The sequence below is a fragment of the Lysinibacillus sp. NPDC056220 genome, assembly GCF_049315265.1.
GTDB lineage: Bacteria > Bacillota > Bacilli > Bacillales_A > Planococcaceae > Lysinibacillus > Lysinibacillus pinottii.
On sequence record NZ_JBMOXD010000004.1, the window covers coordinates 57672 to 115342 of the forward strand.

54 protein-coding genes and 1 riboswitch (2 of these 55 cut by a window edge) are annotated in these 57671 nt (G+C 36.6%); of the genes, 9 read left to right on the top strand and 45 right to left on the bottom strand.

Annotated features, from left to right (window positions below; translation table 11 throughout):
- Together thrB and ACOZBY_RS14965 are read left to right on the top strand one after the other, a co-directional pair.
- Positions 1–520, top strand: the 3' portion of a protein-coding gene (gene thrB / locus ACOZBY_RS14960) for a homoserine kinase (protein ID WP_031416522.1). It extends 395 nt beyond the left edge of the window; the window shows 520 of its 915 coding nt (coding positions 396–915); its start codon lies off the left edge, out of view; its stop codon occupies positions 518–520.
- A 114-nt stretch (positions 521–634) separates the two neighbouring features.
- On the top strand, positions 635–1321 hold the full coding sequence (locus tag ACOZBY_RS14965) for an MtnX-like HAD-IB family phosphatase (RefSeq protein ID WP_031416525.1): 687 nt from the start codon (positions 635–637) through the stop codon (positions 1319–1321).
- A 54-nt stretch (positions 1322–1375) separates the two neighbouring features.
- Here the strand turns inward: ACOZBY_RS14965 and zupT are convergent, their stop codons facing one another.
- From zupT to ACOZBY_RS15005, 8 genes are all read right to left on the bottom strand, one after another.
- Positions 1376–2185, bottom strand: a complete 810-nt coding sequence (zupT, locus tag ACOZBY_RS14970; protein ID WP_031416526.1) for a zinc transporter ZupT — start codon at positions 2183–2185, stop codon at positions 1376–1378.
- A 166-nt stretch (positions 2186–2351) separates the two neighbouring features.
- On the bottom strand, positions 2352–2960 hold the full coding sequence (locus ACOZBY_RS14975) for a phosphatase PAP2 family protein (protein ID WP_012295832.1): 609 nt from the start codon (positions 2958–2960) through the stop codon (positions 2352–2354).
- 48 nt (positions 2961–3008) lie between these two features.
- Complete coding sequence (locus ACOZBY_RS14980) at positions 3009–3173, bottom strand: hypothetical protein (RefSeq protein ID WP_155726279.1); 165 nt, start codon at positions 3171–3173, stop codon at positions 3009–3011.
- 24 nt (positions 3174–3197) lie between these two features.
- On the bottom strand, positions 3198–4097 hold the full coding sequence (locus ACOZBY_RS14985) for a hypothetical protein (RefSeq protein WP_012295833.1): 900 nt from the start codon (positions 4095–4097) through the stop codon (positions 3198–3200).
- Between the two features lie 414 nt (positions 4098–4511).
- Positions 4512–5132, bottom strand: a complete 621-nt coding sequence (locus ACOZBY_RS14990) for a response regulator transcription factor (protein WP_031416532.1) — start codon at positions 5130–5132, stop codon at positions 4512–4514.
- Positions 5107–7395: a sensor histidine kinase gene (locus tag ACOZBY_RS14995; RefSeq protein ID WP_422762525.1), complete on the bottom strand. Its 2289-nt coding sequence runs from the start codon at positions 7393–7395 to the stop codon at positions 5107–5109. Before ACOZBY_RS14995 ends, ACOZBY_RS14990 begins: the two co-directional genes overlap by 26 nt.
- 5 nt (positions 7396–7400) lie before the next feature.
- Positions 7401–7565, bottom strand: a complete 165-nt coding sequence (gene comX, locus ACOZBY_RS15000) for a competence pheromone ComX (protein WP_012295836.1) — start codon at positions 7563–7565, stop codon at positions 7401–7403.
- 14 nt (positions 7566–7579) lie between these two features.
- Positions 7580–8482: a polyprenyl synthetase family protein gene (locus ACOZBY_RS15005; protein WP_422762526.1), complete on the bottom strand. Its 903-nt coding sequence runs from the start codon at positions 8480–8482 to the stop codon at positions 7580–7582.
- A gap of 339 nt (positions 8483–8821) precedes the next feature.
- Between ACOZBY_RS15005 and ACOZBY_RS15010 the strand changes: the two genes are divergently transcribed.
- On the top strand, positions 8822–9361 hold the full coding sequence (locus ACOZBY_RS15010) for a hypothetical protein (protein WP_012295838.1): 540 nt from the start codon (positions 8822–8824) through the stop codon (positions 9359–9361).
- Positions 9362–9465: 104 nt separating this feature from the next.
- Here the strand turns inward: ACOZBY_RS15010 and ACOZBY_RS15015 are convergent, their stop codons facing one another.
- The 12 genes from ACOZBY_RS15015 to putP all read right to left on the bottom strand — a co-directional run bounded on the left by ACOZBY_RS15015 (position 9466) and on the right by putP (position 22966).
- On the bottom strand, positions 9466–9780 hold the full coding sequence (locus ACOZBY_RS15015) for an antibiotic biosynthesis monooxygenase family protein (protein ID WP_012295839.1): 315 nt from the start codon (positions 9778–9780) through the stop codon (positions 9466–9468).
- A 1-nt stretch (position 9781) separates the two neighbouring features.
- Positions 9782–10801 (bottom strand): siderophore ABC transporter substrate-binding protein, encoded by a 1020-nt coding sequence (locus tag ACOZBY_RS15020; RefSeq protein WP_012295840.1) that lies wholly within the window; start codon positions 10799–10801, stop codon positions 9782–9784.
- Positions 10802–10865: 64 nt separating this feature from the next.
- Complete coding sequence (locus ACOZBY_RS15025; RefSeq protein ID WP_008175175.1) at positions 10866–11627, bottom strand: ABC transporter ATP-binding protein; 762 nt, start codon at positions 11625–11627, stop codon at positions 10866–10868.
- A complete protein-coding gene (locus tag ACOZBY_RS15030) occupies positions 11624–12577 on the bottom strand; it encodes an iron chelate uptake ABC transporter family permease subunit (RefSeq protein WP_422762527.1) in 954 nt (317 codons plus the stop codon). The genes ACOZBY_RS15025 and ACOZBY_RS15030 overlap by 4 nt, the downstream gene beginning before the upstream one ends.
- The gene (locus ACOZBY_RS15035) at positions 12570–13520 is read right to left on the bottom strand and encodes an ABC transporter permease (protein WP_031416542.1); all 951 of its coding nucleotides are present in this window, start codon (positions 13518–13520) and stop codon (positions 12570–12572) included. Before ACOZBY_RS15035 ends, ACOZBY_RS15030 begins: the two co-directional genes overlap by 8 nt.
- A 286-nt stretch (positions 13521–13806) precedes the next feature.
- Positions 13807–14859 (bottom strand): membrane protein, encoded by a 1053-nt coding sequence (locus ACOZBY_RS15040; RefSeq protein WP_031416543.1) that lies wholly within the window; start codon positions 14857–14859, stop codon positions 13807–13809.
- 51 nt (positions 14860–14910) lie between these two features.
- Positions 14911–16017 (bottom strand): o-succinylbenzoate synthase, encoded by a 1107-nt coding sequence (gene menC / locus ACOZBY_RS15045; protein WP_031416545.1) that lies wholly within the window; start codon positions 16015–16017, stop codon positions 14911–14913.
- 21 nt (positions 16018–16038) lie between these two features.
- Positions 16039–16863: a GNAT family N-acetyltransferase gene (locus ACOZBY_RS15050; protein ID WP_012295844.1), complete on the bottom strand. Its 825-nt coding sequence runs from the start codon at positions 16861–16863 to the stop codon at positions 16039–16041.
- Positions 16863–18008 (bottom strand): M20 peptidase aminoacylase family protein, encoded by a 1146-nt coding sequence (locus ACOZBY_RS15055; RefSeq protein ID WP_031416547.1) that lies wholly within the window; start codon positions 18006–18008, stop codon positions 16863–16865. Before ACOZBY_RS15055 ends, ACOZBY_RS15050 begins: the two co-directional genes overlap by 1 nt.
- A 194-nt stretch (positions 18009–18202) precedes the next feature.
- A complete protein-coding gene (locus tag ACOZBY_RS15060) occupies positions 18203–19690 on the bottom strand; it encodes a peptide MFS transporter (RefSeq protein WP_031416549.1) in 1488 nt (495 codons plus the stop codon).
- Positions 19691–20105: 415 nt separating this feature from the next.
- Positions 20106–21392, bottom strand: coding sequence for a GTPase HflX (gene hflX / locus ACOZBY_RS15065; RefSeq protein WP_031416550.1), 1287 nt, complete (start codon positions 21390–21392; stop codon positions 20106–20108).
- A 137-nt stretch (positions 21393–21529) separates the two neighbouring features.
- A complete protein-coding gene (gene putP / locus ACOZBY_RS15070) occupies positions 21530–22966 on the bottom strand; it encodes a sodium/proline symporter PutP (RefSeq protein WP_422762528.1) in 1437 nt (478 codons plus the stop codon).
- 230 nt (positions 22967–23196) lie between these two features.
- On the opposite strand from putP, the gene ACOZBY_RS15075 reads away from it, so the two are divergent.
- A complete protein-coding gene (locus tag ACOZBY_RS15075) occupies positions 23197–24357 on the top strand; it encodes a class I SAM-dependent methyltransferase (RefSeq protein WP_325882055.1) in 1161 nt (386 codons plus the stop codon).
- 119 nt (positions 24358–24476) lie between these two features.
- On the opposite strand, the gene ACOZBY_RS15080 is transcribed toward ACOZBY_RS15075, so the two are convergent.
- Both ACOZBY_RS15080 and ACOZBY_RS15085 read right to left on the bottom strand, forming a co-directional pair.
- A complete protein-coding gene (locus tag ACOZBY_RS15080; RefSeq protein WP_197150624.1) occupies positions 24477–25796 on the bottom strand; it encodes an ABC transporter permease in 1320 nt (439 codons plus the stop codon).
- A gap of 1 nt (position 25797) precedes the next feature.
- Complete coding sequence (locus tag ACOZBY_RS15085) at positions 25798–26484, bottom strand: ABC transporter ATP-binding protein (protein WP_012295851.1); 687 nt, start codon at positions 26482–26484, stop codon at positions 25798–25800.
- A gap of 423 nt (positions 26485–26907) precedes the next feature.
- Here ACOZBY_RS15085 and ACOZBY_RS15090 point away from each other — a divergent pair, with 423 nt between their 5' ends.
- From ACOZBY_RS15090 to ACOZBY_RS15100, 3 genes are all read left to right on the top strand, one after another.
- Positions 26908–27528 carry a DUF47 domain-containing protein gene (locus ACOZBY_RS15090; RefSeq protein WP_012295852.1) on the top strand — a complete coding sequence of 207 codons (621 nt, stop codon included), beginning with the start codon at positions 26908–26910 and terminating at the stop codon, positions 27526–27528.
- Between the two features lie 21 nt (positions 27529–27549).
- Positions 27550–28566, top strand: a complete 1017-nt coding sequence (locus ACOZBY_RS15095) for an inorganic phosphate transporter (RefSeq protein WP_012295853.1) — start codon at positions 27550–27552, stop codon at positions 28564–28566.
- Between the two features lie 107 nt (positions 28567–28673).
- Positions 28674–30785, top strand: coding sequence for an MMPL family transporter (locus ACOZBY_RS15100; protein WP_036164811.1), 2112 nt, complete (start codon positions 28674–28676; stop codon positions 30783–30785).
- A 47-nt stretch (positions 30786–30832) separates the two neighbouring features.
- On the opposite strand, the gene ACOZBY_RS15105 is transcribed toward ACOZBY_RS15100, so the two are convergent.
- From ACOZBY_RS15105 to ACOZBY_RS15200, 20 genes are all read right to left on the bottom strand, one after another.
- Complete coding sequence (locus ACOZBY_RS15105; protein ID WP_036217643.1) at positions 30833–31441, bottom strand: alpha/beta hydrolase; 609 nt, start codon at positions 31439–31441, stop codon at positions 30833–30835.
- A gap of 18 nt (positions 31442–31459) precedes the next feature.
- Positions 31460–31651 (bottom strand): hypothetical protein, encoded by a 192-nt coding sequence (locus ACOZBY_RS15110; protein ID WP_012295856.1) that lies wholly within the window; start codon positions 31649–31651, stop codon positions 31460–31462.
- A gap of 23 nt (positions 31652–31674) precedes the next feature.
- Positions 31675–32136 (bottom strand): hypothetical protein, encoded by a 462-nt coding sequence (locus ACOZBY_RS15115; RefSeq protein WP_012295857.1) that lies wholly within the window; start codon positions 32134–32136, stop codon positions 31675–31677.
- Between the two features lie 130 nt (positions 32137–32266).
- Positions 32267–32890: an NUDIX hydrolase gene (locus ACOZBY_RS15120; RefSeq protein ID WP_012295858.1), complete on the bottom strand. Its 624-nt coding sequence runs from the start codon at positions 32888–32890 to the stop codon at positions 32267–32269.
- A gap of 11 nt (positions 32891–32901) precedes the next feature.
- Positions 32902–33999 carry an AI-2E family transporter gene (locus ACOZBY_RS15125; RefSeq protein ID WP_012295859.1) on the bottom strand — a complete coding sequence of 366 codons (1098 nt, stop codon included), beginning with the start codon at positions 33997–33999 and terminating at the stop codon, positions 32902–32904.
- A 210-nt stretch (positions 34000–34209) separates the two neighbouring features.
- Positions 34210–35907, bottom strand: coding sequence for a M3 family oligoendopeptidase (locus ACOZBY_RS15130; RefSeq protein ID WP_036162372.1), 1698 nt, complete (start codon positions 35905–35907; stop codon positions 34210–34212).
- Between the two features lie 77 nt (positions 35908–35984).
- Positions 35985–36560, bottom strand: a complete 576-nt coding sequence (locus ACOZBY_RS15135) for a YdcF family protein (RefSeq protein WP_422762529.1) — start codon at positions 36558–36560, stop codon at positions 35985–35987.
- A gap of 77 nt (positions 36561–36637) precedes the next feature.
- Positions 36638–38380: a methyl-accepting chemotaxis protein gene (locus ACOZBY_RS15140; RefSeq protein ID WP_332291026.1), complete on the bottom strand. Its 1743-nt coding sequence runs from the start codon at positions 38378–38380 to the stop codon at positions 36638–36640.
- Between the two features lie 207 nt (positions 38381–38587).
- The gene (locus ACOZBY_RS15145; protein ID WP_099805363.1) at positions 38588–40336 is read right to left on the bottom strand and encodes a methyl-accepting chemotaxis protein; all 1749 of its coding nucleotides are present in this window, start codon (positions 40334–40336) and stop codon (positions 38588–38590) included.
- Between the two features lie 69 nt (positions 40337–40405).
- Positions 40406–41701: an arsenic transporter gene (locus ACOZBY_RS15150; RefSeq protein ID WP_036162377.1), complete on the bottom strand. Its 1296-nt coding sequence runs from the start codon at positions 41699–41701 to the stop codon at positions 40406–40408.
- A 71-nt stretch (positions 41702–41772) separates the two neighbouring features.
- On the bottom strand, positions 41773–42492 hold the full coding sequence (locus tag ACOZBY_RS15155) for a YebC/PmpR family DNA-binding transcriptional regulator (RefSeq protein ID WP_008175214.1): 720 nt from the start codon (positions 42490–42492) through the stop codon (positions 41773–41775).
- A gap of 201 nt (positions 42493–42693) precedes the next feature.
- Positions 42694–43155, bottom strand: a complete 462-nt coding sequence (locus ACOZBY_RS15160; protein ID WP_416277835.1) for a low molecular weight protein-tyrosine-phosphatase — start codon at positions 43153–43155, stop codon at positions 42694–42696.
- Between the two features lie 61 nt (positions 43156–43216).
- Positions 43217–43819 carry a lysophospholipid acyltransferase family protein gene (locus tag ACOZBY_RS15165; RefSeq protein WP_031416562.1) on the bottom strand — a complete coding sequence of 201 codons (603 nt, stop codon included), beginning with the start codon at positions 43817–43819 and terminating at the stop codon, positions 43217–43219.
- 79 nt (positions 43820–43898) lie between these two features.
- On the bottom strand, positions 43899–44732 hold the full coding sequence (locus ACOZBY_RS15170) for a putative RNA methyltransferase (RefSeq protein WP_422762530.1): 834 nt from the start codon (positions 44730–44732) through the stop codon (positions 43899–43901).
- A 2-nt stretch (positions 44733–44734) separates the two neighbouring features.
- Positions 44735–46090: an MATE family efflux transporter gene (locus ACOZBY_RS15175; protein ID WP_289450040.1), complete on the bottom strand. Its 1356-nt coding sequence runs from the start codon at positions 46088–46090 to the stop codon at positions 44735–44737.
- A 149-nt stretch (positions 46091–46239) separates the two neighbouring features.
- Complete coding sequence (locus tag ACOZBY_RS15180) at positions 46240–47004, bottom strand: tyrosine-protein phosphatase (RefSeq protein WP_325882050.1); 765 nt, start codon at positions 47002–47004, stop codon at positions 46240–46242.
- Positions 47005–47139: 135 nt separating this feature from the next.
- Positions 47140–48090 (bottom strand): ABC transporter substrate-binding protein, encoded by a 951-nt coding sequence (locus ACOZBY_RS15185; RefSeq protein ID WP_036217649.1) that lies wholly within the window; start codon positions 48088–48090, stop codon positions 47140–47142.
- On the bottom strand, positions 48074–48631 hold the full coding sequence (locus tag ACOZBY_RS15190) for a hypothetical protein (RefSeq protein WP_031416569.1): 558 nt from the start codon (positions 48629–48631) through the stop codon (positions 48074–48076). Before ACOZBY_RS15190 ends, ACOZBY_RS15185 begins: the two co-directional genes overlap by 17 nt.
- Before the next feature lie 164 nt (positions 48632–48795).
- Positions 48796–48995, bottom strand: a riboswitch (cobalamin riboswitch).
- Positions 48996–49097: 102 nt separating this feature from the next.
- Positions 49098–49643, bottom strand: coding sequence for a glutathione peroxidase (locus tag ACOZBY_RS15195; RefSeq protein ID WP_012295874.1), 546 nt, complete (start codon positions 49641–49643; stop codon positions 49098–49100).
- Positions 49644–49730: 87 nt separating this feature from the next.
- The gene (locus ACOZBY_RS15200) at positions 49731–50282 is read right to left on the bottom strand and encodes a hypothetical protein (protein ID WP_012295875.1); all 552 of its coding nucleotides are present in this window, start codon (positions 50280–50282) and stop codon (positions 49731–49733) included.
- A 90-nt stretch (positions 50283–50372) separates the two neighbouring features.
- Between ACOZBY_RS15200 and ytvI the strand changes: the two genes are divergently transcribed.
- Entirely contained in the window at positions 50373–51431 is a 1059-nt protein-coding gene (ytvI, locus tag ACOZBY_RS15205) for a sporulation integral membrane protein YtvI (RefSeq protein ID WP_325882049.1), read from the top strand.
- An 84-nt stretch (positions 51432–51515) separates the two neighbouring features.
- Here the strand turns inward: ytvI and ACOZBY_RS15210 are convergent, their stop codons facing one another.
- Entirely contained in the window at positions 51516–52652 is a 1137-nt protein-coding gene (locus tag ACOZBY_RS15210; protein WP_012295877.1) for a C40 family peptidase, read from the bottom strand.
- A 349-nt stretch (positions 52653–53001) separates the two neighbouring features.
- The gene (locus tag ACOZBY_RS15215; protein ID WP_031416574.1) at positions 53002–54990 is read right to left on the bottom strand and encodes an ABC1 kinase family protein; all 1989 of its coding nucleotides are present in this window, start codon (positions 54988–54990) and stop codon (positions 53002–53004) included.
- A gap of 249 nt (positions 54991–55239) precedes the next feature.
- Between ACOZBY_RS15215 and ACOZBY_RS15220 the strand changes: the two genes are divergently transcribed.
- The gene (locus ACOZBY_RS15220; RefSeq protein WP_325882048.1) at positions 55240–56934 is read left to right on the top strand and encodes an FAD-dependent oxidoreductase; all 1695 of its coding nucleotides are present in this window, start codon (positions 55240–55242) and stop codon (positions 56932–56934) included.
- Between the two features lie 38 nt (positions 56935–56972).
- Here ACOZBY_RS15220 and ACOZBY_RS15225 read toward each other — a convergent pair whose 3' ends face one another.
- Positions 56973–57671, bottom strand: partial view of a c-type cytochrome gene (locus tag ACOZBY_RS15225; RefSeq protein WP_325882047.1) — the 3' portion only. The gene runs 252 nt beyond the window's last position; 699 of the gene's 951 nt are visible here — the last part of the coding sequence; the start codon falls outside the window, past its right edge; the stop codon is at positions 56973–56975.

Genomic DNA, 57671 nt, shown 5'->3' on the forward strand with positions numbered 1-57671 from the left:
TAACGCAACCGCGTCAGTCTTAGGGGGGTTAACCATTTCATCTATGGATGAAAAAGGGAATGTTGATACTTTCCATATCAATAAAATTGATGCTTCCTTTGTGGTATATATACCGAATATTGAATTAAAAACGAGCGAATCTCGATCTGTATTACCAGAGCAATTTGACAGAGCTTATGCTGTTCATGCTTCAGCAAATGCTAATATGCTAGCTGCTTCACTAATGGCACGTGATTTCCAGCGTGCGGGTCGTTATATGGAAGAAGATTTATTTCATGAACCGTTTCGTGCAAAGTTAATTCCCGAGTATAGTGAAATTCGTACAGCCGCTAAGAGGAATGGTGCTTACGGGACTGCTTTAAGCGGGGCTGGTCCTACATTGATTTCTATTATTCCTTCTACTATTGCTGGTGATTTTGTTCAAACTATGAAAAAACAATTTCCTGAACATCAAGTGATTGTAACAAAAGCTGATGAGCAAGGTATACAAGTACGTGAATATATGAAACGTCTACTTTAATAGTAGGCGTTTTTTCTTGAAAGCAAGGGAGGATAAAACTAATATTATAGAAGTATAGGGTATGACCTGAAACACCTATTATTGAGATACGCGCTTTTCTAAGGAGGAACTATCTTGAAGCCAATTATATTCTGTGATTTCGATGGCACGATAACAGAAACTGATAATATTTTTTCCCTGATGACAGAATTTGTTCCGCAAGAATCTGAGAAGATTGCGAAAGCTATGATGGAGCAAACAATTTCATTTAAAGATGGACTCTCTGCTATGTTTCATTTACTTTCTACTGAACAAAAAGATGAAGTCATTCAATATCTTATGGATACAGCCGTCATACGTGAAGGATTCGAAGATTTTGTTCGATATGCCCAAAATCATGACATTCCGTTTTATATTGTAAGTGGAGGAGTCGATTTTTTTATTGAGCCTTTAGTAGAAAAATACGGCCCTTTCTCAGGTATCTACTGCAATAAAGCGGATTTTTCTGGTGAACAAATTAAACTAATTTATTCAAATAGCTGTGATGAGGAATGTGCAAAATATAGTACTCAAGGATGCGGCTGCTGTAAGCCTAGCGTTATGCGGAAAGTCGCAAAAGAAGAGCATTTTAAAATTGTTATCGGTGATTCTCTTTCAGATTTTGAAGCTGCTAAACAAGCTGATATTGTTCTGGCTAGAGACCATCTCATTCAGCGCTGTGAAGAGCTTCATGTTTCATATAAACCATTTATCACATTCCATGACTGTCTAAAAATTGTGCAAGAACTTATGGAAACCAACCATGCTGTACCAACAACTTAATGCATGCCTAAAAAAAGGGAACCATTTTATAAATGGCTCCCTTTTCATATTGACTTATACTAATAATACTAGGCTGATGGCCATAACAGCCATTCCCCCTACCAAGCCATACATTGATAAATGGGTTTCATCATACCTCTGCGCTGCCGGTAATAATTCGTCCAATGAAATAAAGACCATTATACCTGCAACTCCAGCAAAAATGATGCCAAACATAACGTCTGTTAAAAATGGCATAAGGAGCAAGAAGGCAACTAATGCACCAACTGGCTCTGCTAACCCTGATAAAAATGATAATTTAAAAGCCTTTCGACGGTTGCCCGTTGCAAAGAAAATTGGAACAGACACTGCTATCCCCTCAGGAATATTATGAATCGCTACTGCTATGGCAATGGCAATTCCTACATTGGGATCGTTAATAGCTGACATAAACGTAGCGATACCCTCAGGAAAGTTATGGATTCCAATAGCCATAGCTGTAAAAATACCCATCTTCATCAAATGATCTTCATTCACCTGTGGCTTTATTGCATTCACATCTTCTACTAGCTTTACTTCATGAGGATTTGTTGATTTTGGAATGAATTTATCGATTAAGGCAATGAATAACATACCACCGAAAAATCCGGCAATTGTCATCCAATAACCATTCGTATTACCTAATGCATTCGTTAAAGCATCTTTAGCCTTAACGAAAATCTCAACAAGTGAGACATAAATCATAACGCCTGCTGAAAAACCCAATGCTAGCGATAGAAATTTTGTATTTGTTCTTGATGTAAAAAAAGCTATTAAACTACCTACTCCAGTTGCAAGCCCTGCAAATAGAGTCAGTCCAAATGCTAGTAAAACGTTTCCGTCCATACCCTTCTTCCTTTTCCCTTTTTTTTATTGTACTCATCTTAACGCAGAAGTTTCCTAAGAGCAATTCTTTTTTACAAGGTAAATTTGGTCCATTGACCTTGCTTCATCCGTTTGCGCACAAAAAAGCAGTATCAATTCATATGAATTTTGATACTGCTCTCACTATCTATTTATGATCCGATTGGAATATTCTTTTACGACGTTCATACCAGATGACACAAATAATGAACCAAGTATATCCCATACTCCAGCCTGCGAGTACATCAGTAGCAAAATGTCTTGCGCCAGCTATACGGGATAATCCTATAAGCACCATCAGGATCGTAGCTCCAAGCCACAATAGGATTTTACGACCTTTACTATTATTTTCAGCTAATATATATGCGGTTGCAAATAAATACAGAATACCGGTCATCGCATGTCCAGATGGAAAGCTATAAGATGTTAATTGATCTTCAATTTCAGGTCGTGCTCGTTGAATCCATTTTTTTAATACTTGATTTAACACATTCCCTGCCGCAAATGTTAAAACAATAAATAGCATACCTCGATAATTTTTTGTCTTCCACGCTAAATACACAATCAAAATTACTGCTACAATAACAACAAATATAGGTTCTCCTATATAATGAAAGACTTCAAGAAATTGATTCCCAAAAAAGACATGTGCCATTTTTGTATCAAACTTATTCATCCAATCACTTTGAAAAGTTAAACTTAAAAAAATAAATATAATTAGTGTAATGATTGCCAAAGGATAGGCCCATTTTTTCATACTTTCACCTCAAAAACATATTGCTATGATCTTCACATCATAACATAATTATGTCCGAACTAGAGGGAGAGAAGCATTAATTTTATTAAATACATCGTTGCATTCTTGAGTGATCATCGTGGACTGTTCATTAGGTTTGTTAAAGTAATTAGAGACAACCAATGCAACAATGAATAAAATAGCCACGATAGGTAGTATTTTTCTAAATATCATCCACACACTCCTGTTCTACAGCTATTATTTGATGAGCACTGGATCAAATAGCCAATCCGTTGGACCAAAGTTTGGATCTTTTTCTCCTCTTACTTCACGGGAGATTCCATGTTTGATAATAACTTCTCTAAACCTTTTACTAAATAAGGTTTTTTTATAAAGATATCTTCCATCATGACTCCATTCAGCTGAGTAAAAGACGTCGCCTTTCAACGCTGCTAAATCTTCCTGATAATACATATCTGGCCCTTTGATAACTCCATTCAAACCACAGCTACATGGAGGTTGTTCAGTTGCAAAGTATAATTTTACTCTATCATGACTACATGCGGGTAGGATTTGTGTAGGAATAATTTGATAAGCTGGCTGTTTTCCTTGCTCAGGTCCCTGATGGATTACCTCTAAAAATTCAAACCCTTCTAGTTTTTCCCTTTTCAGTAGTGCTACCAGTTCCTCAGAAGCTACCCAATATCCACTTACATGCACTAAATGACGTCCATTCATGTGTGAAGTGTCAATAACTATAGGAGATAATTGCTCTTTATCCATAAGTCCGCAATTCTTACAATGAGTACTCAAAGTAAATAATGTCCCTTTATCCTCTAGAAACATTTCAGGTGAATTTCCTGTTGAATTTAAAGTAAACAACGGTGCTCGTTCATACTCCAAATCAGAAAATTCAAAGTAGAATCGTTCTCCAATTGAGACAATACCAAATTCACGTTCTAATGACTCATATAAAGCAGCTACTTTCTCGTATGTTACATCTTCGTTTAATGTAAAAATAGGATTAAATTTTGTTTTTAAATTTCTCTTTCTAATTTCAGGCGCACCAATAGCAATACCATGACGATTATAAACGTTAATCACTTGATCTTGACTAGATTCATCTATAGAAAACAAATTTTCGAGTTCTACTTTCACAATACACGCCTACCTTTATAAAGTTTTATGGTGAAGTATATTGACTGCTAGTTACCATTCTATAATCTACCGTTTACATACATAGTTAGGGTTACTTTTTGTTGAAGAAAATCATTTGTATTACTACTCACTATAGCAAATCTACTTAACCACGGTAATTTAAGCGTACCAGTACTTATACCGATATTTCAACTTCGGGTTTACGCCAATTTTTTGGCGTGATTCATGCAAAATTATGGCGTGATTTGGCGGTTCTCAAAAAACACCGCCATTTTTTTGGCGGTGTTTTAAAAAGATTATAGTAACTTCAGCATATAAATAAGGTATTTTTTTACACAGTATTATAAGAGAAGAATTTTTGTAAGAAAGTACCTTTTGTAGGAAAATACATCAAAAGTATAACATGGAAATTCCTTAGAGTAAATTCATTCTTTCAGCAAGATTGACAGCCTCTGTTCTTGAATCTACATTTAGCAAAGAAAACAGCTGTGTTAAATATCTCTCAGTAGTTCGCTGAGGAATATTGAGTTCAATCGCAATTGCTTTATTTGTATGACCTTCTGCAATAAGTCTTAAAATTTTCTTTTCTTTTTCATTTAAATGAATATCTTTAGCATTTTGAAGTTTAAATTTATCATCGAGAAAATCTAAGAAATTTTTCGGTAAAACAAATTCACCATTTGCAATCGCCCTAACTGTTCGTATGATCTGCTCCTTAGAGGCTGTTTTTGCTAAAATACCTTCTATTTTTCTCTCTAAAATTAGGGGATAATAATCTGTTATATCGTCTCCTGTATAAAGGATAACGGAAGCATCCGACTGAATGGCTTTAATATTACGGGCTAAATTAATGCCATTTTCCAACGGCATGTTAATATCAATCAAGTAAATAGCATATGGCTTATTTTTTATTCTTTGAATGACACAAGTGGCATCACTTTCCGTATCAATAATGATATCTTCATTTTCTTGAAATAAGTTTTTAGTTCCCTCTAAAACTATAGGGTGATCATCCACTATGAGCATGGTAATCATGTGTTTCACTCCCTTCTTTAACTGCTATTCTAATAGACATCCCTTGGTTTAGTTGTGAGTCAACATAAAAATAACCATTAAAGGCTTTTACTCGCTCCTGCATACCTCGGATACCCATTGACTCTGCTACGATAATATCCTCTACATTACACCCTACACCATCGTCATAATAAATAATTTCAAAACCATCATTCATTTCCTTTAGATGGATTTCAACAGCTGTTGCATAGGAATGTTTTAAGGCATTATTCAATAGCTCTTGGAATAATCGATAAATCATTAAATTCATACGCTCATCTTCTAAATATAAACGGTCTATTGAATAGATTAACACAAAGTTAGCTCTCTCTTGAACCTTCCTAATTAACTTTTCTAATGCCGCATTTAAACCTAATGTATCCAGTAATGGAGGCTTTAAATTCTCACAGTATGCTCGTAATTCATATAGAGAGTCAACCATTTGCTTATGAATTTGAGCAAGCTTCTCCTGCATGTCTGATGTATCCTTTGCGTTAACAAGGACATCTACCTCTCTGGCAATATGAAGTTGTTCCTGCAAATTAGTGTCGTGTAACTCTTGAGCTAACTGATATTTTTCTTCTTCAAATCTCAACCATAATAGCTTATTAAGCCACGGCAATTGACCATCGTCAGCTTGTTTCATATGCTTTAATTCATCTAATAGTTCTTCCACCATCTTTGTATTTTCAATAAAATTATTTACATACAATAGGAGCAATTCGAGCCATAGTAGCTCCTCGTCTTTTAAATGAATGGTATTGTTATGTCCCAGCACTAAAGCTCTTTTATAATGTGCATCCTGATGGAGAAATGCTAAATAAATTTTATCAATCTTACGTATTTCTCCTAATCTAATATCATCCATTGTGTCAGCTTGTAACAAAATTCTTTCCCCACTATTTGTAAGGAATTCATTCGTACCATAGCTATACGTTAAGACAAAAACATCCTCTAGCTCCAGATGAACAGAAACCTCATAAGCGAATTTCTCTAAAAGCTCATCAATTTTAACGGTTTTCCCAATTTTATCTACAGCCGTGTACAGCTGATGAATATAATCACCTTTTGTTGAAAATAGTATTTTCCGCTTACGATAATCAACTTTTTCTTTTACATAAAAGAGTATGACTAACGAAGAAAATGTAAAGAAGGACACACCTGACATAACACTGATTTTTAAATATTGACCCGCGATGAAGTACAATCCAACTGTGAACCATAGGGTAAATATTAAAGAAAAAATAATATAGTAGCGCAATCTAGTAATATGATACTCGATGTCAAATAGTCGTTCTGCTAATTGTGTAAAGATAAAGCTAAAAGGTATCAGTAATAAAAATAAGGAGCTAATCTCAGATGAAAGGATATACGTATGAAAAAGGATTTTTGGAAGTACATACAAAAATAGAAATGGTAAAAATGGAATCATTATACTACTCAATAAAATCTTCAACTGAGGTGAGTTATATTTGAAATAGCTTACTAATAAAATACCTAAGATAATTATAAGCAGAATAAGAAATAACAATAATACAACATTTGAAAGTCCATCATTTGAAGCAGGGAAAGCAGTTCCAATACAAGCCAATACAAAACCAATGAAAGGCATTAAATAAAAGAACCGGATATTATTCGTAAACATCCATGTTGTTTTCATAAATGAAAAATAATTTCTTAAAAAATGTAATAAAATCACTAAACATAATAACATAGTAGTACGATTTACAATAATTCCTATCCCATCCAGCCTACCGGAGACTCCACTACTTACATAAGCTAGCGAAACAGTTAATATAAAAAGAATTAGTAAATCTGTTAACCTAGTATTTCTTTGTTTGTAATATAAATAAAAAGCAACAAATAACGTTAATAAATAATAGCAAGCCGGAACAATTAATACATAAAAGAACTGCTGAGGAATATCTAAATGTTTAATATGTATATTTATTATTTTTCCATCTGGCTTCATAATTGTAAGATCATTGGCAGATAATATTTTTGATTTATATTTCAATTGATTTAGCTCGGCAATCGGGCCATTATCTACGTTTAAAACTGCATCACCAATGGTTATATTCTGCCCCTTAGCCCAATCTTTATAATATAGTTGAGATACTAGCCATTTACCATCTTTTTCTTCTACCCCAATTTGAATATATGGCGCGCTATAATTCACAAAATTTAAATATAAACCTAACGCTAAATAAAGGACTATAGCGGGCCAAAAAAAATTTGAACGCAACGTATTTAGTTCCAAATATCACTTTCTATAGGCATTTGCATTTCATCAATAAAAGCTTCTAAAATTGCTACTTGTTCTATAGATGAAATTCCAATTAATGAGGCTCTCTGTTCTTTTAATAATGCAACTAGGCTTGGGTTTTGTTCTAAGTACTGAATTACATTAATCATCCTATCGCTCCTCATCATTTTATTAATTTTTGTAGGTAGTCTTTAGCTAAATCATTTAATTCTACATTTTCAAGATAACTTATTGCCTTCAATTTATAGACATTTTTCACAGTAAGTGCATAGCGTATTGCCCCGCCATTTGTTAACTCATTTTCTGCTTCTTTATGATCCAAAATTGTAACTATATCATCATTATAATAGTCAGCTACAGATTTTGAAACATCATTTTTCTGGGATAAAAGATAAATAATCGGCAGGGAGAATCTTTTGTTTAGTAGGTCATTTTTCGGTCCCCATGCTTTCAAACTTTGGATATCGTTTTTAATTTGCTGAATAATGCCTATGTACTTTCCATAAGCCTCTACTTCTTGGGATACTTCCCCTTTGGAAAGAACCTCTCCAATTAAGCAACTCATCGCTGTTAAGGAACCTGATTTAAGCGTAATCATTTGTACATAAGAATCTTCATCGCGGCAATTATTTAATAAGTCTAATTGTTGACCACTTATACTTTTTAATGCGCATTCTTCAAGTATTTTTATAGCAGCTCTTTTATGCTCAAAAGACGTTTCATCAATTGTTTTTGAAGCCATAATCAGCATAGCTAGAGCAACATTTAAAGAAAGCTCTGGTGTCCTGCTCCAACTATTATCTGAATCCTTATCTTGAAGATCATCGATAATATCAAATGACAATATTAAGAGTTCAACTGCTGCAGCAATTTTGTATATGTCGTTATTTCTACTATTTGAAAACGCCTCAAAATGCAAACAGCATAATTTACCAAAAGAAAAACCTGCATCTATTTTTTCTTCTTTAAAGCTTTTAAACAAATGTTTTAGCTCATGACTAAGAAATGTTTCACTTTCAATGAGAATGTCCAATGATTTATTAATACACTCATCCAACCCGTTCAATAGTCCTCTCTCCTCTCCGATATATTAATAGATATTATATAGATTAGTGGGAATTAATACTAGCAGCACCAATAATATATACATATAATTCCATAAATCACTATATAAAGTTGAAGAGCGCCAAAAAGTGGCGTTAATTACTTAAACCACGCCATTTTTTACCTAATTGATAAGGATAAAATGGCGGTAGAGAACGATGTACCGCCATAAAATTGGCGTAAACTCACCATTGAAATGGCGTTATGACAGATGTTACGCTTATAGTAATAACATTTGATTTTCTCATTGTCCTGATAGATTGATGAACATGAATTTTTATGTACTGGGAGTGTTTTAAAAATGAAAAATGGATTTAACGAAACTGTTTTCATACTTACGGCTACTTTTTCATGTAATATCTCTGTCTCAGCTGAAGAGATTATAATTAAAAAGCCTACAGAGGAGCAACTACGAATTGAAAGGATTATTACTCAATCTGAATTAAAAGCTTATCAAGAAACTTTAACGGTCTATAAAAAGCTTTCAACCTTCTCAAACTTAATTAGTGATGTTCCTGGATTTGAAGATTCTTTTCAGCAAAAAAGAGATTACTATATTCAGCAATATGGCATTATAAAAGTACCGAATGACAATTTATTTAGTATGCCATCCGTCAATCCATTAACCTTTGGATTAAATATAGAATCACCTACCACTTACATGACAGCGAATTACACGATTATTAATGCTAGAGGGCTAGCAGCAGTGACAGACTCATCTATTACTCATAAATTAGATGAAAATATAAATATCTCGGGATTGTCCATTAATGAAAGCACTATTTCCTTTAATATGGATGCTACATTTTGTAGTTCCATAAAAACACCGATTACCCATTGATATAAATAAGCAGATAGCATTGGTGTCCCTTCTCTGATTCCATCGTTATCTGCTTTTATATACAACAAAAAGGTGCCTCAATCGCTTGAGACACCTCTAGGCTATTAACCTTTTACATAATAAACTTCTTGTCCGCTTTCAACGATATGCTCAGGCTTTGGCTTACCTGCACTTGCCTTATGACCGGCAATATGCTCAGGGCTCTTCTCCCAATTTTTCCATGCTTCTTCTGATTCCCAACGAACCATCACTAGCACTTCCTCATCACCACGGCGAACTTTCTTGACCAGCACCTGCTTATCAATGAAACCAGGTTGTTGTTCAAGTAATGATGGACTGTTTGGCTTTGCGCCAAAACGTTCCACCACTTTATCCGAATTCCCTTCCGTCACAACGATACGTTTAATTTGTACAAACATATTAGTTAAACGCCTTTAATACATCTTCAACTTTTAGTGTTTCAGATTGTAAACCGCCACCTGAAAGATACCAAACTTCTGGGTCTAAGTAGAACACTTTACCGTTCTTCACAGCATTCGTTGCACTTACGATTTCGTTTTCAATCGCGCCTTTAGTACCAGACTCGCCGTTTTCGTTTACAACTGCGTCACGGTCAACTACAAATAGAATATCAGGATTTGTATCACGTACATATTCAAAACTTACATTATCACCATGTGTTCCAACTTTAACATTCTCATCAGCAGCTTTCACACCAAATACATCGTGGATAACACCAAAACGTGAACCTGAACCATACGCTGATAATGCGCCTTCACTACCTAATACGATCAAAGCTTTCTCTTCTGATGCTGTTGCTTTGCCTTTTACTTCTTCAACTTTAGCTTCATATGCAGCGATTGCATCTGCCGCTTCTTTTTCTTTACCGAAAATTTTACCAGCTAATTCTGTATTAGCTTTGAATGACTCTAGGAAGTTTTTATTATCTACTCCAATGTAAACTGTTGGAGCAATTTTAGATAACTCAGCATAAGCTGCTGACGCACGACCAGAGATGAAAATAATATCTGGGTTGATTTCAGATAATTTTTCATAATCAGGCTCAAATAAAGTACCAGCATTTACATAAGTGCTATCTTTATATTTGCTTAAGTAAGATGGTAATGAATCTTGTACTACTGCAGTAGGATTAACCCCTAATGCATCTAAAGTATCTAGGAAACCATTATCAAAAACAACAACCTTTTCTGGGATCTTATCAAGCTTTACTTCTTCAAATGTAGTCTTACCATCGCGACCTTCAATTGTGCTACCTGGAATTGTTATTGGGTATGCTGCAGATGCCTCGTTTTTTTCTTCTGCTGGTTTGTCAGTTGACGTACCTTTATCTCCTTCTTTTGCTTCGTCTTTTGAACCGCAAGCAGCTAAAACTAATAGCATCATCGCCATTAATATTGTTAGTAATTTCCATTTTTTCATTTTGAAATTTCTCCTTTAAATTTATTTTATAGTTAATGGATGGTTAAACCATCTGCTACTATTTCTAAGAATTAAAATAAACACAAATTCTGCAGCCATCCTGCTCTTGAACAGGAATATCCATATCATAGATTTCCTTGAGTGCGTCTGAGTTAATGATATCGTTGGTAGAACCATTTTTCACAACACGACCATCTTTTAATGCAACAATATTATCTGAGTAAACGGAAGCAAAATTAATGTCATGTAGTACAATTACAACTGTTTTCCCTAACTCATCCACTAGCTTACGCAAAATCTTCATAATCTGAACAGAATGTTTCATATCTAGATTATTCAATGGCTCGTCCAATAGGATATATTCTGTATCCTGAGCAATAACCATTGCGATAAAAGCACGCTGACGTTGACCACCTGATAATTCATCTAAGTAATTATGTTGAATATCTTCTAAATTCATATATTGAATAGCTTCATCCACTTTTTCTTCATCTTCTGGTTTTAAATTTCCTTTTGAATAAGGGAAACGTCCAAAGGATACAAGCTCACGAATCGTTAAGCGGACATTCATAAAGTTAGACTGTTTTAATATGGATACTCGCTTGGCAAAATCATCCGATTTCCAGCGCCTTACATCTGCTTTATCGAGTAGAACTTCTCCAGTATCTGCATTCAGTAAACGGCTTACCATTGAAAGTAGCGTGGACTTCCCTGCACCATTTGGTCCAATAAAAGACGTAATTTTCCCTGAAACAATATCGACACTTACATCTTGAACGACAGGTTTTTTTCCGAAAAACTTCGTAATTTCTTTCACTTGTATCATCCTGCTGACCTACTTTCTCTTAATAATAAGTAGATGAAGTATACCCCACCCACAAAATTAATAATGACACTTAGTGTAGTACTGAAAGTGAATACTCGCTCAACCATCCACTGCCCACCGATTAAAGCAATAATACTCATTACACAAGAACCAGCAATTAAGATGGAATGCTTGTATGTTTTAAAATACTGATACGATAAATTCGCAACAATTAAACCAAAGAATGTAATAGGCCCAACTAATGCTGTTGAAATGGAAATCAAGATAGAAGCTAAAATTAACATACGTTGTACCAGCTTATCGTATGGTACACCTAAATTAATTGCTGTATCACGTCCTAACGACATGACGTCTAATTTATTCATATGACGCCAACCATACATAAATGTTATCAAAATGATTACACCAGCTAGCCAAACTAAATCTGAATTAACATTATTAAAACTTGCAAACATTTTACTTTGTAAACCTAAAAATTCATTAGGATCGATTAATACTTGGAAGAATGTTGTAATGCTCCCTAAAAACGTACCAACAATCATACCCACTAGTAGTAAAAAATAAATAGGTCGCTTTCCTTCTTTAAACAATACTCGATAAAAAACTAAAGCGAAAACAATCATTGATACGATAGCAAGAGTAAAATTATAGTAAATATTGATAACTAAAATAGATGTAGAGCCAAAGAAAAAGTAGATGAATGTTTGAATCAACATATACAAAGCATCTAACCCCATAACACTTGGCGTTAAAATCCGATTATGGGTAATGGTTTGGAAAACAACTGTTGAATAGGCAATAGCTATACCCGTTAATGCCATCGCTATAACTTTTATGACACGTCTCGGAAAAGCATAATGATAATTACCATTTAATCCCCAAAATAGATACAATAAGATAGCTAACACGGCAAGTCCTAGTAAAATGAACATTCTTGTACGATTACGCATATGCTCTCCCCCTAAACAACATAACTAGGAAGATAGCACTTCCAATTACACCAACAGTCATACTAATTGGTATCTCATAAGGGAATATCAGTACGCGTCCTAAAATATCGCAGAATAATAAGAAGGACATACCAAGTAATGCTGTATGTGGCAATGTTTTTGCCAAATTATCACCTTTAAACAGTGAAATAATATTCGGTATAATCAAACCAAGGAATGGAATGACACCTACTGTTAGCACCACTGTTGTGGAGATAAGAGCCACCAATACTAAGCCTAAATTCACCACAAACTTATAGGATAGGCCAAGATTTTTAGCAAAATCCTCACCCATACCGGCTACTGTAAAACGATTGGCATAAATATAAGCTAAGATAAGTACTGGTACACTTATGTATAACAGTTCATAACGGCCTTTCATGATTAACGAGAAATCTCCTTGTAACCATGCAGAAATGTTTTGGATAATATTTGCCTTATAGGCAAAGAACGTTGTCACGGAAGACAAGATATTACCATACATTAAGCCAATAAGCGGTATAAAAATCGCATCTTTAAACTTAATTCGATTTAATATTTGCATAAATAATAATGTGCCGGCTAGAGCAAATATGAAAGCGAAGGAAATTTTTTGGAAATACGTGACATTTGTGAAAAACATCATGGAAATCAATATACCCAGTCGAGTGGCATCTAAAGTACCTGCTGTCGTTGGTGATACGAACTTATTCCTACTTAAGCTTTGCATAATTAAACCAGCAATACTCATACCTGCGCCTGCTAGCAAAATGGCAACAAGTCTGGGTACACGACTAATTAAAAATAGTCTAGTTTCTTCTGATTGGAAGTCTAATAGATCACTTGGTTTAATATCTACTACTCCGATAAATAGCGATACTATAGACAACACAACAGTTGCTGTTAAAAGATATCTTATTTTCATAGTAATCCCCGGTAGATTTCAATTTTGTGTGTAATGTTACGTTTAGTGAAAATGATTATCATTACTCACGATTTCCATTATAGTCATGTTTTTATTCTCAGTCAACCTGTAAATGAGAATTATTCTCGTTTTATTTAAAAGGAACTAAAAAACGTGTCTAATTAACGAAATATTAGTATTTTCGCCAAACTTTCTACCTTACATAATTCACTATTTCTACAACTTTTTTATCCAAACAAAATGGTAATTGAGAACATCCCTTCGTCTCAATTACCATTCTTATTCATTATATTATTCGTCTTACTTTTCTTAACCATGCTGAAATAATAAATATGATTAAGACTAAACCTACATATCCCATTACTGCATAGAGCTTAGCTACAAGCGTCGTAAATCCAGCTAGACTGGCTAAAAAGCCTAAGCTTCCTATAAAAACAACCGCTACCTTAAAGCTAGGTCTATCAGGCTTAAAGAATCTTACCATAAAAGAATAAAGCATCCCTACTGCAGTATTATAAATCATCCCTAATAAAGAGAATGTCATTAATAGCCCGATCAATGGATGAATTTCATTTGCTAATGCTAGCATAGGAATATCTAGTCCTATTACAACGTTCATTTTTGCAAGAAGAGAAAAATTAATAAGCAAAATTAAAGCACCTAATAGAATTCCGCCAATAATGCCCCCCATTCCAGCTACTTTATCATTGCGCACCGAGCCGCACATCACCGTTAATAATGAGAAACTTACCCCAATATTGAATGACATATATAACAATGCAGTCAACCACCAGCTTTTTGAGCTTATTTGTGCCTGCTGCGCAATTACTGCTTGTTCAACAAAGGTAAGATCCATTGTTGCAATGGCATAGATAGCAATAATAGAAACAATTGCTAATAAGTAAGGAGTTGCTAATGCAATAATATTAATAATGCTTTTAACATCCATCATCACAGTGGCTATGGTTAGCAGAATCATACATATACTCCCTAGCCAAATAGGTAGCCCAAACATTTGCTGTAATGTTGCACCTGCACCCGCAAACATAATAACAGCCACGCCAAATAAAAACAGCGATAATAAATAATCCAATACAAGACCGACAGAATGACCAGAAATCTGATAAATCAAATCCTTGTGGGATGCAGTGCGTAATCTTGAGCTAACCTGGGCTACACACATACCAACAATAGAAAAACCAACCATAGCTAAGAGGGCACCATAAACCCCTTTAAAGCCATAGCTTGTAAAATAGAGGACAATTTCCTGTCCAGATGCAAATCCTGCACCAACGATAATTCCTACATAGGCACCGCCGATTTGCAAGCTCTTTTTCAATCAGTTCTCTCCTCGTTTTTTCCTTTAGAGCAAATGATTTTCATTCCATTTTTATTGATAGACCTCTTTGCTTATTGTCAGCTTATCGATAACTGCCATATTCGGTGTATAGCCAATACCGATTTCTTGTGGTACATCAATATATCCATCTTTGACGATGACTTCTGGATTAATAATATCCTCATACCAATAATGACTAGAGCCCGCGGTATCTCCAGGCAATACAAAATGACTAAGCGAGGTTAAGGCAATATTATGTGCTCGTCCGATTCCTGCCTCTAACATTCCTCCACACCAAACAGGAATTTGATTCTCCTTGCAGAGGTCATGAATTCGTTTAGCTTCGGTTAGACCGCCAACTCGTCCAATTTTAATATTGATTACACCACAGCTTCCTAGCTCAATTGCTTTTCGAGCATCTTCATACGATGTGATACTTTCATCTAAACATATTGGCGTTTTTATGTTTTTCTGCAAGGTTGCATGATCCACAATATCATCAGGAGCCAAAGGTTGTTCGATCATTAGTAAGTTGTAATCATCAAGCTGCTGTAATATGGCGATATCATTTAATGTATAAGCTGAGTTCGCATCGACCATTAAAGGTAAATTTGGTAGCTCTGCACGGATTGCACGTACCACTTCTACATCATAACCAGGCTTAATTTTCACTTTTACCCTTTTGTAACCCTTTTCCAAATGGCTTTTTATTACTTCTATTAATTGAGCTATTGTAGCTTGAATACCTACACTGACCCCAACTTCAATACGTGTTTTTTGCCCACCTAAAGCCCGTGCGAGAGATTGTTTTGTTTGTTGGGAATAAATATCCCATATAGCACCTTCTATCGAAGCTTTCGCCATGCAATTTCTGCGAATAGAAGCAAACAATGTAGTCACCTCATCAGGATGCCCGATCTCTTTATTTAGCAAGATGGGTATTAGAAAATCTTTCAGCATATGCCATGTCGTCTTTAAAGTTTCCTCTGTATACCAAGGCGCTACAAAAGCAACCGTCTCTCCCCATCCAGTAATCCCAGATTCATCTTTTGCTTCTATTAATAACAGTTCTTTTTCGTCGACTGTACCAAAGCTCGTTGAAAACGGTGCTTTCATCGGCATTTTAATATGTCTTAAAGTAATCTTTTCTACTTTCACAAACTTCACTCCCTCTAATTATTATAAGGCTAATAAGGAGCGTCTGACTAACAGATAGCTATGGACATATTCTGGGTGCTTCTTGACACGTACAATTGCATAGCCTTGATTGAATAATGCTGTTAAGATCTTTCTAATTTTATAGCGCCAGTCCTCTGCAAGTTTAGGACTTTCAACTTTCACTTTCTGCAAATATTGAGGAATCGGTAATAGATAGGCCTCCTGATGAAAGGAATGTTCCATTTGAAATGTATTATCTACGTCTAGGACAGGCAAGCCATCGACAGTTAATGTCCATGGTACGATTTCCTGTGCGATTTCTTCTAGTTCATCAATGCTATCAGCCATTTGTTCACGTTCTATCCACCACTCAACAATCAGCCTGTCTGAAGGTAATCCTTCATTAAAGTCATCTTCAAGAGCGCCGTAATAATCATTTTCGTATCGATAACTAATAGCATTTAGCTTTAAAAATGCCAAATTAGCTAAGCTCACCTCCAGAGGTTCAAATAACCAACGAACCAGTTGAAACCCATTTTCTTTCGCATATTCTTGCTGAGCGTGCTTTAATAACTCACCTACACCTTGTTCACGATATGCTTTCTTTACGCCAATCATGTGTGAATGTAAGTATATTTCTCTATCATGATAGCCCACAAAGCAATAGTTAAAGCCAATTAGCCTTTCTTCTAAATAAGCACCTAAAACTAATCCGCCATTTTGTACAACTGCTAGTAATTGGTGAGTGGGAATTGCTTGGCTTCCCCATATTTCAGCATTCAACTTTTGGACCTCTGCCAGTTCTATAGGTGTCATGACTTTGTGAATTTGCACTTGCTCTAACATTATGCTGACGCCTCCTTTGTATCTGTTGACTCCAATGCTAATAAGACTGCTCTCGTAAGAATCTCCACGCCAGTAACAAGTCGTGCTTGTTTAAACTTCATTTTCGGATGGTGTAATCCTGGTGTTAATCCACATCCTAAGCCCAACATGGTTGTTTTTAAGTGTGGCCTTTTTACCGCATAATGATGAAAATCCTCTCCACCAGGTGTGTGTACCGGCTTTCTTAAATTTGATAATCCGGCAGCCTGTATAATTGCTTGTTCCATAATATATTGTGCACTTGTATCAACTTCCGCAGCTACAATATTGGCAACAGTACGTAATTCAATCTGCACCTTATGCAATAGCTTAGTGGAATCAATAACACGTTTGACCCCTTGCGCTAAATCATCCATAACATTATTTTGCTGAGCACGAATGTCTATCGTAAATGAGGCATTACCAGGTATGATATTGCCTGATTCTCCCCCTGCATGGAACTTTGTCATCTTAACTGATACAGGTACCATTGGATCGGTATGAATGGTTCGTAAATCTTCAATGATGGTAGCCCCTACTTCGATTGCATTAACGCCCAGATGTGGCCTTGCAGCATGGGCATCCTCTCCAATAATCTCCCCTTCTAGTAAACGAGAGGCTCCGTGATACAAGGCTGCACAGTATGTACCATCCTCTAGCTCATGAACGGGTCTTACATGCACACCAAATAAATAGTCAAGCTCATCAATTACACCTTCTTCTAAGACTGCTAATGCTCCCGTCCCTTTTTCTTCAGCAGGCTGGAAAATGACACGGATTGTACCATTAAATGATGGCTGTTGTTCTTTTAATAGTAAGAGAGTACCAATAGCCATTGTCATATGTCCATCATGCCCACAGGAGTGGTTTGCACGGAAATGGCCATCAACCTCCTGCCATAATGCGTCTATATCTGTTCGTAAACCCACTTTAGGACTACCATGACCCACATCAACATAAAGACCTGTAGAATTTTTAAAGCGAATTGGCGAAAACCCTTCTTCCGTTAATAAATCTACTATATAATTAGTTGTTTCTATCTCATGCCAGCTAATTTCTGGATTGGCGTGTAAATACGTAAAAATCTCCATTAATCTTGACCTCAAACGGTCCAATTCTTCTTTCATACCATCCAACCCCTTAAAATTTTCTTATAATTATGATTATTATAGCGAAAATAATGATCTTCCACATAGAAACTTATAAAATTACTACTTAAGATAATATATTTCGCGCTAGACTTCATAAATAGACATTTATTTAGATAACAAAAAAAGATGTAAATACAGCCCATTAGCCGGACTGTACTTACATCTTCCAATTAGTTAATACCTTTCATTGCCTTTGAAATAATCGGCGATAAAATTAACAATAATATACCAATGACGATTGAAAGCGACCCCAAGAAGCCGAAGTATGTGAATTCGCTTACAACTTCATAAACCTTTACTAACTGTGCATTAATTGCTTGTGCTGCCGCACTTGTTAAAAACCATAAAGACATGGTTTGTGCCGCAAATGCTTGTGGTGCCAATTTCGTCGTAGCCGATAAACCAACAGGTGATAATAATAATTCACCTACAACTACTAAAAAGAATGACAGTACTAACCACCAAGGACTAACTAATGTTTCTCCGCCAGATAAGTGTGCTGGAATCATCATGACAAGGAATGATAAACCTGCAAAGAATAAGGCGTATGAAAATTTACGTGGTGTAGTAGGCTGCTTGTCTCCCCATTTAAGCCATAACATCGCAAATAATGGTGCCATTGTTATAACAAATAACGGGTTTAATGACTGGAACCAAGAAGATTGAAGCTGAATGCTACCAATACTTAATTGTGTACGCTCATCTGCATACGTAGCCAGAATTGTTGCCCCTTGTTCTTGAATTGCCCAGAACATAACGGCTGACAAAAATAATGGAATATATGCAAGAAGTCGAGATTTTTCATCTTTTGTTGTCTTTTTACTACGATACATATAAATAAAGAAGACTGTTGGAATTAATACACCAAGAGCTGTAATGATTAAACTGAATACATTCATCGTTAAAGTACCAGTTTTAATACCAATGGCACCTAGAATGATAATAAGTAAAGCAACAATACCAAATTGCGCAAAGACTTTTTTGCGTTCTTCAGGCTTTAATGGGTTATTAACTTGTAAACCCGCTAGGCCTAAGTATTTTTTCTCCGTCAATTTATAAACAATTAACCCAACAAGCATCCCTAAACCGGCTAAACCAAAGCCTAAGTGGAAGCTATACTTTTGTCCAATTGTTCCGACAATAAATGGTGCAATGAATGCCCCCATATTAATACCCATATAGAAAATAGAGAAGCCTGCATCACGGCGGCTATCTGTTTCAGCATAAATATCCCCAACAATACTTGAAACGTTTGGTTTTAATAACCCAGTTCCCATTACGATAAATGCCATTGAAGCAAATAGCATCGTTACACCGCCAGGCAGTGCTAGTAATAAATGGCCAATCATTATTAACACGCCACCGTAAAAAATAGTTCTACGTGTTCCTAATACTCGGTCAGCAATCCATCCACCTATAATACCTGACATATAAACGAGTGAACCATAAATGGCCATAATAGAGTTCGCTGTTCCGCGGTCTAGACCTAATCCACCCTGATTCAATTCGTAATACATAAAGAAAATGAGAATTGCTCGCATACCATAATATGAGAAACGTTCCCAAAATTCTGTGAAAAACAAAGTAAAGAGCCCTTTAGGGTGTCCAACAAAACCATTTTGAGGGACAGATTTTACAACTTCATCTTTACTAGACATACAATACCCTCTCCCAATTAAAAATATTCTCTTTAAAAAACATTATTACCCTAAAATAAGGATTAAAAAACTGTGTTTCATCATACTAAAGCGTTTTTTTAACTTTAGCAAGAGTTTTAAAAAATGTTGAAAATTTATCATTTTTCTTTAAATTCTGATTGTTTATTTCGATAATTATTAAATCCTTTGATATATCTAAGTTTTCTCACACTTCAATAGCCCACACTTGTTTTCTGAACATTAAATTATTCTAAAATATTTATAATTCAGATTTATAACTTTTTATACAATTTTAAACTATTTTTTCTAACAATTATTAAAATGCTACAGGCTGTTGATCTAGATTCTATATTCCCCTTAATCACAAAAAGCATGCCAAAATCTTTTGGCATGCTTCAGGTTATTTTTTCATTTTTTAATTTACGACGTATTGCTGATATTTTGCATAATCCGCTTCTTTAACTTCAAGGGATAATAATGTACCACCCTCTTCGTATGCTGTATTAGAAACAGAGGCATGTTCATTTAAATAAGAAACAATATTTCCTTGGTCATAAGGTATGAGCATTTCACATGTCACATAATTGGAGAAAATATGTTGACGAATTAATTGAATTAACTCTTCTAGCCCTACCGCTTCCTTTGCTGATACCCATATATTATCGCCACTTACAACAGGGTAAGGCACTTGAGCAAGATCAGCTTTATTGTAAACATAAATGGTTGGAATACCTTCAACACCAACCGCTTTTAACGTTTCATTTGTAACATCCATCATAAAACCATGCTCTGAATTGGAAACATCTACGACGTGTAATAAAAGATCTGCATCTCTTGCTTCTTCCAATGTGGAGCGGAACGCCTTTACTAAATGGTGGGGCAATTTGCTGACAAACCCAACTGTATCTGTTAATAAAAATGTCTTGTTATCAGGTAGCTCAATCTGTCGAACTGATGTTTCAAGTGTAGCAAAAAGCATATCCTTCTCAAAGACTTGTTTATGCTCCTCTTGGCCTATCTCAGCCAACAATTGATTCATAATCGTTGACTTGCCAGCATTAGTGTAGCCAACTATAGACACTACCGGAAGGGCATTTTTTCGACGCTGTTTACGCTGCGTTTCACGTTGATCCTTGACCTGCTCTAGATCCTTTTTGATTTTCGCTATTTGATCTTCTATTTTCCGACGATCCAATTCAAGCTTTGTTTCCCCAGCACCTCGGTTTTTGAAGCCACCGCCTGTCCCTCCACCCTGACGGCTTAAAGAAGCATGTAAGCCCACTAAGCGCGGGAGCATATATTGTAGCTGTGCTAATTCTACCTGCATTTGCGCCTCTCGTGTTTTTGCCCTTCTGCCAAAAATATCCAAAATAAGCATTGTTCGATCAATAACTTTCGTTGCTAGATCACGCTCTAAATTACGGATTTGCGAAGGAGACAGCTCATCATTAAAAATGATGAGATTTGCTTGTGCTTCTTCATAGAAATTTTTGATTTCTTCTATTTTACCTGTACCAACATAATGGGAAGGTGTCACACGCTCTAAATTTTGCGTAACTACCCCTACGACCTCCACATTTAGTGCCTCTGCTAAATTTCGAAGCTCTTCCATCGAGTAATTAAAGTGCGCATCATTACGTAAATTTACGCCAACGAGTATGGCCTTTTCAATTAATACATCAACTTCCTTAATTCTATCCATTAGAAACCTCCCACCAAAACCTCGGTGTCCCTACGACAAATTTTCTTCATCTTACCATAAATTACAGCTTTACGTATGTTCAGAACTTTACGAAAAACATTTCAAAAAATGCGCCTCTCTGTAAAGGCGCATTTCCCTTATTTTCTTTCTTCTTTTAATAATTCTTCCGAACGGCTAAACTCTTCTTCAATTTCTTCATTAGGTCTATACGTCAATATACTAACGACAACCGCAACAATTAAACATACAAAGAAGCCTGGCACAATTTCATATAAGGCACTTGATAACGATTCAACTTTCCCCCAAATAAATGCTGTTGCAGCACCAGTTACCATTCCGCTTAAAGCACCGTAATTCGTTAACTTCCTCCAATATAAAGAAAGCAAAATGACTGGTCCAAATGCTGCACCAAATCCTGCCCATGCAAAACCAACTAGACTTAAGATGGAGCTATCTGGATTCCAAGCTAAAACCGCTGCAATAATCGCAACAACTAGAACAGCGATACGTCCTACAAAAACATAATGTTTATCAGTTGCTGTTTTGTTAAACAACGCTTTATAAATATCCTCTACAAGCGCCGAAGAGGTAACGATTAATTGCGATGAAATAGTACTCATTACAGCAGCTAAAATTGCTGCTAGCATAACTCCAGCTATAAATGGATGGAATAAAATTTGTCCCAGAACAATAAATACTGTTTCAGCGTCTTTTAGCTCACCTGCATTTTGTTCATAATAGGCTACCCCTACCAACGCCGTCCCAATTGCACCAAATAAACTTAACATCATCCACCCAATACCAATACGACGGGCCTGCTTTGTTTCTTTTACAGAGCTGATGGCCATAAAGCGCACAATAATATGTGGCTGCCCAAAATAGCCTAATCCCCAGGCAAGTGAGGAGATAATACCGGCTGCTGTTGCAGTGGCAGGTAACATGTTTAAAAGATCTGGGCTAACCGCTTTAATAGAAGTAATTGTTTCCCCTATTCCACCTGTTACAAAAAGACCAAATAGTGGTACAGCAATAAGTGCTAGAAACATGATAAGTCCTTGTAAAAAATCAGTATAACTTACTGCTAAAAATCCGCCGAACAATGTATAGGCTACCACTACTGCCGAAACGATTAACAAACCTGTATGATACTCATAACCAAACGAACTATCGAAAAATTTTCCTCCTGCTACCATCCCAGAAGATACATAAAATGTAAAAAATATTAAAATAATAATACCTGAAGCAATTCTGATCAACTTCGTATGATCACGTAATCGATTATCCAAATAACTCGGTATGGTAATGGAATCATTGGTAACCTGTGTATAAACACGTAACCGTGGAGCTACCAATAACCAGTTTAAATATGCGCCTACCGTTAACCCAATGGCAATCCAGGCTTCCACAAGACCTGATAAAAAAATAGCACCAGGTAAGCCCATTAAAAGCCAGCCAGACATATCCGCCGCACCCGCACTTAGTGCCGTTACAGCCGGACCTAAGGAACGACCACCAAGCATATAGTCCGTTAAATTGGAAGTTTTAACGAATGCATACCAGCCGATCACCAGCATGGCGACCATATAAATAATAATTGATACATATTATCTGACATACTTTTTCCTCCTATTCAGTCTTTAGTATCACCAATTCATAAAGAATTACTATACATAAAGATACCATGAATATACAACTCCACCTATAATTACTCAGAATTTTTGTGAAAATTTTTTCAAAAACATTGTTCGTTATAAAATGTGTTAAACTAGTGCCATCTATTACACAACAAAGTAGGCGAAAATGTATGATATTTGAAGAAATGAAAGCTCATCTCATTGAAAGAATTTTACAGCAACAGCTAGTTACTGCTACAATCAGTCAACCCCGCATGAAATCTAATGAAGTTAAACGCATTAAGTTAAAGCCATTAATGTTAAAGAATAGTTATCATATACAAATTGAATACCAATATGAACGAATTTTAAAACATGAAAATATTCAATTGACCGAATTTCCCGCTAAGCTGGAGGATATTTTCGAAGATTATCGTCAAGCCCATGTTGATTTTATTGATGAAAAAGTACAAGTGCAATTATCAAAAAAGAATAAAGTACTTTGGAAATCCGATCAATCGTCTACACCAAAGCAGGTAAATCTAGCACATAATCGTAAAAAAAATTATTTACTCTCGGACGATCAACCTTACCCATTTTTAATCCGACTTGGGGTGCAAACAGAGGATGGAAAAGTTAAAAAACAAAAATACGATAAATTTAAGCAAATTAACCGCTTTATTGAATTTATTGACGATGCTTTATCCTACTTACCAAAAAACCGGCAAGTTCGTATATTAGATTTTGGATCAGGCAAATCCTATTTAACTTTTGCTTTATACCACTATTTAAAAATTGAAAAAGGTTTAGATATACGTGTAACAGGCTTAGATTTGAAAAAGGAGATTATTGAAGAGTGTTCAAGAATAGCACAAGATTTAGGCTATGACCAGCTTGAATTTCTTGTAGGAGATATTAATGATTATAATGAGGAAACCTCTGTAGATATGGTCGTAACACTGCATGCTTGCGATGTTGCCACAGATATGGCTTTAGCGCGTGCCGTGAAATGGGGCGCAAGCGTCATATTAAGTGTTCCTTGTTGTCAACATGAATTAAATCGTCAACTAAATACGCCATCATTGGAGATAATGTTACAACACGGTCTTGTACGAGAGCGTTTCGCCGCCCTTGCTACAGATTCCATTCGGGCTGAAATCTTGTCCCTTGTTGGCTATGAGGCACAGCTTCTTGAATTTATTGATATGGAAAATACGCCCAAAAATATTTTAATTCGAGCATACCGAACAGGCAAAAAAGCAAGTACAGAGCAACGTGCCAACTATGATGCTTTCTTAAATTTATTACATGCAACACCATTTTTACAAACAGAGTTAAACGAGTATTTATAACAGACTAAAAAGGCAATCCGAACCATCTCTTTACAATACAATAAACCATCGAGCGCGAAAACGTCTCGATGGTTTTGTCTACAGTCAAAGACGATTCAATCCTTATTGAATCTCTTTCATTATAGCTCTTGTCGTAAAGCATGGATGACATCAATTTTCGTCGCCTTACGAGCAGGACGATAACCGGAGATCATCGCTACTCCAATACTAATAGCTGCTGCAATAACGACTAACTGCCATGGAATAAGAGAAAATGTAATATCATTTGTTGCAAATGCATCTTCTCCCGTGGCTGCTTTTAGAATCAGAGGCAGCACTGCATTGGCAGCAAAACTAATGGCATATGAAATGATTACCGCAATGAAGGTACCTAAAAGCCCAATAAACGTACTTTCCATTAAAAATAAGCGTTGGATTAATTTTGGACTTGCACCAATCGCTTTTAAGACACCTATTTCACGAGTTCGTTCTGTCACAGCCATTGTCATCGTATTGAAAATACCGATGGAAGCAATGAGCACAGCAATTGTACCAACAAAAATCAAACCAATCTTTAAGACTAAGAAAAATACATTCATTTGATCTAATTGCTCCGTCACCGAATAGACACTGTAACCACTATCTTTTAGTTTCTCTAAAATGGGCTTTACGTTTTCCAATGTATCAGCAAAAATATTAAATTCTGAGTAAAACATTTCCTCTGCGGTTGTATCTTCGAGAGCGGACAGATTCTTAACTAATGCTGGTTTTTGTGCTGTGTCCATATGAATCGTATTATCAATCATCCAATCATACGATGGTTTCTCCATTACGCCAACAATTGTATAGATCATTTTTGCCGATTCTTCATTGTTACCAGTGTTAGGCAATAGTGACATGTCAATGGTTTGTCCTATTAATGATTTTTTATAGCCTTCATCGCTTCCATTATAATAGGTGCCTTCTGCCTCAGCCTTTTTACTTTTTTCTTTAATTACATTGCGGTCGGCCTCATTCAATAGTGTTTGTGCAAAATGATAGCCTACCACTATTTCATTTGGCTTTGCTGGATAAGCACCTTCTGCAAGCTTGCCATTCACCTGTTCAAAATCCTTCATATCATTTAAAACTAAACTAGAAGTTGTATCTCGATCACCTAAAAAAGAATGTGCAGAGGCATTCACGCTTACCGTTTCAAGTACTGTTTCCACATGATCTATCTTTTTAATTTCTTGAATCTGATCCTCTGTAAATTGTTTATCCCCATATACTTGAATTTTCGTAACTGTTTCATTGGAAAGGATTTCATTACGTAATGATTCCTGTAATCCAAAACCTACGGATGCTAGTACGATGAGGAAAGCACAACCCATTGTAGCAGCTAGAACCGTCATAAAAACACGCAATTTATTTTTCTTTATGTGCTGTGTGACAAAGTCTAATTGATCCTTAAATAACATATTAAGCTTCCTCCTTTACCAGTTCGCCATCATACATACGGAAGCGCCTATGTGCGATTGTCGCCACTTCTTCATCATGAGTAATAATGACAAAGGTTAACCCAAACTCACGGTTTAAACTTTGAATAAGCATCAAAATATCTTGCTCTGTTTCTGAATCCAAACTTCCTGTAGGCTCATCTGCCAGCAAAATAGGAGGATTCGTGATGAGCGCTCGTGCAATACTGACACGCTGTTGCTGCCCACCTGATAATTCATTTGGATAGTGATCGGCCACTTCTGTTAGACCAACCTTGTCCATTATTTTTTTTACTTTTTCTTTTCTCATTGCTTTGCGCAGCCCCTGTAGCTTTAAAGGTAATTCAATATTTTCGAATGCTGTCAAGCCAGGCATTAGTTGAAAGTTTTGAAAGATAAAACCGAATTGTCTCAAACGAAATGCTGCACTTTCTGTTTCATTTAGTTGTGCCGTTTCTTTACCATTCACCCTAATAGATCCATGCTCAACCTTCATAAATCCAGCTAAAACTTGTAATAAAGTTGACTTTCCAGAGCCACTTTTTCCGACAATGGCAACGATTTCTCCTTTATTAACCTCAAAGTTCACACCTTTTAAAACAGGAACCTTCTTTTCCTTCCCTTTTTTTCCGATTAAAAATGTATGTTGTAAGTTTTCAACTTGAATCATTTGATAATAAACACTCCTTTCTCACTCATTGCCCATTATAGAAAACAATTCTTAATAAAGAGGAAGGATAAAAATGAAGATATTCTTAAGAATAAGGAGAGACTCCTGCTCAAACAATTTGAATTTACATTCCCTTTACAATTCAAGTAGCTTTATTACTCATTTTCATTGTAAATCACACGTATATCTGTGCTAAACACTGTTAACGATATGACATAAATTGAGGAATAAAGGAATTTATCTGTACTATTAAAAACAAATACAGTTTGTTCTCCCTTTATTTTGTGAACGAATTGTATATTACAGCAATGTAAATTTTTATGTCGAATATAAAATTTTTATGTAGATAAATTAAAGATTTTGTTATGATAGTAAAGTTTAGAGGTCGATTAATTTATTTATATCCAGGAGGATTCGATTTACATGCTTAACTCAAAAAAACAAGACCCTTTCTTTATTGCATTGCATAAAATTGCTGAAAATATGAGAGAGGCTGTGCATTACGCAAATGATTTTCGTATTAACAGTGTAGCTGACCTAAAAGAGATTAGCATTACAATGAAAAATTACGAAACTGCTGGCGATAAGCTCATTCACGAACTGATCGTAATGCTAAACAAATCATTTATGACACCTATAGAGCGTGAAGATATTTTAGAGTTTGCCATTCGTATGGATGATATTTTAGATGGTACTGAACATTGTATTGCCCATTTTGAAATGTTTTCACTCACAGAGATTGATGAATCCATGCGCACTTTTCTAGGCTATATTTCTAAAAGTGCTGATGAAATTGTTAAAGCAACTGAAGAGTTAAAGAAAAAGAATCTAATTGGTATGCGTCCACACGCCATTCTAATTAAAGACTATGAACGTGAATGTGATGAAGTACAACGTTCTTCCATTAAACAACTGTTTCTAAACGAAAAAGATCCGATTCGCCTCATTAAATTTAAAGATATATATGAACAACTTGAAGATATCGCTGATCATTGTCAAAACGTAGCTAATACTATGGAAACAATCATCATGCGTAACGCATAATTAGGAGATGGGCACTTTACAATGAATACAATCATTATACTAACCGTACTGGTCGTCATCTTTGCCCTAACATTTGACTTTATCAATGGCTTTCATGATACAGCAAATGCTATTGCAACTTCGGTTTCCACTCGAGCATTGCCACCTCGTGTAGCGATCATCATGGCCGCAACCATGAATTTTATCGGTGCTATCACTTTTGTAGGGGTTGCTAAAGCTTTAACAAAAGACATTGTAGATCCGTTTTCTTTAAATGCTTTTGAAGGAGATACAACTGGCTCAGTCGTTATTTTGGCCGCACTTATTTCAGCTATCATTTGGAATTTACTTACATGGTATTTCGGTATTCCATCAAGTTCTTCCCACACGTTGATTGGCTCTATCGCAGGTGCTGCTGTCGCATCTGCTGGCTTTAATGTGTTAAATTATGGTGGCTTTACTAAAATCATTATGGCGTTAGTGTTTTCACCAATATTGGCTATTTGTGCTGGTTTTATTATGATGACACTTTTTAAATTATGGTTTAAAAATCTTAATTTATATCGTACCAATAAAGGGTTCCGTACGATGCAAATTTTCACCGCAGCCATTCAATCGTTCACGCATGGTACAAACGATGCACAAAAAGCAATGGGGATTATGACAATGGCATTAATTGCTGGAGGGTTGCATAGCGGTGATGACATACCTTTCTGGGTACGTGCTGCAGCAGCCGCAGCTATGGGTCTAGGTACATCTATTGGTGGTTACAAAATTATTAAAACCGTCGGCGGTAAGATCATGAAAATCCGTCCTGTTAATGGTGTAGCGGCGGATTTAGCGTCAGCAACAGTTATTTTTGGTGCAACGCTAATCCACCTGCCTGTATCTACCACACATGTTATTTCTTCATCTATTATGGGTGTTGGTTCTGCACAGCGTGTACGTGGCGTTAACTGGGGAATGGCCCGTAAGATTGTTACTACTTGGGTTATTACAATGCCTATTTCAGCTGTAATGGCATCCGTTATTTATTTTGTCCTATCATTATTCTTCTAATAACAAAGGCTCCTGTCTAATAAATGGACAGGAGTCTTTACTTTGTCACACGACAAAATGTGACGCATCCTTTAAACTAATTGAAAAAGGGGGATACATAAATAACTATGAAAACTTTTTCAACTTTTATTACCACACATGCAAAAGCAATCGTAGCCCTGTGGATTATTATTTTTCTAGCAATGGCTTATTTTGCTTTACAACTTCCCGATAAACTTCAGGGAGATGGATTTTTTGTTGAAGCGGATCATAACTATGTCACAAAAGAGCTAGCAAAAACATTCGATATTCCAACCAATACAATCTTGGTTGTTTTCGATCCTGCTCAGGATAAGAAAATTGAAGAAACTTTAAATAAGCTGAATGATATCAAAGACATACATTCTATCCAGTCACCATTAGATGACTCTTCTTTGCGTAAAGACGGGATTGCCTATGCGATGGTCCATCTAAGAAATGATGCTGATAACCTATCAGAAATCGTTGAGGATGTCCGTTTATTAATTGAAGAAGACGGCGTTCATATTACAGGTGGCCCAGTTATTTCTGCTGACATTAATACAGCCAGTCAAAAGGATTTGGCATCTGCTGAGGCCATTGGATTACCTATCGCCATTATCGTCCTATTATTGGCTTTTGGTACAGTCATTGCTTCTATTTTGCCAATTATCATCGGGGTTGTTACAGTCGTAACTGCCTTCGGTATTATGACATTACTCAGCGGTAGTGTAAATTTATCCATTTTCGTTTTAAATATTGTTCCAATGCTTGGTCTTGCTTTAAGTATTGATTTTGCACTATTGTTTATTAATCGTTACCGTGAAGAGCGTGCTCAAACATCTATTGCAGAAGCTATTCAGATTGCTATCCAGACAGCAGGACGTTCCATCGTTTTTTCTGCCGTATGTGTCATGATTGGTTTAGGTGCAATGATCGTTATTAATGTTGAAATATTCCATAATATCGCCCTAGGAGGCACAATAGTAGTCCTGTTGGCTGTTCTTTCCGGCTTAACCTTACTCCCTGCTACCATGATGCTTTTAGGCGATCGACTCAATAAATGGCGTCTACTACGCGTTAAACCAGGTGGAGCAAATCGCTGGCGTAGCTTTGCAGGTTTTGTCATGAAACATCCTGTAGCTATCGTCATTGCTGCATTATTATTACTTGGTATTGGCATGCTCCCATTAAAGGATATCCAATTAAAAATTCCTCAGGTAGATTCCCTACCAGCAAAATATGATGCACGTGTAGCGTACGATAAATTAGATGACACCTTTGGACTCGGTGAAACATCTACTTTATATTTATTGGCTGAGCGGAAAGAAGGCTGGGAGGATGCTGAGGCTAGAGAACTGATTTACACTATGCAAGAAAAACTATTAAAGGATCCACTCGTTACGAATGTTTCAACTATATACACAGCCGCAAACATTCCAACACCTAAGGAACTCTCTGCTTCTTTAGCAATCCCACAGGTGGCAGAACAATTAAAACCGGTTATTCAAACTTTTTCAAAAGATACAAAGCTATTCATCCCCATAACCATTGATGCAGCAGGCTCTTCCACTATTGCTCAAAAATTTGCAAGAACTTGGATGGATAAAGATTTAGGTGTTAACTTTGCACTCGGAGGACCAGCAAAATTTAACCAAGAGATATTTGATGAAATCGCTAATAAAATTGTTTTAGCGATAGCCATTATCATCGTGTCTACATTCTTTATTTTAATGCTGGCATTCCGTTCAGTTTTAATTCCGTTAAAAGCCATTATTATGAACATTATTGGACTTTCCTCTGCCTTCGGAATACTCGTCTATATTTTCCAATATGGACATTTTGGAATTGAAGCAGGATCCATTGTCTTGATTATCCCAGTTATTGTTTTCTGTCTTGTTTTTGGTTTGAGTATGGATTACGAAGTATTTTTAATTTCTCGTATCCAAGAGGAATATTTAAAAGGTGCCAACAATACTCACGCTACAATAGAAGGACTGACATCCACAAGTAGGATTATTACATCAGCAGCGCTCATTATGATTGTTATTACAGGAGCTTTTGCCTTCACAGATGTTATGCCTGTAAAACAAATTGGTGTAGGTATAGCCATTGCTGTTGCTATTGATGCCACTATCATTCGTCTTATGCTTGTACCAAGTCTCATGAAACTATTTGGTGATTGGAATTGGTGGCTTCCTTTCTCAAAGAAAGAAAAATAAATAATAAAAAAAATCCGCCTCCTTGTTTAAGGAAGCGGATTTTTCCACTATGCATAAATACTGTTATACCACTCTTTCGCTGCGTGTACTTCAGGAATCGTTAGCTGATGTCCAAAATCAAACCACTTCGTCGTCACCATCGCACCGGCCGAACTTAAAAGGACCTCTAACTCCTCTGATTCTTGTGCTGTACACATCGGATCATTCGTACCTGCCCCTATAAAAACAGGGGTTGCAGAAAGCTTCGGTAGCTCAATCCCACGTCTTGGCACCATTGGATGGTGTAATATTGCCCCTGCTAAAACATCCTCGTAGTGGAATAATAGGCTAGCCGCAATATTAGCACCATTTGAATAACCGATAGCTACAATTCGTTGACGATCAAAGCCATATTGCTGTGATGCCTCGTGCAAAAAATCGTTCAGTTCCTTTGTACGAATGATTAAATCCTCTATATCAAAGACACCTTCCGCTAATCGGCGGAAAAACCTTGGCATTCCATGCTCTAGTACATTGCCTCGTACACTTAATATATTGGCTGTATCATCAATTTCCTTGGCAAGTCCAATTAAGCTTTCTTCATTACCGCCCGTGCCGTGTAACAACAATAGAGTGGGTTTAGTTTCATCCGTACCTTTATAAAAAATATGCTTCATTAACAGTCCACCTCTCAATTATCTTGAATTCGAGATAATTGTAGCCTGTGGCAAAATTAAATTCAAGCTCTTCGACTTATTAATTTCGCGATTTTCACGATTTGGTTGTTCCTCATGGTTTTTATAAAAATTAGTTATAGTAAAAACTGATAGTAAACACGCCACAATCACAACAACAATAACAATTCCCACTAGTTTTTTCCCGTTCATTTTATGATAATCCCCCGTATTTATTATTTCTTTTTACGAAAGCCTTCTTCTAGCAAATATTCTTTTGCTGTATCATACGTACCAAACGCCTCTTCAAGATTTTCCCCATGGTAGACATTCCAAGAACGTTGTTCAAATACTAGCTGTAATTGATCACCCTCTCGACTATGCCAAATCTCGATAATCGGTTCTTCCGTCTCTATCTCTTCAGATAGATATTGAATAGCATCCGCAATAATCTCACGAAGTTGTTGCTCATCATAATCACGGATATTTACTAATCCTTTGTTAGCCTCTTGCTCATAGCGCAATAAATCTCCAACAAAGATAAAGCCATTGCCATTCGGATGGAGCTTTTCAACTACAATTGTCTTTTCATAAAGACTGTCCATAAAGTGATAATTTAAGCGTTTTAATGATATTTCCTTTTTCGTTAGTTCAGAAAATGATTCAATAATTGCTTGTTTTTGTTCAAATGTTAGCATATAAAAAATGCTCCTTTTCTTTACAATCTATCTAACAGTATAACTTATTTTTTCCTGTTATATTGTGTACATTCTCATCATTTTTACAAAGAAAATAGGATAAGCTATGTTCTAGCTTATCCTACCCAAATTAGGATGTTTGATTAAATATTTTTTCACGTGCAAATTTGATAACATGTGCGACATATAGTTCTCGATAAGGAACAAATTGTGCCGTTCCAACTGGTCTGACGATTTTGACACGTTGACCATCAGGGAAATATTCGTATCCTTCAATATTAAGTGTCGTCGTTTTACCCAAGAAGAAAGCTTCGGCCTCATTTAGTCTTGCTCTCACTACACCTGATACTTCCTCATATTGTAAAGTAAAGGAATTCCAATCGTGCTCGAAAGGATATATGTAGACATGGCAAAATTCATTATCAATCATATTTTCAGAAACAATACTGCAAGAGGTCATGCCCATTTTGACAACATCTTCAACATCTATTTGGAGCCCTAATTCTTCTTTTACTTCCCGTATACCTGACTCCACTGTTTCAACAGCTAAAAGATGGCCTGCTGCTGTAATATCGAGTAAACCTGGATAATCCTTTTTCTGAGAGCTTCGTACTTGAAAATAAATATAGTCCTCGTTAACTAGCCAGCAATGAAATGTCTCATGCCAAAGACCTTTTTCATGCACCTCCGACCTTGTAGCTGTCCCAATTTCCTCATGCCGTTCATTAAATACCTTTACAATTTCTTGTTCCATTGTTTCGACTCCTATACTGATTTCGTTGCTTTTTTCTTAATCGCATTACGTTGATCATAAATATTGGATACGATAACTTTCAATACTGCATAAAATGGTACAGCAATAATAATTCCTATAAAGCCTGCTATATTACCTGCTGCTAGAATAATTGTAATAACAGTTAGTGGATGGATATCGAGCGATTTCCCCATAACATTAGGTGTAATAAAATTACTATCAATTTGCTGCGCAACAAGCGTCACGACGGATACCCAAACAACTAAAATAGGATCCTGAATAACCGCTACGATTAGGGCTGGCGTAAATGCAATCCAAGGCCCAATAAATGGAATCATATTCATAAAGAACGCAAAGATTACTAATAGTAATGAATACTCTAATCCAATAATTAAATAACCAACATACATAATAAGTGCTAATAAAAAGCTAATTTGCAGTTGACCCTGAATATAACTACGTAATACATCATCAATTTCACTTAATGTTTTCTTTACCCATTGCTGACGTTCGCCACTGAAATATTTATAAATAGATGGTGCAAATTTCTCATGGTCCTTCAACATAAAAATAAAGAAGAATGGTATTAAAACAGCTAATAATGATACTGATACAATGGATTGTAAAAAGGATATAAACCCTTTACTCGCCACCATCGCAACATCTTGCACTGAATTCGCCATTTTTTCGATTACATCATTTACCTGCTGTGGGAAGTTATCTTTATTGAGCAGTACATAGTCGGTTAATTGCTGAATACTCGTACTAATACTAGAACTAATCATCGGGGCATTCTTCACTAATTTATTGACCTGTTCAGCAATCGGGTTGCCAATAATCCAGCCAAAAATCCCTGCAATTCCTATTAGGCCAAACACAATTGTCAATATACTTGCCCATCTAGGAAATTTACGTTTTTCTAAAAATCTCTGAATCGGTTCAGTCACATAATAAAAGACCCCTCCCAGTAATAAAGGGATAAAAATGGCTTTTAATATGATGACTAGTGGTGAAAAAATCCAATGAATCTCTATAAAATATTTAATGATTAATAGTGTAAGCAGTATCCCTACACCTACCTGAAACCAAACCTTTCTCGTCACTTTCATTCACTTCCTTTTATCGCCGTTACTCAAGATACTACTGATATATTAACCATTTCGCAAGTATCCTAGTATGTTTTGACTCAATCAATTTTCTCTGAGCGAATTTATCATCAGATTTTTTGCGTTTACTTAAAAAGCCGCCTTCAGACAAACTAAAAAATTCGCTCACTTCCACTATACTAATCGTGGAAGTGTAGCGAATTTCAGTATCTGTTATAACGACGAATCATCTACAGAATTGAGGTATGCCTCAATCTCCCCAATAACTGATTCAACACAGCCATCTTCAAATGGTGAAATTAAGCCTGCCTCTTTCACAAGCTTTGTAAATGACATGGAGCCACCTAAACCACATAGATGAATATAGTCTTTCCAAGCCGCTTCAAACTCTTCACGTGAACGCTTCCAGAACTGGAAGGCACAAATTTGTGCTAGCGTGTAATCAATATAGTAGAACGGACTAGCATAAATATGACCCTGACGTTGCCAAATGCCCCCTGCTTCGAGGTAGCTATTGTGATCATAGTCACGATGTGGCAGATATGTTTCCTCAATTTTCTTCCATGCTGCCTTACGCTCTGCTGGTGTCATTGTAGGATTTTCATAAATAACATGTTGGAATTCATCAACTGCAACACCATATGGTAAGAATAAAAGACCACTACTTAAATGTGTAAATTTATATTTTTCTGTATCTTCTTTAAAGAATAGCTCCATCCATGGCCATGTGAAAAATTCCATACTCATCGAGTGGATTTCACAAGATTCGTAAGTTGGCCATAAGTATTCAGGAATGCCGATGTTACGGCTTGAATACACTTGGAAGGCATGTCCAGCCTCATGTGTTAACACATCGATATCTCCTGAAGTACCGTTAAAGTTCGAGAAAATGTACGGTGAATGATAGTTTTCGATAAATGTACAATACCCGCCACTTTCTTTCCCTTTCTTCGCCACTAGGTCCATAAGGTCATGATCGATCATGAAATTGAAAAATTCTCCCGTTTCAGGCGATAGCTCCTCATACATCTTTTTACCATTCGCCACAATCCATTCTGGATCACCCTTTGGCGTTGCATTACCTGATAAAAAGTTCAGCGCTTCATCATAGAATTTTAAATCGTCAATCCCAATACGCTTCGCCTGACGCTCATAAAGCTTTGTCGCAACAGGAACAATTAAATCGCGAACTTGATCACGGAATTTCTTTACCATTTCTGCGTTGTAATCAATACGATTCATTCGAATATAACCAAGCTCAACATAGTTTTTATAGCCAAGTTTTACAGCAATTTCATGACGTACTTTTACAAGTTCATCATATAAGCGATCAAATTCACCTTCATGCTCGGCAAAGAAACCAAATCGTGCATTTGTTGCTTCTTTACGCGTAGCTCTATCAGTAGATTCCGCAAATGGTCCAAGCTGAGCAAGTGTTAAAGTCTCACCATTAAATTCAATTTGTGCAGATGCTACAAGCTTATTATACTCAGAAGCTAGCTTATTTTCCTTTTGCATCAAATCAATGACTTCTGGTGAGAACCCTTTAATTTGATAGTTAGCTAGATCGAATAATTGTTGACCCCATTTGTCTTCTAGTTGCTCACGGAAAGGTGAGGCAATCAATGCTTTATAATATTCTGTTGTTACTTCTTCTAGCTCAGGACTAACTTCATCAAAATAGTCGCGCTCTGCTTGATAAAATTCATCGTTTGTATCGATAGATGCCCTAATATACACTAGGTTAGCCATTGTAGCAAAGTCATTACTGATACCATTTAATTTTTCAATGATGCTACTTTGTTCGTCCATCGATTGCGCCTTCTGAAATTGGTCGACGAGTGCTAATTGTTGCTCTTTCATCCCTGCAACATTTGGACGGTTGTACTCATAGTCTTTAAATGTTTTCATTGAAGTCCCCTCTTTCTGTCATATACCCCGTGATATTTCTATTATATGTCAAATCTTAGCTATTAAGAAACAATTTTTTAATAACCTATAATATATGTTTTTAGCAATACCGCTCGCTCTCTTATTTTTAGTTTAGCTTCTACTGACTTTGGTGTCTTAGCTGACACTACATCTACCTCAAAATCTAAAGATTCAGCTAGATATTTCGCACGTTTTAAATGGAAGTCATTAGAAACAATCGTAATCTTCTTTGTTTCCTTTGGTAAAAGTTCTTTAGAGAATACTAAATTTTCATAAGTGGAAGTAGATTGATCCTCCATGATGATTCTCGAAGCATCAATGCCATTTTGCTCGAGATAATCCCTCATAACAGATGCCTCCGTTCGATCTTCATCTGGTCCTTGTCCCCCTGACACAACGACCTTCACTTGCGGATACTTTGTTAAATATTGAACAGCTACCTCTAGTCTACTTTTTAATGAAAGTGATGGTATACCTCCTGGTTTTACTTTTGCTCCCAGTATAATCATATAATTCGCAGAGCCATCTGCATTTGCTTCCACTCCACGTTCGATTTCTTTCCCCAACCAAATATAGAGGACAATGGCTATCACGATTAGAACAACACTCACTCTAATTATCCATTTCTTCACAAATAAACCCTCCCTTACCTTTTATTAACGTGAATACAGAAAAAAGGATGCTCGCATATCAAGCACCCTCCATAATTTTATCTTAAAATAAAGCGTTTAATAGATTCCTGCAGCGCAGTAATCTCATCTGTTAAATCATTGGAAGATTCACTAACAAGCTGAATCGCGCGTTGCTGCTCATCTACCGACGCTGTCACCTCTTCAGAAGCAGCCGCATTTTTTTCACTGATCATAGCAATACTCTCAATGGATTTCATCATATCATTCTTAGCGCTGTTTACATATTCTACGCCATCAGTCATGTCTCCAATAATTGAAATGATTTTTTCGACAGCCAATTTGATTTCTTTGAAGGATGATTCTGTTACCATGACAGAATCATTTTGTTGACCTACAATGACGTGAGTTTTTTGCATTTCATCATTGACTAAGTTTGTTTCACTTTCAATCCCCTTCAGGGTAGTACGAACTAGCTCTGTTGCTACGGATGTTTGATCAGCTAGCTTTCGTACTTCCTCGGCAACCACAGCAAATCCTTTGCCATGTTCACCTGCTCGAGCGGCCTCAATAGATGCATTTAAAGCCAGTAGATTGGTTTGTTCAGAAATCTCCGTAATGGTCCCTACAATCCCTTCAATTTCTCGTACCTTCACTATTAAACTCGCAAAAACAGATCGAATATTCTGAATAAGCATTGAAGATTCCTGTGATTTATCTTTTAAGCTAGCAATATTAACGATACCCTCTTCATTTGACTTTTGCATATGTTGTGATGCATCTAATATTAATTCATTTTTATCATGTAATCCTTCAATTTGCTGAGCAAACTCAGTAGCTGTTCGATTTGTATCTTCCGCCTCTGATGCTTGTTTTACGGCGCCAATCGAAACTTCATTAATAGCTTTAACGATTTCATCGCCATAAGCATTTGTTTCTTCAGCAACTGCTGTTAAATTCGCAGATGTCGATTGAATTTCTACTATTGCTTCTTCTACATCTGAAATTAGTGTTTTTAGTTGATCAACCATTTCATTGAAGCCCTCATTTAACTGACCAATTTCATCCGAACGCTGTAAATGTTCAATATCTACAGTTAAATTCCCTTTGGCTACTTCGCGAACGCGCTGCGATAATTTTTTGACTGGTAATGCCAAATGCCTAGATACTAAGATGACAACAATGACACCTATGATAACGGCACCCGCTAACGTCAATCCAATGACTAATAGTAACGAGTTTGCCTCGGCATTAAAATCCTGCATATATGTACCTGATGCAATAATCCATCCCCAATGTGGATCTTTTGCTGAATAAATTATTTTATCCGCCAATACATTCTGACCTGGTAGCTCAAATTCGTATTCCGTAAAACCACCACCATCCAATGCTCTATCAGTTACTTCTCGAATAAAGTAATTTCCACTACTATCTTGATCGTTCCACAGATTATCACCTTCCCGAGTAGGGTGTGTTGTTAGTGTTCCCTTATTATCTAATACATAGATATAACCATATTCCCCCAAGTCACCTGGATAATTGATGGGCCGCTTTCCTTCACTATCCTTCGGGCCCAAGAAAGCCTCGCGTACCCGTTCCTGTGCTACATCTAAAGGTATATCTCCCTTTTCAACACTTTCATTGGCGAGTTCGATTATTTGCAAAGCAGATTGAACACTATTATAAATGACCTGCTCCCCAATATCCTCCATACCATTCTTCGCCTTACTATAACTAACAACGCCAATTATTAAACTTGGAATAATTAGTAGTGCCAATGAAATAGCGACTAGTTTCCCCTGTATTGAACGTAAAAACTTCATACTTTAGACCCCCAAATTCTTCTCCTCCAAAGAGTATATTAACTTATATTATGTTATGATTTGGAAGTTTCCGCAATGGATAAAACGCAAATTAATTCTTCTTATTTGGTTTATTTCGTCTTTATATTTTTTTATTCTTCTATTAAATACCATAAAAAAACTATTTATCTACAAGACTTTTCCTCATAGAAAAATAGTTTATAATAATCATAATTTGAACGTATTAATTGTTTTAGTAACCTCTTTAAATGTTTGATCTAACATTGCTACAACCTCATTTAGTTCGGAAACCATTGTTACTTGTAAGTCGGAAGCCATTGCTACTTCTTTTGTTCCTTGCACACTATGCTGAGCGATATCATTCATCTGCTCTGTAGTAGCTAATATTTCTTCAGAGCCTGCCGACATTTCTTCAATAACAGCAGAATCATCTTGAATTTTATTGTTTACCTCAACAACTGATTTTAATATTTTTTCTAGGCTTTCACCGATACGTTGTACAGCCCTATTACCTGCTTGTACATCTATGGAACTTCCAGACATTTCATGTAATGCTCGTTCTGTAATGGTCTTAAAGCTGTTCAAATGTGTATGTATTTCATCCGCAGATGCTTTAGACAGTTCAGCTAGCTTACGCACTTCATCTGCAACAACTGCAAACCCCTTACCCGCTTCTCCAGCTCTTGCCGCTTCTATCGCCGCATTTAATGCCAATAAGTTGGTTTGGTCTGCAATGCTCGTAATAATCGTTACCATCTCTTCAATTGAACCGAATCTATCCCCCATTTCCTCAACATGTTTAGCCGTTCGTAAAACAGAGGATTCCACATTTTGAATTTGAGATACGACCTCTTGAGAATGATTCACGCTTGTTTCCACTAGACCTGTCATTGTTGAAGATGACTCAGCAATCTCAGAAGTTGTATCGGCCAGTCGTTGTATACCAATCGACATTTCATTCATCGTTAATACAACTTCTTGATTATTTTGCTGTTGTTGCTCACTGCCAGCAGCGATTTCAACAATACGATCAGCAATTTGAGCATTTGATGTTTCAACATGTTGTGTAGTTTCATCAATCTTTTTCACCACATTTTGTAAGGTGAATGTTTGTTGCTGAATGGTTTGGAATGTTTCTTTTAATTTTTGCAGGGCCTCCTGAAAGGCTTGGGCAAAAATAGAGATTTCATTTTTCCCTTTGAGTTGGATTTTTTCAACCTCCATTGTTGCCTTCGCTATATCTCCTTGTGCAAAACTTGTCACTGCGTCTCCTAATTTCGCTAATGGCTTAAGCGCTCGATTTATGTAACGGTACATTATAAGCATGACAATTCCGGTTAAAATTAAAATTACTATAATTAATGCTGGCAAAATGGCTGTCAGTACAGCATTTGCTACACCACTTACCTCGTTAGCCTCTATATCTACCCCTATAAACGCCACAATGTTTCCTGATGCATCCTTTAATGGTACTGTACCAGACAAATAATCCCCAAAACCGCTATGTAAAATATCAGAATAATAACTCCCTGCATCCATTACTTTTTCAATATCTTTATATAATGTCGAAGCAGACTCCTCTCCTATAACCCCCGCATTTTCTTCGTCGTCCGCTGGCATACCATCGACTAAAAATCGAACTTTTTTATCTTCCTGTGGAACAGCGAAAGTATAGGCATACAGGACCCCATTTACTTCACGTAATTCATTTAGTTCTTCTCTTAGCTGCCAATATAATTTGGATTCCCTTGGGTCCTTAGATAATTGTTCGTACTCCTCTGGGTTTAAATGTTTCGCAATGTTTTCTGCTACTGCGACAGCCTGTGCCCCCATTGTTTTATTGACAGATGATTTCGCTGTATAGATTGTTGTGACAATAAAAAATGCTAACAAAGCTACTAACATCACAAATGACATTAACACAATTCTATTACTTAATTTACCTGTTGCTCGCATAGTTACCTCCTTTAACATACTACTAAGTTAATCTATTGTACTATTATTTTCACTATTTCGACAATAAAACTATGCTAATAACGATAACCAAATGACTAAAGCAATTAAAGCAGCGAATAATGTTGGAATGGTAAGAATCATGCCGAATTTAAAATACTGCCCCCAGCTAATTTTAATCCCTTTTTGAGCTAAAATATGAAGCCATATTAATGTCGCAAGTGAGCCGATTGGCGTCATCTTTGGGCCTAAATTAGTGCCAATTATATTGGCATAAATGAGTCCCTCCTTCATCATGCCTGTTGCGCTAGTTTCAGAAATCGCTAGTGCATTAATCATGACAGTTGGAAGATTGTTCATGACTGCTGATAAAACGGCTGCTACAAAACCCATAGTAATGGTCGCTAGTACAAATCCTTGCTGTACAGCATGTTCTAGTAAACTAGCTAGCATACCTGTCATCCCCACATTTTTCAGGCCATAGACTACCACATACATGCCAATGGAAAAGAACACTATATTCCACGGCGCCCCTTTGATAACTCTCTTTGTATCTACAAAAGCACTACGGTTTGCCAACCATAAAAAAACAGCTGCTACACTACATAAAATAAATGACACTGGAACGTGGAACATTTCGCCGATTACAAATCCCACTAGTAAAATTACTATTACATACCAAGATATCGAAAATAATTTCGTGTCTCTAATCGCCTGTTTTGGTTGTTCAACTGCCTCAAGAGAATAGAACTGTGGTATAGAACGACGAAAAACTAAATAAAGTACAGCTATACTTGCTATTAAAGAAATGAAATTAGGTACCACCATATGAATTGCATAATCCTTAAAGCCTATCTCAAAAAAATCTGCTGATACAATATTTGTTAAATTACTAATAACAAAAGGTAAGGATGTTGTATCTGCTATAAAGCCACTAGCAATAATAAATGGAAAAATCATTTTTTCAGTCAAATTCAGTTTTCTAACCATCGCTAAAACAATGGGTGTTAATATTAATGCCGCCCCATCGTTCGCGAATAGCGCTGATACTATTGCACCTAAGCAAGCAATATAAACAAATAAACGTAAACCACTCCCTTTAGCAAGTTGTGCCATATGAAGTGCAGCCCATTCAAAAAAGCCAATTTCATCTAAAATAAGTGAAATTAAAATAATACCAATGAATGATAATGTTGCATTCCAAACAATTCCTGTTACTTCTAGAACATCCTGCCATGTAACTACCCCAATTATCAGTGCAATGGCAGCTCCTATACAGGCTGACCAACCAATTGATATTTTACGTGGCTGTACAATAACAAAAAATAAAGTCACTAAAAACAAAATAATCGCTAATGCAGTCTGCATGGTTTTACCCCCTAAATAAAAACCAGTAGCTTTATGTGCTACTGGTTTACTCGATAAATAAATATATTGGATTATTCGCCTAAATCAGCATTATGGAAGACATTTTGTACATCTTCTAAATCTTCTAATGCATCGATTAGTTTTTCAAATTTTGCAACATCATCGCCAGTTAATGTTACTTCCGTTTGTGGTAGCATAGAAAGCTCAGCTACAGTGAATTCTTGTATGCCAGCAGCCTTTAATGCTTCTTGTGTGGCAAAAAATTGGTCCGGTTCTGCATAAATAATAACCGCTTCCTCTTCTTCCAGAATATCACGAGCATCTACATCTGCTTCCATTAAAATTTCTAGTACTTCATCAGCTGTTTTACCTTCTAAACCGATAACTGCAGTAGAATCGAACATATAAGCGACAGATCCACTAACACCCATATTCCCGTTATTCTTACCAAATGCTGCGCGTACATCAGATGCTGTACGATTTACATTGTTTGTTAAAGCATCTACGATAATCATTGTGCCGGCTGGACCAAAACCTTCATAACGTAATTCATCAAAATTTTCGTCACCGCCACCTTTTGCTTTATCGATGGCTTTTTCTATAATATGTTTAGGAACACTATATGTTTTTGCACGTTCAAGCACCACTTTAAGTGCACGGTTTGACTCTGGATCTGGTTCGCCTGATTTAGCTGCCACATAAATTTCTCGCCCGAATTTAGCATTGATACGGCTAGTGCTTTGATCTTTAGACGCTTTCTTTTCTTTAATGTTATTCCACTTACGACCCATTGTTTCCACTCTCTTTCAAAGGATAGATTTATAAAAATGATAGATATGCAGTTGCACATCTTAAAATGGTAATTAAATACTTATCGTATCTTTACTCTGCAAATAATAACATAATGATGCTTACAAAGCTAGATATACCAATGTTTATGCTTATTTTTTCTGTAGCAATTGCTGTAAAAATTTACGCTATTTAGCATCCTTCTATAACAATTCCTCTTTAATTTTTTCTAGCAATGCCGTACAGCCTTCTAGCACTAAATCATAGGTTTCTTGAAAATCCCCTGTGTAATAAGGATCAGGAACATCTTTTCGATGTTCTGTTAAATCTAAAAAACGAAAAACCTTTGGTGAAGACGGATTCCCCAATATCGTCCAGATATTACGAATATTACTTTCATCCATACCAATAATGTATGTGAATTTTTCTAAATCAGACTTTTGTAGCTGTCTACCTAGCATTCCCGTTGTAGAAATACCGTATTCTCTAAGCTTATCCTGTGTGCCTTGGTGAGGAGGTTCATCAATATGCCATGAGCTTGTAGCCGCAGAGTCCACAACGATTATATCGTCTAAACATTCTTTCCTCACTAGCTCTCGCATAACTGCCTCCGCCATTGGCGAACGACAAATATTGCCTAAGCAAACAAAAAGTACTTGTATCATTACGATTATCCTCCTACAACAAAGCACCCAAAATCAATGTGATTCTGAGTGCCATTTCATTTTATTTTACTGCAATACGATTTTGTAATTCTTCTGTTAAAGCGACCAGTTCACGTTCCAGGTGTTGCGTGAATTGCTCGCGCCCTTCTTTTCCTTTACCTGTTACATAAAACGGCTCGCCATAAATTAAATAGCCTTTATTACGCTTCATGACATCTCCTATATTACGTGCACCAACGTAAGCAGCTGGAACAATTTGCGCCTTTGCCAGTTGAGCAATTGTAATGGCTCCTTGCTTTAAGTCCGTTCCCTCCGCATTTCGTGTTCCAGATGGGAATATCCCAACTACTTTTCCCTCCTTCAATAACTGTGAAGGAATTTTAATAACACTTGGACCAGGATTATCACGGTCCACTGGGAAGGCATTTAAATGTTCAATAAGCCAACCAAGACCCTTCATTTCAAATAATTGCTTCTTTGCCATAAAGTGAATTTCCTGAGGGTACATGGCAACGCCGAGGTTTAAAATATCTACATAGCCTGTATGCGTACAAGCTATAATATATCCACCTTCTTTTGGCAAGTTTTCTTCTCCATATACACGAGCTTTCGAACCCATTAGTTTTAATATTACTTTAACAATATTTGCTACTAATTTATACACTGTTACATTCCTACCTTATTCAATAGTTATTCCCATTGTAATCGAAAAGATCCGTATACTGCAATTGTAGGTGACCATCTTACATCTTTCCAACCAATAGATCTACATCAATCGTAATTTCATTTAAAACTATATCTGTCTCATTTTTTTTATGCCAGCCCATCGGTGTCATCTCCAGTAGTGCAGGTACAAGCTCCTTAGCAAGTGGCAACGTGTAGGTGACACGTTCTACATTCACTTCTCCAAAACTATCTTGGAAACGAGCAACAATTTGTTCATTAGAATATGTTTCCTTGCTCGAATCTGCATATAATTGAGCACGCAGCTCCTGTAAATAGCCGCTTTGTGGCACCACCTTTACAATACAGCCATTAGGCGCAAGAAGCCTTTTAAATTCTTGATAATTTGCTGGCGATAAAATATTTAAAATAGCGTCAAAGCTGCCTTGCGAAAAAGGACTCTTCGCTAAATCGCCAACAGACCAAATTTGCTGTGGATAATGACGTGCCGCAGCCAAAATTCCCTCTTTAGCTATATCAATACCAATGCCTACTCCATTCTTTTTTTCATTCATAATTCGGGCTAAATGCGATCCCTCTCCACAACCTGTATCGAGCACTGTATTCGCAGAATTAATAAGCTCCCCAATCTTTGCTTCTACAATATCATAAACCCCGCTATCAATAACAGCCTTACGAGATTCAAAAAGATCCTTACTATATTTAGAAGTAGAGCCCTGTGTCAGCATGTTGATATAGCCCTGCTTGGCAATATCAAACGAGTGATTGGCAGAACAAACGAGTCTCCCCTGCTCATAGACGTGCATGGATTGCTGACATAAAGGGCATGCAAAAAGTGTGATATATTGATCTATCAATGCTGCTCCTATTGCACGTTTAGATAGCGCTCCCATTGCTACTCCTCCTTCTGTTCATTCGGTGAAATGAGGGCGAAACGCTCCCATTTTCGGCTTTTCCATCTAAAGTATACAATAATTGCCCTTACCCATTCATCTGCAGAGATAGCTAACCAAATACCTACCAAACCCCAATCGAGGACGAATACAAAAAAGTAACCTAATGGGAGGCTCATGCAAACCATCGACAAAAAACCGATTTTAACAGGGAACCTTGCGTCTCCTGAGGCACGTAAGGAGTTAATGACGACTATATTCATCGTTCGACCAGTCTCTAGCACTATACTTAACGCCAAAACAGATGCTCCGATAGCTATGACCTCAGGGTTATCTGTAAAAATATGCATAAGCTGCTTGCGGAAAATGGTCACTACACCAACCATAATAATGGTAAAAATAAATGCTGCTCGGACACTTTTCCATAGTTGATGATAAGCCTCGTCCTTTTCTCCAGCACCTACATGCCTGCCGATAATGATGGCCGTTCCTGTCCCAATGGCAATAGCGAATAAATAGGTGAACATAGATATGTTCATAGCATATTGTCTCGCCGCCAAAGTTTCTGCCCCTAAATATGTGGCATAATATAAAAATATGATCTGGCAAAACTGATAAAGAACCTGCTCAAAGGCAGACGGTAAACCAATGTTTAAAATTTTTCTTACATATTCCTTAGAATATTCGAAGTAGTAATGTAGCTTTACTCGTACTTCCATCACTTGATAAAGCAACCAGAAAAATACGAGCATCGCTAATCCTCTACTAATCACTGAGGATATGGCTGCACCTTTTACACCAAGCTCTGGTAATCCGAAATTTCCAAAGATTAAGCCGTAATTAAGTACAACATGCAGTACATTCATGCCAAGTGATACATACATCGTCTGCTTCGTCCAACCATGAACACGAATAATTGCTGCAAGGGCATTAATGATTGCTTGAAGGAAAATAAAACTCCCAATAATAACTAAATAACTTTGAGCATAATGGAGTACTTCACCTTGCAAGTTCATCATCGACATTAAATGACTAGCAAAGAAGAAAAATAGAACACTCATTATAAGTCCAACTGCCAAATTCATTGTGACTGCTAGAGCGGATATTTTCGCTGCCTCAAAAAAACGTTTTGAACCTAAATATTGTGATACAACGATGGACGCACCATTGCCGACTACCTCAAGAATTAAAATAGCGATATGAATATATTGATTTGCTGCACCAACCCCTGATACAGCATTATCTGATAGAGCACTGAGCATAAAAGTATCGGCTAGTCCCATTAACATAAATAAAAATACTTCTAAAAAGATAGGCCATGTTAAATGGAATAGATTTAACTTATTCGTTCCTTTCATTGTGTCTGCCAATACCTTCACTTCTCCTACACTTTTCTTAAAAATCTATTGTATCTTATCATAAAATTTCAGACTGTAAAGAGATTTATAGGAAGACAGCGCTTCCACCTAAAAAATCCCTCTCACTAAATTTGTGAAAGGGTTTTTATTTAAATTAAGCAAAAGGACTGTAATTGCTCACGCTTATCGGCTGTTAGGCCAAACTCCTGCTCCAAAAAGGCTGTCTTTGAGCCATAACGATGATCCATAGCGTCAAGTGCTGCCTGTAAGTAGTCTTCACGAGCAGACATTAAAGCATAAAATTTCTGTAATTCTTGTTCGTTATATTGGTGCTCAATCGTTTGAGCCATTCTTTCTACCATGGGACGCAAATGGATATTCGTATCTAAATAATCTTCCATAATAGTTTCCTCAGGTACATCTAAAGCCAATAAAATAAGAGCTCCGCCAATTCCTGTTCGGTCTTTTCCAACTGCGCAATGATGGACTAGTCCTAAATTATCAGGGTTTTGTATCGTCAACATTAATTCCTTAAAAGAGGGATTATGGAAAGGCATTTGTGCATAAAAGTCCTTGAACATATCAGCGTTAACTACTTTATAAAACTCTCTACCACCTGTATTTGTTGGCATTTCAAAAGCATGCTTTCCCTTCGCCGGGATTTGAATATATCGAGTTTGTGGAAATACAGGATTAGGGTTATGTTGTACTTCATTCGTGTCACGATAATCAAAAATTGTTTTAATACCTAATGTTTCAAATAATTCTTTATCTGTCGATGTCATTTTACCAAGTGCGGCGGAGCGATAAAATAAGCCCTCCCTTATAACACGCCCATCTCTCGTTTGATACCCCCCCATATCTCGGAAATTATAAACGGCCTCAAACGAAATATTTTTTTGTACTTGCTTCACTGAACTACACCTCCCTATATTAATAAGTGTTCTTATCTTTATTCTATCGAACAAACTACATGAATACCAATTTTCACACTAGGTAATAAAATAAAAAATGCTAGCTGTAATAAACAACTAGCATTTTCTACGATCTTATTTATATAACTCTGGATACACAGCTTTAGCAACTAGCTCAACTGCTTCACCGATACGCGGACCTGGGCGATTTGAGATATCTGTGTCAAGGGGTTGAACTGCCTTATTTTGAATAGCTGATACCGTATTCCACCCATCACGAGCAAGGATTTCTCCAATTGGATTTTCTGTATAGTTGACTGTTGTTAAAATGACGTCTGGATTTCTCGCAATAACATCTTCCTCAGATACTAGCTTCCAGCCATTTAAATCTGCAAACACATTCTTTACATTTGCCGTATTTAATATTTCTTGTTGGAAAGTGCTAGAGCCTGCTGTATATATTTCAGGCTTTGGACTAATCTCTAAATAAACATTTTTGGGTGTTTTTACTTCTTTAACCTTTGTTTTCACATCAGCGATTTTTGCTTTAATTTCTTCGTTTAATGCCTTTCCTTTTTCCTTCACATCCATAACGGCAGCAATTTGTTCGATATCTCCATATACATCATCGAATGTAGCCGCTGATTGAATAACAAACACTTTAATTCCTGCATCTTCGAGTGGCTTAAGTGCATCCTTCTTACCAATCGTATACGCAATCACAACATCTGGCTTTAACGCTATAATTCGCTCACTGTTATAATTCACAGTATCAGAAACACGTTCGATTTTTTGAGCTGCTTCTGGATAAGTATCATATTCAGTGGCACCTACAATTTTATCGCCAACCCCTAGTGCAAATAGAATTTCTGTGTTACTAGGTTGTAAAGACACAACTGTTTTTGGCACTTCCTTAAACTCTATTTCCACACCACGATCATCGGTTACTTTATAACTTGTTTGCTCAATCTTTTGTTCATCTTGAGACACATCCTTATTTTTTGTATCTCCCGCGGTACCACAACCTGCTAAAACGAGCGCTAGCAATAAGACCGATAGCCAGTGTAAATTAAATAGTTTCTTCATTATTATTCACCTTTTTCTTTTTCATTGGATAGGATTTACTCATAAACGGAATTTCAGCTATTCCGGCTTGTTGATTCATATAGACAGCCATTACAAAACATACATTGGCTAATAAGCCTAAATAATCAAAGAGAATAGACGGCACCTCTTGTTCTTCTGAAACCTTGTGTAAAGTTCGATACGATTTTTTCGCCTCACTACGGCAAAGATGTAGAGCAGCCGCCGCCTCTGTTCCTTGAGGTAAAACAAAATTTTGAATCTCATCCTTCACATGACGAACATAAAAATCATAGCGCGCACTTAACCAGGATAGATCTTCATCTGTAACTGCTAGCTTTCCACGAACAGAGCCATTAACATGATAAGCCATAGGTAAAATCTGCATTAAATCATCTGCAACAGCCTGGACATCCTCTTTCTTCACTACAGCTAGTGCAACCCCTATATGCGTTGTTAAACTATCTGTGCGAATCTCAAAATCGACAGTTGAAGCCCTCTCACGCATAAAAGGATAACAAGAATAACGTGCATCTTTTTTCAATCTACTATCCCCCCATTTTTCCAAATGAAAATTCTCGCTTGTTCAGTACATAAAAAAACGTCGCTCCTCACGCAAAGGAACGACGAAAATAACATAATGATTGTCATACAAACACGACACTGCCTATGTATTTGCCGTATATCCTCCTAGCTTCCGAAGAGTTGTTATACGTTCAAATAAAGGTCGGTCTCCTGGCTTGTACAATGCTATTATATGAAATATATAATAGCTATAAAGAACCTTCCCATTTCCTACGAAACAGTGGCTAATCTTTATAATGGCTGTACTTACAGTTGCGGAAACAGCTTCGGCTTTTACCGAATTCCCGATTATGCTAGCAAGCACCTTTATTCTGCAAGAATAATTCACTTGTAATGCAGTTTATCATAGATTGATAGGAAAAAATAGTTACGTACAAAAAGTATACTCGTTTTATAGGCGATATCATAGCATTAAAGTTACTCGACTATAATACTTTTTCAATTGCTTGCTCAATATCAAGCTGTGAGTCTGTAGGCTCAAAGCGAGCTACGGTTTTTCCGCTTGCATCTACTAAAAATTTAGTAAAATTCCAGCGAATATTTCGACCATCTAAAAAACTTGGAGCAAATTGAACGATCGCCTCAGCCAGCATTTTCTCCTGCATGCTTGCTTTCCCGAATTCACGGAAATCGACTTCATGTTTTAAATAATTAAATAAAGGATGTGTCGTCTCACCATTTACTTGGATAAGCTCAAAAATGGGGAACGTAACTCCGTAGTTTACTTTACAAAGATGCGCAGTTTCCTCTCCATCTTCTGGATTTTGGTGGCCAAATTGATCACAAGGAAAACCTAGAACGACAAAATTATTTTTTCCATATTTATCGTACATTTTTTGTAAGTCTTCAAATTGATATGTAAATCGGCACTGATTAGCTGTATTAACTATTAGCAATGTTTTTCCGCGAAATGTTTCCATTGATAAAATTTCACCATTCGGCTTTCGTACTAAATAATTATAAATGCTCATTCCCTAACCCCTTTTGTTTTTTTCATATATTATAATTGACTATTCTCCAATAACCAAAGAGTTTGCACAAAAAACACCATCTCGTTACTAGGAACGGATGGCTGACTTATATTTCTTTTTATATTTAACATTTTGCTCTTCATTAATTAATCGATGTGCTATGTCTAATAATTTAGAATCACTCGTATGATCATATAATTTTTTTAAGGATACAATAATATCATAGCGAATGAGAGTAGGATGCTTCTCATCTAAACAAGTTTGAAATCTCTTGGCTAAAAAAGATACAACTAAATCGCTTTGTACTTGGCCTGCTAAACCAATTTTCCAAATAGCTTGTAATGTATGCCTTGCCGTGACAGGCTTATCATCATAGGTCACAGCCCAAATCTTTAAAAAATCTTCCAATACTCTTTCTTCGGGATCACTGTTTGCAGCTAAAGCACATAAAATTTGCGCGGCAAGTGCACGGGCATGGCCATTTTTATATGTAAGTGCTTGTACAAGCTGTTCCCACACTGCATATGTCCAATCTACGGGCTCCTGCAGAATTTTCATCAGTTCCTCGTAAGATTCATATTGTATATCTCGATTACGCTCTGTTAGATTATTAAAAAGTTGCAAAATCTCTTTTTCCATAATTTATCCCTACCTTTATTGTTTCAGAACGTCATTAAACTTTATTTATGGTACACTTAACTTAATTTTTTTCGCAAAGAAGGTGAGTTTATGAATAAATTTAATGCTAGGAAATTGATTTTTCGATTGCTAGTGATTCTGTCACTAATTATAGCTGCTTATTTTATTATTCCTGTATCTATGCCGTTAATATTAGCAGCTATTAGCGCATTTTTCCTTGAACCGATCGTCATGTTCTTTAAAAGGCGCTGGAAAATGTCTCGAAAAATTGCAGTTGCCTTTATATACATAGTGAGTGTCATTATAATTTCTATTATTTGCTATATTTCAATTACACAGATCATGACGCAAATAATTTTATTGTCTAAGCAAGCTCCCTATTATATTTCCAAGCTATCAGATATGTGGCTTCATATGCAAGAAAATATTTCTAAATACACTGAAGACTTTCCACCTGAAGTTAGTACTTCGCTTCAAAAAACCACAATGGATTTCATAAAGAAAATTGAAGAAACTTTTTTAAGTTTCTTTAATTATAGCAAAGTTTCAGCCTTCTTTTCAGAGATTCCAAGGCTATTTATCAGTCTTCTCGTCTATATGATTGCCCTATTCCTATTTATGCTTGATCTGCCAAAATTGAAGCGCATTACTTATAAGTATTTAAAGCCTAATACAGCAAAGAAAATAAAAATTATTTTAAACCGTTTAAAGGATGCAACATTAGGCTATATGAAAGCACATTTATTTGTAAGCTTCATTATTGGAGGCGTTACACTTGTTGGACTTTTATTAATCCAGCCGAAATACGCCATAACGATGACTATTATTATTTGGCTGATAGATATAGTCCCTTTTTTAGGCTCCATCATTATTCTAGCACCGTGGGGGTTTTATCACCTTTTAATGGGAAACACAGCTATTGCTGTAAAATTATTCATCTTAGCTGCTATTTTACTCATTATTCGTCGTGTAGTCGAGCCTAAACTGATGGGAGAACATATCGGTTTATCAACTTTACCAACATTAATTGCTATGTTTATTGGTCTACAGTTATTTGGAATTATCGGTTTGCTTATTGGACCCTTTGTCATTATTTTCTTTATCGCCTTGAAGGAAACAGGCATCATTAAAGTGAACTTTAAAATTTAATCCCAATAAAAAAGGTCATCTTTGTATTTTTTCTTTACAAAGATGACCTTTTTATCAAGTTAATCGTCTATATAATATGGTGGCTTATTGAATTCGACCAAAGCCTACTAAATATTGATTCCACCAATCAAGTGATTCAATGACAACACCATTATTTTGAGCATCAATCATTGTGTTGTTACCTAAGTAGATACCTACATGCGCTACACCTGAGCCATAGCTAAAGAATACTAAGTCACCAACACGTGCTTCACCAGCAGAAATACGTTGTGTTGCTAAATATTGTTGTGATGCAGTACGTGGTAAAGAAACGCCTGCTTGTTTGTAAGACCATTGTACAAGACCAGAACAGTCAAACCCTGAAGTTGGATTATTACCACCCCATACATATGGACGACCAAGGAATTGTTTTGCTGTAGAAATTGCATCACCTGAAGAGGCAGTACCAGCGCCTGAACCAACGATAATTTTTTGTGGTTGTTCACCATCACCGTTATTTTGAGTAGCTTGTACTACTGGTGTTGCTGCTTGAAGAGCACGTAAACGAGCCGCCTCCTCTTCTGCTGCCTTACGTTCTGCTTCTAAACGCTCTTCTTCCTGTTTTGTAGCAATTTGAGCTTTTAAGGCTAATGATTTTGCTTCATTTTCAGCCTTTTTCACTTCCATTTCGCTTTCTTTTTGTTGAAGCTCTTGGAATTGTTTTTGAAGCTCTTTTTGTTTTTCATCTAATGTAGCTTTTTGTTGCTCTAAGCTCGCTTTGTCAGCTTCTTGTTGATCCACTAATTCTTGGTCCGCATCCATTAATGTTTTAACCGCTACGACACGGTCCATTAAATCGGCAAAGCTTTTTGCTTCAAGAACTACATTTAAATAAACACCGACTGTGTTGTCTTGTGCTTGGTATGCAGCCATACGTTCACTTAAGATTTTAGAACGTTGCTCAATACGTTTTTTTGTTTCAACAATACTAGCATCCACTTCTTTAATTTCCGCTTGTACTTGTTTAAATACTTTTACTTTTTCGTCGATCTCTTGTTGTAATTTCGTTAGTTCTTCTTGTAATTTTTTAACCTGTGCATCTATTTCAGCCTTTTTCTCAATCATTTGTTGAGAAGTTTCTTCAGCATGTACTTCTGTTGGTTGAATTGTATTAAATAATAAGCCGCCTGCTAGTGCTAAAGCTAGCACCATCGACTTACGCCATTTATTGCGCTTACCCACGTACCTTCATTTCCCTTCATTTATCAATTTCGCTCTGAATACTCTATGTAATCTGTTGAACGATTCTAAATTTAATCATTTGTTCTTATATATTTGTTTTAGCCTTTTAAAGTTTAGCATTTCCAGCATAACTTTTATACTATTTCCTATCTATTTAATACATTAGTAAAACTCGAAACATTTCTGTAACATTCGCGTAAAATACCAATTATTCTACAACGCACTTATTTATTCTACATACATCTGTTTTTAGCTAATTCGACATTAGTCCCACGATCTACTTTGTAATGTTTTTGTAATATTACTCAGAAATGTTTCAAAAAAAAAGAGGCAGGGAATTGATCCCTACCTACTGTTTCATGGAACGCAATGCCTGTATTGATAACCTTACTAACAAAATTGCACATAAAAATAACCCTAAATAAGCAGCAGTGTTTAGGTACACTGCATAAGAATCATGAATAAATTGTGAGATTGCCAAAAGGGCAACAGATATAATTCCAAATGTAATCCCTACTAAAAGCAGTACAAATCGTGAAAACAAATGGGTGATGAATCGGGCATTATGTTCATCAGAAAATATATCGTGATGTAAAATAATTTTCCCACTTTCTACACGCTGAATTAGTTGATCCACTCTTCTTGGCATTTTACGCAAAGTTGGTATCAGCATGGATAATTCCTCTTGCAACCGTTCTTTTGTAGCCATAGGTTCTTTAAATGGCTTTAGGAAAGAAGCACGCATATATGTAGCAGAAAAATCTTTAGCTTCCGTAAAAATATCAAAACGTGGATCAATTACCCTTAATGTTCCATCTAATGTCACCAATGAGCGGAGTGCTAAACCTACCGCAGGGTAAAAGGCAAGTCCAAAATCCCGCACCACGGTAAATAAAGCATGTATTAATTCTTCTGTTGGTATGCGATCTACATATGAGATTTTTAGCAAAATTTGATCAATTGCTTGTTCCATTCTTGCGCGTTCCGCATGATCCGCATTTTCCACTAATAGTGTTAAGCCATCGTACAAAACGCTGGAGTCGTTGAGCTGAATACCCATCAAGAATAGCTTTAAACCCTCTTGTTGTGTGGCCCCCAATCTTCCAACTGCTCCAAAATCGAGCAATACGGGTGTACCATCCTTCTCATCAATGTGAATATTTCCAGGATGAGGATCAGCATGAAAAATACCTGAAAAAAGCATCTGTTCGAAAAAAGAATATAATACCGTTCTAGCAAATTGTCTGCGATCAATGGACAGACGATTGAATTCAGCTCCCCCATCCGCCACACTATGTCCACGAATATATTCCATCACAATAATATTTTCATTACTGTAAGCTGTATAAATTTTTGGAATCCGGACCTTATAATCACTTTTAGCTAATGCGTTCTTTACCTGTAGCGTATTACGTACCTCAATATCTAAATGAATCTCCTCACGTAGCCCATCTGCAAATCCACCAGCAAGCTCACGAAAGCCTAGTGACTCTGCCCATGTAGATTTAGATGAAAGCCAATTTGCAAATTCCTCTAATATTTCAAGATCATCGCGCATAATCCCTTTTACTTCAGGACGCAGAAGCTTGACGACAACATCTTCATAATTTTTTAGTCGGGCCTTGTGCACCTGACCGATTGAGGCCGCTGCAATGGGCTCCATTTGAAATTGACTAAATACTTCATCCATAGGTTGAGGAAGTGAGCCCTCTAAAATATCTGTTACTTGCTCTACTGGTAAAGGCTTCACACGATGCTGTAGCCTTTCTAGCTCATCTATAAAGATGGGTGAAAATAATTCTTTACGCGTAGATAGTACTTGTCCAAATTTAATGAATATCCCACCACATTGCTCTAATGTTGCTCGCAATGCAATCGCCAGCTCTTTTTCGTTTTCACGTTGCCTTGCATATTTAATCGTTTGTACGACACCGTTTGTAACAGCAATTTTTAAAACTTGTCGCAATCGTTTCTGCTGTCGCCAATAGCTACGCAGTCGTAATAGCAAAGATTTTTGGCCATTTCTGCGATCTCCCGTTGTTATGCCACTTGGATCAAAGAGCTCAAAAACCAAATACAGCAACATAGAAATGAGTAGCATACTCCCTATCCAAATTAATGTGCTGACCTCTGTCACTGTTTGCATCATTGTTTCAGACAAAAAATCTGTATGACGCAAATAAGAGTACCAGTAAACAAAAGAGGTTAATGTCACACTAATAACGACTGAAAGCACTCTTCGCACAAAATTGATATTTGAGCCAATTAATCGTCCGCTCACAATATAAATCAAACCCGATACTATCATGATTTGGAACAAAAACTTCAAAAAAATCAACAGCGTCACCTCCCATATCAGTTCCATTTCCTACTACTGTAAGTATAGCAAATTTATACATCAACTTGCTGTCACAAGGTACACCTAAGGAAATTTGTTAAGTTATTAACTTGATAAAATACCTTTAGGGGTATATCATTTAATTGTAGTGTTTATACTGCATAATTTATCTATTTAGAGAACTTCAACCTTTATTTAAAAGCACTTATATACCCTATTATGTATTAATTTTAAAAGGAGTGTTTACAATTGAGTAAAAAATTTTTAATAGTTGGTGGCGTTGCAGGCGGGGCATCCACTGCTGCTCGTATCCGTCGTCTCGATGAAAGGGCAGAAATAATTATGTTTGAAAAAGGGCCAAATGTTTCATTCTCTAATTGTTCTCTCCCCTTCCATTTAAGCGGGATTGTTGAAAATAGTGACAAATTAATTTTAATGACGCCTCAAGGCTTTCAAGCAAAATACAATATCGAGGCTCGTGTTCAGCAAGAAGTTGTACGTATTAACAGAGAGCAAAAAACCATCACTATTAAGGATTTAACAATAAATAGAGAGTATGAGGAAAGTTACGATACGTTAATTTTATCTCCAGGAGCAAGTCCTATCGTCCCCGACTTAGAGGGTATTCATTCTGAGCACGTCTTTACCATTAGAAACGTGACTGATATTGAGCGGTTAAATCGATATCTACAAACAGATCATGTACAGGACATTGCAGTGGTCGGCGGGGGCTTCATTGGTGTAGAGGTAGCAGAAAATTTGAAGCTAGCAGGCTATAATGTCTCTTTAGTTGAATTCGGCCAACAAATTATGGCTCCTTTTGATGTTGATATGGCTCAAATATTGCACAAGGAAATGATTGATAAGGGGGTTCAAGTCATTGTCAATGACGGTCTTGCAAAGGTTACTCCAGATTATGTGACGCTAAATTCTGGAAAACAATTGACAGCACAAGCAGTAGTGTTAGCGATTGGCGTTCGTCCTGAAATCCACTTAGCTAAAGAGGCTGGGCTAACTATCGGTGAACTAGGGGGCATTCTGGTTGATGCTAATTATGTGACATCTGATCCTTCCATATACGCTGTGGGAGATGCGATTGAAGTATTCCATCAACTTACCCATAAACAGACGCGCCTCGCTTTGGCTGGTCCCGCTCAGCGACAGGCACGTGCTGCAGCTAATCATATGTTTAACATCGCTCAACACAATAAAGGGGTTATTGGATCTTCAAGTGTACAAATTTTCGACCTCGTATGTGCATCAACTGGTTTGAACGAAAAAACAGCTCGAGCAAATGGCTTTCAGTCTAAAAGCGTTTATTTGATAGCTCCAGATAAAGTAGGCTTAATGCCAAATAGTCATTCTCTTCATTTTAAGCTCGTTTATGAAACACCCACAGGTAAAATCCTTGGAGCCCAAGCTATAGGTAAAGGCAATGCAGATAAAAGGATTGATGTGATAGCAACCCTCATCTCCATGGGTGGTACTTTAGAAGATTTGAAGGAGCTAGAGCTATCCTATTCTCCAATGTTTAGCACTGCCCGTGATATTGTCAATTTGGCAGCTCTTGTAGCTCAAAATCTATTACACGGACACTTCAAACAAATAAAAGTAGATGAAGTGAGACCACTTATTGAAAATCAAGCCTACTTCTTAGACGTACGTGAAAAGAATGAATTTGAATCTGGACATCTCCTTCATGCACACAATATTCCTCTAAGTGAACTTCGAGAAAGAATGCATGAGATACCGCAGGATCAACCTGTGTATGTACATTGCCGATCCGGTCAACGTAGCTATAATGCCGTTATGGCCCTTCAGAATAGCGGTTTCTCTAATGTCTTTAACGTAAGTGGGTCATTTCTCGGTATTAGCCTATATGAATATTTTACAGATATCACAACAAACAGAGATAAAATTGTTACTGCTTATAATTTTAAATAACTTAAAAGGGATGCCCATAAAACGGCATCCCTTTTAAGTTATTTTGTAGATAGTACCTTTTCCCAATCAATAGTACCATTTTTAACTTGCTCACGTTTTTCTTTACTCATAATATCATTTGGTTTTCCGCCTTTTGGCCAGTCTTTATCGTGATTTGGCCATTCAGGGCGATCTTGAGATAAAATAAACGCTGCTAAATCAGCTGCTTCTTGATCTGTTAACGTCCCTGCTGCACCTACTGGCATATTATTTTGAATATAGCCAGCCATTTTTGACATACGTGCCATGCCCGCACCGTCGTTAAAGGAATTATCTCCCCATAATGCTGGACCAGTATTAGCACCAGTTCCAGAGCCATCAGCCGCATGACAAGCTATACAGGACTGACCATAAAGCTCCTCACCATTATCAACATTTGGAATTGGTACATTCTTCATATCACTAGTACCTGCCCATTCTCGTTTTGCTCCAATTGGAACACCTTCAGAAATATATGCAAAATAAGCGACCATAGCCTCTAGCTCATCACTATTCATTTCAAATTTTTTACCATTCATACTACGAACCATACAGCCGTTAATGCGCTCTTCAATTGTAACTACACCACCCGAGCGTCCAATATATTGTGGATAATTGGCCATTACTCCTACTAATGAAGATGCTTGCTCGTCATAGCCAGCACCAGCATGGCAGCTTGTGCATGATAATTGATTCCCAACATATTCGTCCGCCGCAAC

Excerpts from the sequence above, each read along its gene's own strand:
- zupT (WP_031416526.1), bottom strand. The coding sequence starts at position 2,185 with ATGGACGGAAACGTTTTACTAGCATTTGGACTGACTCTATTTGCAGGG.
- ACOZBY_RS14975 (WP_012295832.1), bottom strand. The coding sequence starts at position 2,960 with ATGAAAAAATGGGCCTATCCTTTGGCAATCATTACACTAATTATATTT.
- ACOZBY_RS14980 (WP_155726279.1), bottom strand. The coding sequence starts at position 3,173 with ATGATATTTAGAAAAATACTACCTATCGTGGCTATTTTATTCATTGTT.
- ACOZBY_RS14990 (WP_031416532.1), bottom strand. The coding sequence starts at position 5,132 with ATGATTACCATGCTCATAGTGGATGATCACCCTATAGTTTTAGAGGGA.
- comX (WP_012295836.1), bottom strand. The coding sequence starts at position 7,565 with ATGATTAATGTAATTCAGTACTTAGAACAAAACCCAAGCCTAGTTGCA.
- ACOZBY_RS15010 (WP_012295838.1), top strand. The coding sequence starts at position 8,822 with ATGAAAAATGGATTTAACGAAACTGTTTTCATACTTACGGCTACTTTT.
- ACOZBY_RS15015 (WP_012295839.1), bottom strand. The coding sequence starts at position 9,780 with ATGTTTGTACAAATTAAACGTATCGTTGTGACGGAAGGGAATTCGGAT.
- ACOZBY_RS15020 (WP_012295840.1), bottom strand. The coding sequence starts at position 10,801 with ATGAAAAAATGGAAATTACTAACAATATTAATGGCGATGATGCTATTA.
- ACOZBY_RS15025 (WP_008175175.1), bottom strand. The coding sequence starts at position 11,627 with ATGATACAAGTGAAAGAAATTACGAAGTTTTTCGGAAAAAAACCTGTC.
- ACOZBY_RS15030 (WP_422762527.1), bottom strand. The coding sequence starts at position 12,577 with ATGCGTAATCGTACAAGAATGTTCATTTTACTAGGACTTGCCGTGTTA.
- ACOZBY_RS15035 (WP_031416542.1), bottom strand. The coding sequence starts at position 13,520 with ATGAAAATAAGATATCTTTTAACAGCAACTGTTGTGTTGTCTATAGTA.
- ACOZBY_RS15050 (WP_012295844.1), bottom strand. The coding sequence starts at position 16,863 with ATGTTAGAGCAAGTGCAAATTCACAAAGTCATGACACCTATAGAACTG.
- ACOZBY_RS15055 (WP_031416547.1), bottom strand. The coding sequence starts at position 18,008 with ATGAAAGAAGAATTGGACCGTTTGAGGTCAAGATTAATGGAGATTTTT.
- ACOZBY_RS15060 (WP_031416549.1), bottom strand. The coding sequence starts at position 19,690 with ATGTCTAGTAAAGATGAAGTTGTAAAATCTGTCCCTCAAAATGGTTTT.
- hflX (WP_031416550.1), bottom strand. The coding sequence starts at position 21,392 with ATGGATAGAATTAAGGAAGTTGATGTATTAATTGAAAAGGCCATACTC.
- putP (WP_422762528.1), bottom strand. The coding sequence starts at position 22,966 with ATGCTGGTGATCGGCTGGTATGCATTCGTTAAAACTTCCAATTTAACG.
- ACOZBY_RS15075 (WP_325882055.1), top strand. The coding sequence starts at position 23,197 with ATGATATTTGAAGAAATGAAAGCTCATCTCATTGAAAGAATTTTACAG.
- ACOZBY_RS15080 (WP_197150624.1), bottom strand. The coding sequence starts at position 25,796 with ATGTTATTTAAGGATCAATTAGACTTTGTCACACAGCACATAAAGAAA.
- ACOZBY_RS15085 (WP_012295851.1), bottom strand. The coding sequence starts at position 26,484 with ATGATTCAAGTTGAAAACTTACAACATACATTTTTAATCGGAAAAAAA.
- ACOZBY_RS15090 (WP_012295852.1), top strand. The coding sequence starts at position 26,908 with ATGCTTAACTCAAAAAAACAAGACCCTTTCTTTATTGCATTGCATAAA.
- ACOZBY_RS15095 (WP_012295853.1), top strand. The coding sequence starts at position 27,550 with ATGAATACAATCATTATACTAACCGTACTGGTCGTCATCTTTGCCCTA.
- ACOZBY_RS15100 (WP_036164811.1), top strand. The coding sequence starts at position 28,674 with ATGAAAACTTTTTCAACTTTTATTACCACACATGCAAAAGCAATCGTA.
- ACOZBY_RS15105 (WP_036217643.1), bottom strand. The coding sequence starts at position 31,441 with ATGAAGCATATTTTTTATAAAGGTACGGATGAAACTAAACCCACTCTA.
- ACOZBY_RS15110 (WP_012295856.1), bottom strand. The coding sequence starts at position 31,651 with ATGAACGGGAAAAAACTAGTGGGAATTGTTATTGTTGTTGTGATTGTG.
- ACOZBY_RS15115 (WP_012295857.1), bottom strand. The coding sequence starts at position 32,136 with ATGCTAACATTTGAACAAAAACAAGCAATTATTGAATCATTTTCTGAA.
- ACOZBY_RS15120 (WP_012295858.1), bottom strand. The coding sequence starts at position 32,890 with ATGGAACAAGAAATTGTAAAGGTATTTAATGAACGGCATGAGGAAATT.
- ACOZBY_RS15125 (WP_012295859.1), bottom strand. The coding sequence starts at position 33,999 with ATGAAAGTGACGAGAAAGGTTTGGTTTCAGGTAGGTGTAGGGATACTG.
- ACOZBY_RS15130 (WP_036162372.1), bottom strand. The coding sequence starts at position 35,907 with ATGAAAACATTTAAAGACTATGAGTACAACCGTCCAAATGTTGCAGGG.
- ACOZBY_RS15140 (WP_332291026.1), bottom strand. The coding sequence starts at position 38,380 with ATGAAGTTTTTACGTTCAATACAGGGGAAACTAGTCGCTATTTCATTG.
- ACOZBY_RS15145 (WP_099805363.1), bottom strand. The coding sequence starts at position 40,336 with ATGCGAGCAACAGGTAAATTAAGTAATAGAATTGTGTTAATGTCATTT.
- ACOZBY_RS15150 (WP_036162377.1), bottom strand. The coding sequence starts at position 41,701 with ATGCAGACTGCATTAGCGATTATTTTGTTTTTAGTGACTTTATTTTTT.
- ACOZBY_RS15155 (WP_008175214.1), bottom strand. The coding sequence starts at position 42,492 with ATGGGTCGTAAGTGGAATAACATTAAAGAAAAGAAAGCGTCTAAAGAT.
- ACOZBY_RS15160 (WP_416277835.1), bottom strand. The coding sequence starts at position 43,155 with ATGATACAAGTACTTTTTGTTTGCTTAGGCAATATTTGTCGTTCGCCA.
- ACOZBY_RS15170 (WP_422762530.1), bottom strand. The coding sequence starts at position 44,732 with ATGGGAGCGCTATCTAAACGTGCAATAGGAGCAGCATTGATAGATCAA.
- ACOZBY_RS15175 (WP_289450040.1), bottom strand. The coding sequence starts at position 46,090 with ATGAAAGGAACGAATAAGTTAAATCTATTCCATTTAACATGGCCTATC.
- ACOZBY_RS15185 (WP_036217649.1), bottom strand. The coding sequence starts at position 48,090 with ATGAAGAAACTATTTAATTTACACTGGCTATCGGTCTTATTGCTAGCG.
- ACOZBY_RS15195 (WP_012295874.1), bottom strand. The coding sequence starts at position 49,643 with ATGAGCATTTATAATTATTTAGTACGAAAGCCGAATGGTGAAATTTTA.
- ACOZBY_RS15200 (WP_012295875.1), bottom strand. The coding sequence starts at position 50,282 with ATGGAAAAAGAGATTTTGCAACTTTTTAATAATCTAACAGAGCGTAAT.
- ytvI (WP_325882049.1), top strand. The coding sequence starts at position 50,373 with ATGAATAAATTTAATGCTAGGAAATTGATTTTTCGATTGCTAGTGATT.